48 protein-coding genes (1 of these 48 only partly in view) are annotated in these 57,671 nt (G+C 45.7%); 17 read left to right on the plus strand and 31 right to left on the minus strand.

The window, feature by feature from the left end; genetic code table 11:
* Window positions 1-98: 98 nt before the first annotated feature.
* The 4 genes from ACO0KY_RS06695 to ACO0KY_RS06710 all read left to right on the plus strand — a co-directional run bounded on the left by ACO0KY_RS06695 (window position 99) and on the right by ACO0KY_RS06710 (window position 4,672).
* On the plus strand, window positions 99-1,100 hold the full coding sequence (locus tag ACO0KY_RS06695; RefSeq protein ID WP_423044963.1) for a hypothetical protein: 1,002 nt from the start codon (window positions 99-101) through the stop codon (window positions 1,098-1,100).
* Window positions 1,097-2,788: a single-stranded-DNA-specific exonuclease RecJ gene (gene recJ, locus ACO0KY_RS06700; RefSeq protein ID WP_423044965.1), complete on the plus strand. Its 1,692-nt coding sequence runs from the start codon at window positions 1,097-1,099 to the stop codon at window positions 2,786-2,788. The genes ACO0KY_RS06695 and recJ overlap by 4 nt, the downstream gene beginning before the upstream one ends.
* A gap of 239 nt (window positions 2,789-3,027) precedes the next feature.
* Complete coding sequence (locus tag ACO0KY_RS06705) at window positions 3,028-4,185, plus strand: hypothetical protein (RefSeq protein WP_423044966.1); 1,158 nt, start codon at window positions 3,028-3,030, stop codon at window positions 4,183-4,185.
* Window positions 4,186-4,270: 85 nt separating this feature from the next.
* Complete coding sequence (locus tag ACO0KY_RS06710; protein WP_423044967.1) at window positions 4,271-4,672, plus strand: hypothetical protein; 402 nt, start codon at window positions 4,271-4,273, stop codon at window positions 4,670-4,672.
* Between the two features lies 1 nt (window position 4,673).
* Here ACO0KY_RS06710 and ACO0KY_RS06715 read toward each other — a convergent pair whose 3' ends face one another.
* Complete coding sequence (locus ACO0KY_RS06715) at window positions 4,674-4,991, minus strand: hypothetical protein (RefSeq protein ID WP_423044968.1); 318 nt, start codon at window positions 4,989-4,991, stop codon at window positions 4,674-4,676.
* Window positions 4,992-5,371: 380 nt separating this feature from the next.
* Between ACO0KY_RS06715 and ACO0KY_RS06720 the strand changes: the two genes are divergently transcribed.
* The 3 genes from ACO0KY_RS06720 (at window position 5,372) to ACO0KY_RS06730 (ending at window position 8,945) form a co-directional block, all read left to right on the plus strand.
* Window positions 5,372-7,432, plus strand: coding sequence for a M13 family metallopeptidase (locus ACO0KY_RS06720; RefSeq protein WP_423044969.1), 2,061 nt, complete (start codon window positions 5,372-5,374; stop codon window positions 7,430-7,432).
* Window positions 7,433-7,907: 475 nt separating this feature from the next.
* Window positions 7,908-8,636 (plus strand): substrate-binding periplasmic protein, encoded by a 729-nt coding sequence (locus tag ACO0KY_RS06725; protein WP_423044970.1) that lies wholly within the window; start codon window positions 7,908-7,910, stop codon window positions 8,634-8,636.
* A 156-nt stretch (window positions 8,637-8,792) separates the two neighbouring features.
* Window positions 8,793-8,945: a hypothetical protein gene (locus tag ACO0KY_RS06730; protein ID WP_186912206.1), complete on the plus strand. Its 153-nt coding sequence runs from the start codon at window positions 8,793-8,795 to the stop codon at window positions 8,943-8,945.
* A gap of 135 nt (window positions 8,946-9,080) precedes the next feature.
* Here ACO0KY_RS06730 and ACO0KY_RS06735 read toward each other — a convergent pair whose 3' ends face one another.
* Together ACO0KY_RS06735 and ACO0KY_RS06740 are read right to left on the minus strand one after the other, a co-directional pair.
* Complete coding sequence (locus ACO0KY_RS06735) at window positions 9,081-11,090, minus strand: ATP-dependent DNA helicase (RefSeq protein ID WP_423044971.1); 2,010 nt, start codon at window positions 11,088-11,090, stop codon at window positions 9,081-9,083.
* Between the two features lie 55 nt (window positions 11,091-11,145).
* On the minus strand, window positions 11,146-11,346 hold the full coding sequence (locus ACO0KY_RS06740) for a YdcH family protein (RefSeq protein ID WP_186912208.1): 201 nt from the start codon (window positions 11,344-11,346) through the stop codon (window positions 11,146-11,148).
* Window positions 11,347-11,438: 92 nt separating this feature from the next.
* Here ACO0KY_RS06740 and ACO0KY_RS06745 point away from each other — a divergent pair, with 92 nt between their 5' ends.
* Window positions 11,439-12,239, plus strand: a complete 801-nt coding sequence (locus tag ACO0KY_RS06745; RefSeq protein ID WP_186912209.1) for a PP2C family protein-serine/threonine phosphatase — start codon at window positions 11,439-11,441, stop codon at window positions 12,237-12,239.
* An 81-nt stretch (window positions 12,240-12,320) separates the two neighbouring features.
* Here ACO0KY_RS06745 and ACO0KY_RS06750 read toward each other — a convergent pair whose 3' ends face one another.
* Together ACO0KY_RS06750 and ACO0KY_RS06755 are read right to left on the minus strand one after the other, a co-directional pair.
* Entirely contained in the window at window positions 12,321-14,066 is a 1,746-nt protein-coding gene (locus ACO0KY_RS06750; protein ID WP_423044972.1) for a type IV pilus assembly protein FimV, read from the minus strand.
* 358 nt (window positions 14,067-14,424) lie between these two features.
* Entirely contained in the window at window positions 14,425-15,177 is a 753-nt protein-coding gene (locus ACO0KY_RS06755; RefSeq protein WP_186912211.1) for an RNA methyltransferase, read from the minus strand.
* A 171-nt stretch (window positions 15,178-15,348) separates the two neighbouring features.
* Between ACO0KY_RS06755 and ACO0KY_RS06760 the strand changes: the two genes are divergently transcribed.
* The 3 genes from ACO0KY_RS06760 (at window position 15,349) to mutS (ending at window position 20,612) form a co-directional block, all read left to right on the plus strand.
* Window positions 15,349-16,146, plus strand: a complete 798-nt coding sequence (locus tag ACO0KY_RS06760) for an inositol monophosphatase family protein (protein WP_423045088.1) — start codon at window positions 15,349-15,351, stop codon at window positions 16,144-16,146.
* A gap of 97 nt (window positions 16,147-16,243) precedes the next feature.
* Window positions 16,244-17,635 carry a DEAD/DEAH box helicase gene (locus ACO0KY_RS06765; RefSeq protein ID WP_423044973.1) on the plus strand — a complete coding sequence of 464 codons (1,392 nt, stop codon included), beginning with the start codon at window positions 16,244-16,246 and terminating at the stop codon, window positions 17,633-17,635.
* Between the two features lie 325 nt (window positions 17,636-17,960).
* Window positions 17,961-20,612, plus strand: a complete 2,652-nt coding sequence (gene mutS / locus ACO0KY_RS06770; RefSeq protein ID WP_423044974.1) for a DNA mismatch repair protein MutS — start codon at window positions 17,961-17,963, stop codon at window positions 20,610-20,612.
* A 56-nt stretch (window positions 20,613-20,668) separates the two neighbouring features.
* Here the strand turns inward: mutS and ACO0KY_RS06775 are convergent, their stop codons facing one another.
* A complete protein-coding gene (locus ACO0KY_RS06775) occupies window positions 20,669-21,226 on the minus strand; it encodes an FKBP-type peptidyl-prolyl cis-trans isomerase (protein ID WP_423044975.1) in 558 nt (185 codons plus the stop codon).
* 77 nt (window positions 21,227-21,303) lie between these two features.
* On the opposite strand from ACO0KY_RS06775, the gene ACO0KY_RS06780 reads away from it, so the two are divergent.
* Both ACO0KY_RS06780 and ACO0KY_RS06785 read left to right on the plus strand, forming a co-directional pair.
* Window positions 21,304-22,437, plus strand: coding sequence for a JmjC domain-containing protein (locus tag ACO0KY_RS06780; RefSeq protein ID WP_423044976.1), 1,134 nt, complete (start codon window positions 21,304-21,306; stop codon window positions 22,435-22,437).
* A 306-nt stretch (window positions 22,438-22,743) separates the two neighbouring features.
* Window positions 22,744-22,965 carry a hypothetical protein gene (locus ACO0KY_RS06785; RefSeq protein WP_186912215.1) on the plus strand — a complete coding sequence of 74 codons (222 nt, stop codon included), beginning with the start codon at window positions 22,744-22,746 and terminating at the stop codon, window positions 22,963-22,965.
* A gap of 178 nt (window positions 22,966-23,143) precedes the next feature.
* On the opposite strand, the gene bamC is transcribed toward ACO0KY_RS06785, so the two are convergent.
* The 16 genes from bamC to ACO0KY_RS06865 form a co-directional block, all read right to left on the minus strand.
* Window positions 23,144-24,307 (minus strand): outer membrane protein assembly factor BamC, encoded by a 1,164-nt coding sequence (bamC, locus tag ACO0KY_RS06790; RefSeq protein WP_423044977.1) that lies wholly within the window; start codon window positions 24,305-24,307, stop codon window positions 23,144-23,146.
* 85 nt (window positions 24,308-24,392) lie between these two features.
* Window positions 24,393-25,277 carry a 4-hydroxy-tetrahydrodipicolinate synthase gene (gene dapA / locus ACO0KY_RS06795; RefSeq protein ID WP_423044978.1) on the minus strand — a complete coding sequence of 295 codons (885 nt, stop codon included), beginning with the start codon at window positions 25,275-25,277 and terminating at the stop codon, window positions 24,393-24,395.
* Window positions 25,278-25,387: 110 nt separating this feature from the next.
* The gene (locus ACO0KY_RS06800; protein WP_423044979.1) at window positions 25,388-25,987 is read right to left on the minus strand and encodes a class I SAM-dependent methyltransferase; all 600 of its coding nucleotides are present in this window, start codon (window positions 25,985-25,987) and stop codon (window positions 25,388-25,390) included.
* A gap of 3 nt (window positions 25,988-25,990) precedes the next feature.
* On the minus strand, window positions 25,991-26,668 hold the full coding sequence (locus ACO0KY_RS06805; protein WP_423044980.1) for a site-2 protease family protein: 678 nt from the start codon (window positions 26,666-26,668) through the stop codon (window positions 25,991-25,993).
* A 54-nt stretch (window positions 26,669-26,722) separates the two neighbouring features.
* A complete protein-coding gene (locus ACO0KY_RS06810) occupies window positions 26,723-27,346 on the minus strand; it encodes an L-threonylcarbamoyladenylate synthase (RefSeq protein ID WP_423044981.1) in 624 nt (207 codons plus the stop codon).
* A gap of 51 nt (window positions 27,347-27,397) precedes the next feature.
* The gene (gene htpX / locus ACO0KY_RS06815) at window positions 27,398-28,273 is read right to left on the minus strand and encodes a protease HtpX (RefSeq protein WP_423044982.1); all 876 of its coding nucleotides are present in this window, start codon (window positions 28,271-28,273) and stop codon (window positions 27,398-27,400) included.
* Window positions 28,274-28,437: 164 nt separating this feature from the next.
* Window positions 28,438-29,301: a 3',5'-nucleoside bisphosphate phosphatase gene (locus ACO0KY_RS06820; protein WP_423044983.1), complete on the minus strand. Its 864-nt coding sequence runs from the start codon at window positions 29,299-29,301 to the stop codon at window positions 28,438-28,440.
* 76 nt (window positions 29,302-29,377) lie between these two features.
* Entirely contained in the window at window positions 29,378-31,693 is a 2,316-nt protein-coding gene (locus ACO0KY_RS06825; protein ID WP_423044984.1) for a TonB-dependent receptor plug domain-containing protein, read from the minus strand.
* Between the two features lie 288 nt (window positions 31,694-31,981).
* Window positions 31,982-33,502: an amidophosphoribosyltransferase gene (purF, locus tag ACO0KY_RS06830; protein ID WP_423044985.1), complete on the minus strand. Its 1,521-nt coding sequence runs from the start codon at window positions 33,500-33,502 to the stop codon at window positions 31,982-31,984.
* A 22-nt stretch (window positions 33,503-33,524) separates the two neighbouring features.
* Window positions 33,525-34,013 (minus strand): CvpA family protein, encoded by a 489-nt coding sequence (locus ACO0KY_RS06835; protein WP_186912224.1) that lies wholly within the window; start codon window positions 34,011-34,013, stop codon window positions 33,525-33,527.
* A gap of 15 nt (window positions 34,014-34,028) precedes the next feature.
* On the minus strand, window positions 34,029-35,072 hold the full coding sequence (locus ACO0KY_RS06840; protein ID WP_423044986.1) for an SPOR domain-containing protein: 1,044 nt from the start codon (window positions 35,070-35,072) through the stop codon (window positions 34,029-34,031).
* A gap of 87 nt (window positions 35,073-35,159) precedes the next feature.
* Window positions 35,160-36,449, minus strand: a complete 1,290-nt coding sequence (gene folC / locus ACO0KY_RS06845) for a bifunctional tetrahydrofolate synthase/dihydrofolate synthase (protein WP_423044987.1) — start codon at window positions 36,447-36,449, stop codon at window positions 35,160-35,162.
* Window positions 36,450-36,506: 57 nt separating this feature from the next.
* The gene (accD, locus tag ACO0KY_RS06850; protein WP_186912227.1) at window positions 36,507-37,379 is read right to left on the minus strand and encodes an acetyl-CoA carboxylase, carboxyltransferase subunit beta; all 873 of its coding nucleotides are present in this window, start codon (window positions 37,377-37,379) and stop codon (window positions 36,507-36,509) included.
* 93 nt (window positions 37,380-37,472) lie between these two features.
* On the minus strand, window positions 37,473-38,270 hold the full coding sequence (gene trpA, locus ACO0KY_RS06855; RefSeq protein WP_423044988.1) for a tryptophan synthase subunit alpha: 798 nt from the start codon (window positions 38,268-38,270) through the stop codon (window positions 37,473-37,475).
* A 199-nt stretch (window positions 38,271-38,469) separates the two neighbouring features.
* On the minus strand, window positions 38,470-39,750 hold the full coding sequence (gene trpB / locus ACO0KY_RS06860) for a tryptophan synthase subunit beta (RefSeq protein ID WP_423044989.1): 1,281 nt from the start codon (window positions 39,748-39,750) through the stop codon (window positions 38,470-38,472).
* Window positions 39,751-39,772: 22 nt separating this feature from the next.
* Window positions 39,773-40,459 carry a phosphoribosylanthranilate isomerase gene (locus tag ACO0KY_RS06865; RefSeq protein WP_423044990.1) on the minus strand — a complete coding sequence of 229 codons (687 nt, stop codon included), beginning with the start codon at window positions 40,457-40,459 and terminating at the stop codon, window positions 39,773-39,775.
* 160 nt (window positions 40,460-40,619) lie between these two features.
* Between ACO0KY_RS06865 and ACO0KY_RS06870 the strand changes: the two genes are divergently transcribed.
* Window positions 40,620-41,414 carry a WecB/TagA/CpsF family glycosyltransferase gene (locus ACO0KY_RS06870; protein WP_423044991.1) on the plus strand — a complete coding sequence of 265 codons (795 nt, stop codon included), beginning with the start codon at window positions 40,620-40,622 and terminating at the stop codon, window positions 41,412-41,414.
* 51 nt (window positions 41,415-41,465) lie between these two features.
* Here the strand turns inward: ACO0KY_RS06870 and ACO0KY_RS06875 are convergent, their stop codons facing one another.
* The 3 genes from ACO0KY_RS06875 to ACO0KY_RS06885 form a co-directional block, all read right to left on the minus strand.
* A complete protein-coding gene (locus ACO0KY_RS06875) occupies window positions 41,466-42,926 on the minus strand; it encodes an alpha/beta fold hydrolase (RefSeq protein WP_423044992.1) in 1,461 nt (486 codons plus the stop codon).
* A gap of 255 nt (window positions 42,927-43,181) precedes the next feature.
* On the minus strand, window positions 43,182-44,480 hold the full coding sequence (aceA, locus tag ACO0KY_RS06880; protein WP_186912232.1) for an isocitrate lyase: 1,299 nt from the start codon (window positions 44,478-44,480) through the stop codon (window positions 43,182-43,184).
* A gap of 312 nt (window positions 44,481-44,792) precedes the next feature.
* Window positions 44,793-47,216 carry a hypothetical protein gene (locus ACO0KY_RS06885; RefSeq protein WP_423044994.1) on the minus strand — a complete coding sequence of 808 codons (2,424 nt, stop codon included), beginning with the start codon at window positions 47,214-47,216 and terminating at the stop codon, window positions 44,793-44,795.
* Between the two features lie 68 nt (window positions 47,217-47,284).
* Here ACO0KY_RS06885 and ACO0KY_RS06890 point away from each other — a divergent pair, with 68 nt between their 5' ends.
* Window positions 47,285-48,586 (plus strand): O-antigen ligase family protein, encoded by a 1,302-nt coding sequence (locus ACO0KY_RS06890; protein ID WP_423044995.1) that lies wholly within the window; start codon window positions 47,285-47,287, stop codon window positions 48,584-48,586.
* 58 nt (window positions 48,587-48,644) lie between these two features.
* Here the strand turns inward: ACO0KY_RS06890 and ACO0KY_RS06895 are convergent, their stop codons facing one another.
* The 5 genes from ACO0KY_RS06895 to ACO0KY_RS06915 are packed head-to-tail and all read right to left on the minus strand — an operon-like array spanning window position 48,645 to window position 54,341.
* Window positions 48,645-49,739: an acyltransferase family protein gene (locus ACO0KY_RS06895; protein WP_423044996.1), complete on the minus strand. Its 1,095-nt coding sequence runs from the start codon at window positions 49,737-49,739 to the stop codon at window positions 48,645-48,647.
* Window positions 49,740-49,755: 16 nt separating this feature from the next.
* Window positions 49,756-50,688, minus strand: coding sequence for a glycosyltransferase (locus ACO0KY_RS06900; protein WP_186912236.1), 933 nt, complete (start codon window positions 50,686-50,688; stop codon window positions 49,756-49,758).
* A gap of 4 nt (window positions 50,689-50,692) precedes the next feature.
* The gene (locus ACO0KY_RS06905) at window positions 50,693-51,667 is read right to left on the minus strand and encodes a polysaccharide biosynthesis tyrosine autokinase (RefSeq protein WP_423044997.1); all 975 of its coding nucleotides are present in this window, start codon (window positions 51,665-51,667) and stop codon (window positions 50,693-50,695) included.
* A 29-nt stretch (window positions 51,668-51,696) separates the two neighbouring features.
* Complete coding sequence (locus ACO0KY_RS06910) at window positions 51,697-53,100, minus strand: Wzz/FepE/Etk N-terminal domain-containing protein (protein WP_423044998.1); 1,404 nt, start codon at window positions 53,098-53,100, stop codon at window positions 51,697-51,699.
* 8 nt (window positions 53,101-53,108) lie between these two features.
* Window positions 53,109-54,341: an SLBB domain-containing protein gene (locus ACO0KY_RS06915; RefSeq protein ID WP_423044999.1), complete on the minus strand. Its 1,233-nt coding sequence runs from the start codon at window positions 54,339-54,341 to the stop codon at window positions 53,109-53,111.
* A gap of 219 nt (window positions 54,342-54,560) precedes the next feature.
* Here ACO0KY_RS06915 and ACO0KY_RS06920 point away from each other — a divergent pair, with 219 nt between their 5' ends.
* Window positions 54,561-55,508: a glycosyltransferase gene (locus tag ACO0KY_RS06920; protein WP_423045000.1), complete on the plus strand. Its 948-nt coding sequence runs from the start codon at window positions 54,561-54,563 to the stop codon at window positions 55,506-55,508.
* Between the two features lie 23 nt (window positions 55,509-55,531).
* Window positions 55,532-56,950 carry an undecaprenyl-phosphate glucose phosphotransferase gene (locus tag ACO0KY_RS06925; protein WP_423045001.1) on the plus strand — a complete coding sequence of 473 codons (1,419 nt, stop codon included), beginning with the start codon at window positions 55,532-55,534 and terminating at the stop codon, window positions 56,948-56,950.
* Between the two features lie 242 nt (window positions 56,951-57,192).
* On the opposite strand, the gene ACO0KY_RS06930 is transcribed toward ACO0KY_RS06925, so the two are convergent.
* Window positions 57,193-57,671 carry the final stretch of a GNAT family N-acetyltransferase gene (locus ACO0KY_RS06930; RefSeq protein ID WP_423045002.1) on the minus strand. It continues 583 nt past the right edge of the window, so 479 of the gene's 1,062 nt are visible here — the last part of the coding sequence; its start codon lies beyond the right edge, outside the window — the gene reads right to left on this strand; its stop codon occupies window positions 57,193-57,195.

Here is a 57,671-nt window from a genome sequence, read left to right on the forward strand (position 1 = left end):
GACCACAGCAAAATACTCACCTGCAAGCAAAAGCCATGGAAACCCCGCATAAATCAAGGCGCTCCCCTTGCTTGCCGGTTTACCCTACAATGGCGGATATGAATACTTTAGAACTCATTTTACCCTTTAGCATCCCTCCAGCCGGACTAGAGAAAGATTTATTAAAAGCCATGCACGCACCAGCCCTGGCAAAACTGATCGCACGCTCACGATCGAAAGTACTGCTCACTGGCGAAGAATTTTCTAAAGCATTGGCACACGAATATTTGTTAGCTGGCGATCTGGATACAATTGATTTCTCCAGCAGCCCGGCAACCGCATGGGACACTATGCAGACCAACGGCGTAGCACCGCGAACAGGTTTCTGGTTTAGTTTACAGCCAGTCCACATCCATTTTGCACGTGATCATTTAGTTTTGATGGATCAGCGGCGACTGCAAATAACGGAAGATGAATCACGCCAGCTATTTGACCTTGCAAAAACGGTTTGTAATGAATTTGAGATGGAATTAGTGTTTGGCGATAGTCATACCTGGTTTTTAAGAAGTGATGCCTGGTCCGGTTTAAAAACTGCGACGGTTGATGCCGCATGTGGCCACAACATTGAAATCTGGATGGCGCAAGGCGAACATGCCCGGGCATGGCGTAAGCTGCAAAATGAAATACAAATGCTGTGGTTCTCACACCCTATCAATCAGCAACGCGAAGAAAGTGGCCAAAACACGATTAACTCGGTATGGCTTTCTTGCGGCGCAGGTAAGCCATCAAGCTGTGCAAAAGCGATCACGCGCCATGCAAACATGGGGGAGCTCAAGAGCCATTCATTGCCATCAACTGCTTCTGAAACCGTCATTCTTGATTCACTCACTGGGCCAGCAATGAACAGCGACTGGTCGTATTGGCTAGAGCAAATGCACGAATTGGAGAGGGAATATTTTATCCCCTTACTCAATGCCTTACAAAAAAATGAGTTACAAGAATTCAAGCTCATCTGCAGTGATGCCAGACAAATTGTGCAATTTACGTTGACACCTTGGTCGTTGCGTAAGTTTTGGATTAAGCCATCGTTGAGTAAATTATTTGCGGTGAAAAACGTATGACGCGAATTGCAACCCGTCCCTACAATCAACGCGAAGCCGAGCGTCTCAAACAAAATGGTATGCACCCTGTGCTGGCAAGACTATACGCCTCCCGTGGTGCGATCTCAGATAGCGATCTTAATACGGATTTGGCATCTTTATTAGCACCGTCCGGCTTACATCAATTAGATCTGGCAGCATGTTTTTTGGCAGATGCCATTGCGCAAAAAAAGAAATTAGTCATTGTCGCTGATTACGACTGTGATGGCGCAACTGCCTGCGCTGTCGGTATCCGTGGATTACGTATGATGGGTGGACATGTTGATTACATCGTCCCTAACCGTTTTGAATATGGCTATGGCTTGACGCCAGAAATCGTTGCTCTGACCGTCAAAGAGAAATCCCCTGACGTCATTATTACTGTCGATAACGGCATCGCCAGTGTTGATGGCGTAGCGGCAGCAAAAGCAATGGGTATCCCTGTCGTTGTCACAGATCACCATTTACCGGGTGATCAGTTGCCAGACGCAGCAGTGATCGTCAATCCTAATCAGCCTGACTGCGGTTTTTCAAGCAAAAATCTGGCGGGCGTCGGCGTGATTTTCTATGTCTTATTGGCTTTGCGAGCTGAAATGCGACGTAGAGGCATATTTGACCAACATAGCCAACCGAAACTCGATAATCTGTTAGATCTGGTTGCATTAGGCACAGTCGCTGACGTTGTCAAACTGGACGGCAATAATCGCATCCTTGTGGCGCAAGGTCTCAAGCGCATGCGCTTAGGACGCATGTGCCCCGGTCTTGCCGCCTTGTTTCGGGTTTCTGGTCGGGAACCGCGAACAGCGAACCCCTTTGATCTTGGCTTTGCTTTAGGTCCGCGCTTAAACGCCGCCGGTCGGTTGGCGGATATGTCTTTGGGCATAGAATGCCTGACCACCGATGATGAGTCACTCGCCTGGGAAATTGCGCAAGAACTCAATGGCATCAATGCAGACCGCAAAGACATAGAACGCGAAATGCAGGATGTAGCACTACTCCACCTGGATACTTTTGAACCAAGCTCCAGCCATACTATTACTGTTTATGACGAAAACTGGCATCAGGGCGTCATTGGCATCGTCGCTTCCAGATTGAAAGATAAGTTTTACCGCCCCACCATTACGTTTGCACCAGGAGACGATGGACTGATCAAGGGTTCCGGACGTTCTATACCAGGCTTCCATTTACGCGACGCCCTCGATCTAGTCTCAAAACAAGCTCCTGGTCTGATCCAAAAATTCGGTGGCCACGCAATGGCGGCGGGTCTCACCATGCGGCACGAAGATCTTTCTGCATTTCAACAGGCGTTTGAGGCAGTCGGCCAACAATGGCTATCGCAACTCCAACTCGAGCGCATTATAGAAACCGATGGGCATCTGGAAGAAGCTTACTTCACCACCGATTTTATCCAACTCCTGGCTACGCAGGTGTGGGGGCAAGGTTTCCCGCCGCCAGTTTTCTGTGATGAATTTAAGCTGGTCTCACAGCGTATTTTAAAAGAACGCCATCTTAAGTTAGTGCTTGAGAAACAAGGTGTCCGTTACGATGCTATCTGGTTCGGCCATACAGACGCACTGCCGGAGCGGGTGAATGTTGCGTTCAGATTGGATGCAAATGAATATAATGGTATTACGAAGGTTCAGCTACTCGTTGAACACATTGACTTATAAGCAATTTAAAAAATTTTGGAATGGTTGTTTAGCCGCAACCATTTCACGTAATTTAAAGCATTTTCCTCGGGGCTGTTTTACACTAAGTACAGCTTGCAGCCAGTCAACCTCATCGCTTTACGCATCATTTTATTTTTTGTATCTGATTTTTTGGCAGACCTACCTTAGATTTTCGAAACGGCTTTACAGCACAGCTTCTACGTCAAACATATTTGGCTATTTATCTAAAGGATTGCATCATGACTTCAGTCAAAATCCCGTTGCGGTACAAGTTTTTTGCTTCCCTGCTTGGCGTGCTTAGTTTTTCAGTTAGTAATGCCTATGCAGACGATGCAGACAAAACTTCCAATCTTAAAGTAAGCGGCTTTCTTTCTATTGTCGGTGGTCGGACATTTAGCGGCGAATTACCGGCAAACTACGCTGGCTCGCCTGTAATCAATGGCACAAGCTGCCCATGCTACACCGCTGACTGGTCAAACGCAGGTGTATACAACAATAGTTTTTCACTGCAACAAGAGTCGCGTGCAGGCATACAAGCAAGCTATGCACTCACCAAAGATTTTATTGTAACTGGTCAGGTCGTTGTTCGGGGTACCGACTCCACGCCGAATGTACAATGGGCCTACGCCAGCTATAAATTAAATAATGAATGGGAAATTCAGGTAGGCCGCAAACGCATTCCCCTTTATTTCTATTCCGACTTTCAGGATATTGGTGTTTCTTATCCATGGGTTAGCCCACCGCCGGAGCTATATGGCTGGGAGGTCACCAATTACAACGGTGCCAGTATCCGTTACCGGACCAGTGTAGGGGATAACAACCTCGCCTTTACTGCGTTTGGAGGTCGCGAAAAAGCTAACGACTCTTTATATGAAAAGCTAAATTACACTGGAAGAACCGATGTAACATGGAGCAATATACTCGGCGCCGATGCACAGCTTGAACGTGGCCCTTTGACCGTTCGCGGCGTCTACGTGCAAGCCGATGTCCATGTGGTCAATGCACTCAATGCACTCGATAGCAGCGCCAAGCTAGAGGCATATGGGGTTGCCGCGAATTTAGATCTGGATGACTGGTTTATTTTAAGCGAACTGACGCAGTTGAAAAGAACCTTTACTAATGCTGGTTACACTGTTACGGCCCCAGCCTACACGATAGGCGCTGGGTATCGCTATGGCTCCTGGACACCGTTCATCAACTATGCCAGTTACAAAGAAAAATCCTCCGACCTCACTCAATACCAACCACAATCTTACAAACGTACTTCCGCCACTCTTCGATATGACATCGACGCCAAAAGTGCCGTCAAAGTGCAGTTAGATAAAAATCAGGATGTCACCAATAACTATGGCGGCAACGTCAACGTATTCCGCATCTCTTACGATCGACTGTTTTAACAAGCGCACATCAACACCATCAAGCAATGGAAAATGGAAAACAGAGTGCAAGGCTTGTCCAACATTTGGTAACGAAGGAAAAATGATGAAAACGCGACTATTGGTTTTATTGACATTAACGTTGACAGCTCTGCCCTCTCTGGGAGAAATTGTGGTTGTCACTAACCCAGCGAATCCTGCAACCCGCATGCTACCAGATCAGGTTGCCCAGTTTTATTTAGGAAGCTCTACTATTTTTACACCGCTCGATCATGCAAAAGATTCCTCTCTGCATAAAGAGTTTTATGAAAAAGTCATAAAGAAAACGCCAGCACAAGTCGAAGCGATCTGGGCAAAAGCCTCGTTTTCAGGCAAAGGAAGTGCACCAAAAGAATTTGCGAACGACGCAGCGATAAAAAAAGCAGTAGCCGCAGAGCCGACATCTCTTGCATATATCGACAAGGCTTCTGTTGACTCCAGCGTAAAAGTTCTCCTGACGATCCCTTAAGTCACAAATTCGTCAAACTTGCATCAATCCAGGCGTAAATACTCATTGCCAATGCACTGATTTTACGCCTGAATGCTATCTCAACATCTTCGATGCTTTGACCATTTTGCTGACACATCGCTCCTGACAATTCCAAGTTATGATTTCCTGCAACCAGCTTTAGCGCTGTCTTGCCTCCCAGATCAATGGCTAATTGATTCGCCAAAGCAAGTTTGCAATGAGGATCATTATCCCCTGCAACTAATAATACCGGACGCGCTTCCGTAGCCAGCAATGGATAATGTTTTTCCTCCTCCTTGGCGCACAAAGGGGTTAACAAAATCGCTCCCAACAAATCCTTATCAGAAAGGCTCAGAGCCCAATGAATAATCGAATAAAAACTGGTTTTCCATGCTTTTTTTCGAATAATGATTTACTTGATTTAAATTTCGCTCAACTGACAACACTTTATGAAAATATTTGTCGCATCAGAGGAACCAAAGTAACATAATATTTGTCAATTGTAGCTATGCAAATAATGTTTCTATTTGCACTAGTTAAAATTTGTTCGCTTCGGTTGCAGAGTGATTTGATTATCGGTAAGAGCTCGAATTCTGTGCTTAAACGCTCGCAATCGAATATAAGAGACCGACGATTTTTATTTTCGCCGTGATGGTAAAAATAGTGATCATGCCATTAACATTCAGGAGACCCCAACAAGTGAAAGCTAAAGTATTGAGCGCGATCGCGCTAATGATCGCTGGTACTGCCAGCACAACCCACGTCTACGCCGCAGAAACAGCAAAAGCTGCTGCGCCTTCTGTTCTTCTGTCCGGGATTGACAGTCAATATGGAGATAAATCTGTTAAAGCACAGGATGATTTCTATCGCCATGTCAATGGTGGCTGGTTAAAAACCGCACAAATTCCAGCTGACCGTTCGTCGGCTGGCGCATTTATGGACTTACGCGAAGCGGTTGTACCACGACTGCACACAATCATCGAAGGTCTTTCTAAAGCAAAAAATGCAAATGGTACTGATGCTCAGAAAATCAGTGATTTGTATGCGAGCTTCATGGATACTAAGCATATTGAATCTTTGGGTTTGAAGCCACTTCAGTCAGATTTTGCAAAAATCGATGCATTTAACGATAAAAAGCAATTGCCAGCGTTAATGGCTTGGATGAATATTAATAGCATTAACGTCCCATACGACATTCAAGTTCATCAAGACAACAAAGATTCGACCAAATACGTCTTAGATATTTCGCAATCCGGTCTCAGCCTGCCTGATCGCGACTATTACCTGAAAGATGATGATGCAAAATTAAAAGATACGCGCGAGAAATATCTCAAGCATATTGAAAAAATGTTGACAATGGCTGGCGACAAAGATGCAAGTAAAAATGCGAGTGCTATTCTTGCTTTGGAAACTGAATTAGCTAAAATTCAATGGACCAAAGTAGAATTACGCGACCCGATCAAGGCTTACAATAAAGTTGAACTCAGCAAATTAAACGAAGTTACTCCAGGCTACGACTGGGATGCCTACCTGAGCGATTTAGGTGTTAAAGGCAAGATTGATTATCTGATCATCGGACAACCAAGCTACCTCACAGCAATGAATAAAGTGCTGATTGCAACGCCGATTGACACTTTAAAAGCCTATTTCAAATGGAATTTGCTGTCTTCAGCATCGGGCCAGCTACCTAAGCAGTTTAGTGAAGAAAGCTTTGCATTTTTCGGCAAAATTCTGCGCGGTGTTCCTGAACAAGAAATTCGCTGGAAACGCGGTGTACGCCTCGTTGACGCAGGTATGGGCGAAAGCTTGGGGAAAATGTACGTAGATAAATACTTCCCAGCAGATAGCAAAGCAAAGATGGAGACGCTGGTCAACAACTTGCTTCTGGCATACAAAAACAGCGTTGGCACTCTGGATTGGATGAGTCCGGAAACCAAAAAAGAAGCTTTGTCTAAACTGTCTACCTTCATGCCAAAAATTGGCTATCCAAATAAGTGGAAAGACTACACCTCCCTGCAAATCACCAAGGGTGACGCAGTTGGCAATTTACGTGCAATTCGTAGTTTTGCTGCAAAGACAGAACTTAACAAATTAGGTAAGCCTGTCGATCGCGAAGAATGGGGAATGACACCACAGACCGTCAATGCGTATTACAACCCAGAGATGAATGAAATCGTCTTCCCGGCAGCGATTTTGCAAGCACCATTCTTCAACCCAAAAGCGGATGATGCAGTGAACTATGGTGGGATTGGCGCTGTTATTGGTCATGAAATCAGCCATGGCTTTGACGACCAAGGGGCACAATACGACGGCTTAGGTAATTTACGTGACTGGTGGACGAAAGAAGACCACGAAAAATTTGCCACCAAAACAGCTGCATTGGTTAAACAGTACAGCAAATTTAGCCCAGTACCGGGTTATAACGTGAATGGTGAATTGACTCTGGGCGAAAACATTGCCGACAACTCCGGCATTTCGATCGCTTACAAAGCATATCAATTGTCCTTGGGTGGCAAACCAGCACCGGTTATCAATGGCATGACTGGCGATCAACGCTTCTTCATGGGCTTTGCACAAGTATGGCGTGGAAAAATACGTGAACAAGAAGCGATTATTCGCATCAAAACGGATCCTCACTCGCCAGGTGAATTCCGTGCAAATGGTGCATTACAAAACATGACGCCTTTCTACAAAGCGTTTGATCTTAAAGAAGGCGATAAAATGTACCTACCGGCATCTGAGCGCGTATCGATTTGGTAATAAATTGATCTTCAGTAGTGAGTTTACTCAATCTCTGAAGATCACTTGAATGACAAATAAAGCCGGTACGTATTTTGTAAATACGTACCGGCTTTTTCCTTTCAACAAACAATCCCATTGAATTACCGGTTTTGGGTGTTCAGAAGAACCACCACTACACCGCGCATAAAACAACTTCAGCTCACAATAAACACTTCCACACAGATCAGTTCTTCTTTGCCGAACTCTTTTTCGGTACTACACTGCATCTGACTTCAAATTATAAAATTATTGAAAAAAAACTTCGATCCAAGCTTGGATGCATGAATTTACCTTTTCAAACGCCGATTCTAATGAGAGCCTGGAGAAAGATGGCACGCGCTCGCGCATCTTAAATGAAGATTAAAACACAACTGCAGTTCGTAGAATACAATGCTTATATTCAGGAGATGTTTTACCGAAACTAAACTCTTTAAAAGTGATAGGGAAGTAATCTATGTCAGTGAATATGCTTCTTATACTATTTTTTTTAAATTGTAGCCTGGCTCACGCTGACCAACTGCTTATCTACATTGAGGATACTCAACCGTATGCGTACGCTAAAAATAGCAACACTCCTACCCCTATCGCTGACTTTGTAAAAACTATCGCCATACGCGCTGGCTATCAGCCAGAGATTCGGCCATTGAGCTGGATCGGTATTATGCACTTGGTCAATGGCTCGCAACCTGTGATTTTTTTCCCAGTTGCACGGACGCCGTTTAGAGAAGATAAATATATTTGGCTTGGAGGATTAGCTCATGTCCGAGGCTATTATCTGTACAAGAAAAAAGATCGAATAGATATACAAATTAATAAACTCGAGGACGCAAAAGAATATCGTATCGGCGTGATTGAAGATGATGCCAGAGAACAATTTTTAAAATCAAAGAATTTCAAAGCGAGCAACAATGGTGGCCTTATAAATATTAGCGACAATAACGAGGGCATACGTCTTTTATCAGTTGGCCGACTGGATTTGCTACCCTTATCACAAGATAATTTTGATCACAATTGTGCCACGTTCTGCCAAGACTTCGTCACTACAATCAATCTTGGCTTAGAACTAGACCTGCAACTTGGTGCTAATAAAGCGACCTCAAAAGATGTAGTTGATAGACTTAGAAATGCTTACACCAGCTTACAAAAGGATGGCACACGTCAACGTATGCTAGGGAACAATTAAAGCAAGAGGAGAACACTAATTGCCCGCGTGTTCTTCCTGTCAAACAATGTAAATTTCAGCCAAACTGGAGATTAATTCAGAATTCCCGGTCAACTCAGGCCACAAAATACCGTTATAGAGTCACGGGTTTGTTAATCAACCAAATATGGTGGCATCATGAACAAGACACAGCATCCTTCAAAAGAACAAGTCAGGGATTTTTTGAAGCAGAGACAAATCGGGCACACACCACCACCTGACGTGAAAGAAATACGCCGACAATTAGGTTGGGATTTAATTGAAGCGCAACGTCAATGCACTAATAAATGAAGCACTAAGGCTGAGAATACAACTAAATAGCGCCAAGATTTGTGCGTAAATTTTCGCTAAAAATCATTATCAAGATTTTTAGCGATGTTGTTTTCATAAGCTCATTTATTCAAGTATTTACCCGTCAAAAAAAATCTAGCTTTCCTCGTTTATTGTTTCGTTGCGTATGCGTTCAAAGAAACTTACCACATCAGCCTCTATACGTGTTCGCGCAAAACCGGGCAGGCTTTGCCAGATTCGCTTTCCATAGGGCTTAGAGATTAACCTAGGGTCGCAAATCATCAAAACACCGCGATCAGTCTCATCACGAATTAAGCGCCCTGCCCCTTGCTTGAGGTTGATAATTGCTTCAGGTAACTGATGATGCACAAAACCATTCAATCCCTTTTTTTCCATCGCCGCAATGCGTGCTGCAAGCACAGGATCATCGGGAGGCGAAAATGGTAGCTTATCGATAATTACTAAAGATAAAGCATCCCCGCGAACGTCGACACCTTCCCAAAAACTTTGACTACCAATTAAGACGCCATTGCCAGATGCCCGGAATCGATCGAGTAATTCAGTACGACCAGCATCTCCTTGCACAAACAAAGGAAATGCCAAGCCGCGCTTTTCAAATTCATCTTTGAGTTTTTCAGCACAAAATTTAACCGCCTTTAAGGTGGTACATAGTAGAAATGTCCTCCCCCCGGCCGCAGCAATAACCGGTAAAGCCGCATTCACAACTGCTTCAGTGTAGTCTCTGGAATTTGGATCTGGCATTCCATTGGGGACGTAGAGAAATCCTTGATTCTGATAATCAAACGGACTAGGCCATGTATGAGCTGGTTCATTCCATAAACCCATCTGAGAAACAAAGTGAGCAAAATCATTTTTTACTGCCATGGTAGCGGAAGTAAATATCCAAGCCCGCGGCACTCCCTCTCTTTGTTTGTTAAAAATTGGGGCGATCGATAAAGGTGTTCGATGCAGTTGCAAAGAAACTGAAAATGCCTCAACCCATAAAACGTAATCTCCTTGCTTCTCTTTACCGGAGGGTTCGGCGTTCCAGGCGTCGATCTGATCACTAAGCATAATCGCTCTCGCCCTGCACTGCTCAATGGTTTCCGCACGCTCTGCCTGCTTCTCTAATACACCAATCAAGTCGCTCATACTAGATTTAAGTGCTTCAAGTGCTTCGAAAAACGGACTCGAAGGTGCGATTTGATCGATAGACAGACGAACAATATCCTGCGGAAATGCTAAACGCAGATCACGTGCAGCCCGCTCAACCGGCGCAACCAATTTAGCCCACTCAGCACCGTCTCGGGCATGCGACAAACCCTCTGCTAACGTGTCGCGGCAAAGCTCAAGTACTTGAGAAGTCGAAATAGTATCGCCAAAAAACAATGTCGCAGTCTCAGGGAGTTGATGTGCTTCATCAAAGATGACGGTATTTGCAGACGGCAACAGCTCAGCGATGCCAGTATCTTTTAAAGCGACATCGGCAAAAAAGAGATGATGATTGACCACGACTACATCGGCCTGCTGCGCTTCTTTACGCGCCTTCATTACAAAACAATCTTGATAATACTGACACTCAGACCCCATACAAGTATCTTTGGTCGAGGTCACCAGATTCCAGACACTCGCATTTTCCGGAACACGCGAGAGTTCAGCCTTATCGCCACTATTTGTTGTTTTTATAAAACGAGATATATCACGAAGATATCCTACGTCTTCACGCGAACTTAAACGCCCATTTTGCAAAGTGCGTTCAAGGTGATAATGGCAAAGATAATTCGACCGCCCTTTAAGCAACGCGACAGATACAGGTGCTTTCAAGACCTTTTTTATTGTCGGAATATCTCTTAAAAACAACTGATCTTGAAGATTTTTGGTACCAGTTGAAACAATGACCTTCCCACCCCAGAGCAAAGCGGGCGCAAGATAGGCATAGGTTTTACCAGTTCCGGTTCCGGCTTCAGCCAGCAATGTACTTTGACCTGCAATCGCACTGGCAATTGCTTTCGCCATCTCCGTTTGCGAATTGCGAGGGCGATACCCCGCAATTGTTGCGCTTAGCGGACCCGAAAGCCCAAAAATATGATCAACTTCTGCGTCATGTACGCCAGGAGGTGTTTCTTTGGTCGGAATTTCAATCAAAATGAGAGCATTCAAAAACTAAAAGCAAATAAAAAGGCATGCGCGCAACAATAAATCACGCCGGCACATCTGGAGTTAATTGAATCTTGAGCAAAGTGATATGATCTTTCAATTGCAATTTCCGCTTCTTTAAGCGTCGCAATTGTAACTCATCATGATCTGGATCCTTTGTCAGCGCATTTATTACCACATCAAGATCCCTATGCTCAACTTCTAACTCAATAATTCGTTGTCGTACTTGTTCAGGATGGCTCATAGCCTTCAGCTTAAAGTAAAATAGTGTTAATTAGTATCAAAACATGGAAAGCCAAATAATTGACTTCCCACTAGTGTAATCTACCAAGACGTATGAGCCAATATAAGATAGAAGCTGGCACCGGGCAACATATCGGTGACCGACAGGAACAACAGGACAGGGTCGCCCTTTTTGCGGCTCCGCACGCCCCAGGCTATATGATGGCCGTGGTTGCTGATGGCATGGGTGGCAAAAGCGGCGGCGCTCTCGCGGCCGAGCAAGTTATTCGTACTAGCAAACAGTTATTTGACGAATTTTATCCCGGCAATGACGTTAAGGCATTACTGGAAAATATTCTCAATGAGGCCCACACGGTTATTAAATTAACTGCGGTATCAGCAGAAAAAGAGCCCCATAGTACTTTTGTAGCCCTGGTAATTACTCCTCAACAAGAAGCAATATGGGCTCACGCTGGTGATTCCAGGTTATACCGTTTTAACGGCCCCAATTTTGGTGATAAAACTCGCGACCATTCATATGTCGAAAAACTAGTAGAAGAAGGGAAAATTCTCCCTGAGGAAGCTAAAACACACAAGTTATCAAATATCTTAGTTAACGTTTTGGGCTCGACGAACACACACCCCTTCATCACATTTGGGCAGCACGACGATTTAAAAATTGGTGACAGTTTCTTATTATGTTCTGACGGACTGTGGCATTACTTTGAAGATAATGAGCTTTCAGCCGCCGTAGCCGCAAATACACCAAGACAAGCTGCAGAACTGTTGATTCGTAAAGCCCGTGAACGCGGTACGCCACGAGGAGATAATTGCACATTTGCAATTATCAAACTCATAGAGCCACCTGAAGAAATCAGAAATTATACTGTTCAAAAAATGCGTCGAGCAATTTAAACTAGTTTTACTAGTCCCCAAAAAAACGCGGCACGATAATCTCTGTGCCGCATTTTTCATCCAAATTCATGTAGATATAAATTAACTAGAACTGGATTTCTTCTCGAAATCGATCGCTTCAAAATTAATCACATTACTATCTTCTTCAGGCAATTTAGGAGCAACGCTAGAACCCGTGGAAGCAACAAAAGAATTACGCTCACGGGCTACTTCTCCCATCGATTTTTGACGCTCCAGTTCATTCGCGATAGAAATCAGCAAGAGAATGTCTCTATACACAGGCAACTCAAACCCCATACGTTTTCCATCACGGTCGTCGATAAGCAAACTTTCAAGGAACGGCAAGATATCATTCGTGTTCCACATCGAACAGATTTTTCTAGATAAGTGCTCAAAATCGTCGAGGTGTCTGGTCGGCAATGTTGATGGATCAATTTCAAATTCCGGAACATTTGCATTGAAAAAAACGACAAACCGATCGCGCAAATGATCATATTTTTCTTTACTTCCCACAACTCTGTACAAATCCATCAAATAAAGCCATGGCACCGGCGATTCAGGATGCTCCAGTTCCGCCTGAGGCTCCAGTATTTCTATCGCTCGCTCAGGATCATTCACAGACATCCAGAACTCAGCTTCTTGAGTAACATCCGAGATTTCTTCTACTTTGACTGAGCTTGTCCGAGACGAGAAGAAATTGAAGGTACTGCTGTTGGTGTCTTCCAACGATGGAGTGTAATTTCGTCCAAACACAGACGGCGCCTCTAAGCCACCTAAAGAAGCGTCAGCTGCTGACAGAGTTTTAGAATGAGATGAATTTCCACCTAGTGCTGGACGCGAATAGGACTCAGGGGAATCGGTTGATACACTCGTCGTTGTCGGACCATAACTGGCTTGCACACTATTGACCAAATCTTCAATGTTCAACTTAGTTTCCGGGGCAGGCTTAATTTCTTTTTGCTCCCACCAAGTAGATGATGTCTTTTTGTGTATGCGTTTTACATACGCAACCAACATTGCTACAATTGCAATTGCACCAGCGACAAGGAAAACTAAAAGGTAGAACCAGGTTTTGGGAATCGAGCTTTCTTTTAATTCGTCAATAGTTGACTTATCTTGCTGAATTTGACGTTTTAACTGTGCCGATTCTTTTAGTAATAACTGATTCTTTTGTTCAGTCGACTCAAGTTTCCCGGGAGCAATCTGCGGGATATCCTCACCACGCATCATCGCAGCATATTGCGCTTGCGCAAGGCGTAGCTCGGCAGACGCATCGCTCTCTTTGCCATCGGTTCGTGCTGATATTGTGTCAGCCATCCTCAAGCCTTGAGGTACCAGTTCAGGCTCATCCGACAATTTTAAAGCGTCTCTTACAGGCGAAGATACCGATCGTTGACTAACCGGCTTTAAATTTTTATCATTTTTTTTTACCGTCGCTGATTCAGAGACAATTTCAGATTTCTGCTTAGGTGAGGTTTGCTTAGGTTTAGATCGCAAAGGAAGTTTATCTATTTTCCCTTCTGCGCCGGGAGGGATGTTTACTTTCTGTTCCAGTAAAGGCAAAGCTATATTTGGTGCCGATCCCGAAATTTCAGGCGGATCGAGCAGAATCATATACTCACGGTGCAACTGCACTTCGCAAGCAACATGAACAGTAACTTTAACCGCTGGTTCTTGTATATTTTTACGGGTTGCCAAGTGCAAAAATTTAGCATTTCCCTGAGAACTTATTCTTAAATCAACATTGGATAATAAAACGCCCTCGGCAGATTCAATAGTCGCACGAAAACACCCAGCATCAATATCTTGCGCATCAATGCCGGTCACGTCTAACTGCGCCCTCAGTTGCTGCCCAAGCGAAGACTGAACGCGAAGACCACCCATACCGAGAGCATGGGCGTCGTCGATCGTGCCAGCTAAAAGAGCGCTCAGACACAAAAGATAAAGAGAGGATCTTTGGTATGGAACAAAAATAATAATGTCCTCAGTGATAAAATAGAAACAATTTTCTTTCTTGCAATCGTACCCAATCGCAATCTTACTGTGGTTATAACAAAACTATCACACTCTGAAAATGCTAAAGAAGAAACAAAATGCTTTGCCTATGAGAAATTTCATAATATTTATCAATTTAAACAACAAATGTATTTATTTCAATCATACGCTGCAGCCATTTAGTTACTAATTATTTCTTCCGAAAATCAAGAATTTTTTTCGAAATTCCGCGCAAAATATTTACTTCTTCAACCTCTAATTGAGCACGAGAAAATAATCGTTTTAAACGCGGCATCAGCTTCTTTGGGCTCTTCGGGTCCAGAAAATCAATCGCGACCAAAGCTTGTTCAAGATGCTCATACATCCCTTCAACTTCTTCAATAGAAGCAGCTTGGCCGTGAAAGCCGACGTTACTTCTTGTTTCAGTTTCAGTCGCCAGTCTGCATTCGTATGCCAACAATTGAATTGCCTGGGCCAGATTTAAGGATGAATAGTCCGGGTTAGCAGGAATATTGATCAAGCCCTGACAATTCATGACGATTTGATTAGGCAATCCGTAGCGCTCGCTTCCAAACACCAAGGCAACCTCCCCCTCCTGTGCTGGAGAAATGCGCTCCGCCACTGCTCTAGGTGTAAAAATTGGCGGCGAGAACTCTCGCAGCCGTGCGCTGACCGCCGCAACAAATTTACATCCTGACAAAGCGTCTTCAATCGACGTTACGATTTTTGCTTTCTCCAGAACATCCAATGCTCCACTCGCAAAGGCAATAGCATCAGGATGCGTTAATGCATCACCAAAACGAGGATTAACCAGAATTAACTGCCCAAAACCCATAGTTTTAATAGCACGTGCTGCAGCCCCAATATTGCCCGGATGGCTAGTTTCTACCAGTACAAAGCGCAGTCTTTGAAAAAGAGATGTGTCAGTTTCTGTCAAGTTCATTTAAAATAGCAAGATTAAGCGTTAATTGTTATGTGGTTGAGCGGCCTTTTTTGCCCGACGAAAGACAGTAGCGCACGCTCTTTATCATTTTTGTGTAGCAAACCTCACTCTTTCACTCTTAGGTGATTGAGCTACGTTTGCCGTCATTTTATCGGAAACCTTATGCACCCAATGCTCAATACGGCTATTAAAGCCGCTCGTCGCGGCGCGACAGTTATTAATCGCGCTTCTTTTGATCTCGATCGCGTCAGCGTAACAGAAAAACATTTCAATGATTTTGTCACTGAAGTGGATCAAGCCGCGGAAGCCGCAATTATCGAAGTGTTGAAGACAGCATATCCCGACCACGCAATTCTTGCTGAAGAATCGGGTGCATCCACTAATTTGCACGACGAAAGTGAATATGTCTGGATCATTGATCCACTAGATGGTACGACTAACTTTATCCACGGTTTTCCGCAATATTGCGTTTCCATCGCTTTGCAACACCGTGGCATCATTACCCAAGCCGTTGTCTACGACCCAACACGCAATGAAATGTTCACCGCAACTAAAGGCGGCGGCGCATTTCTGAACGATAAACGCATCCGAGTTACCCGTTGCGACAAAATTGCTGATGCGTTGATTGGAACTGGCTTCCCCTCACGCGACCTGTCCGGCCTCGACCAATACATGGAAATGTTTAAAGTCATGACAAGTAAATGCCAAGGCCTGAGAAGACCAGGTTCTGCGGCACTGGACTTAGCCTACGTAGCAAACGGTCGCCTCGATGGCTTCTTTGAAAAAGGTCTGGCGCCGTGGGATATCGCTGCGGGCTCATTGTTGATCACAGAAGCAGGCGGCATCGTTGGCAATTTTGTTGGCGATTCTGATTACCTGTACAAAGGCGATGTATTGGCAGGAACACCAAAAGTATTCGGGCAAATGGTCAATTTGCTTCAACCATTTGCAGCATCAGAAAAAAAATAGATTTATCTCTTTTACATTCAGCATTTTTTTTGCTGAATGCCCTTTTCACAAGACTGGCGAAAGCCAGTCTGTGCGTTCATCAGATCAGTAGAAACACATGCCCTCATTTATTGAACTCGGCTTATCCGAGGACATTGTTCGTGCCGTTAGCGAACAAGGTTACACATCACCAACCCCTATCCAGCTTCAAGCTATTCCAGCTGTCATCAAGGGTGGAGATTTATTGGCTGGCGCGCAAACCGGTACCGGAAAAACTGCGGGATTTACCCTCCCGGTACTGCAGCGTCTATCGACTTCGCCAAACGCACCAAAAGACAAAGTTTCCAAACGCCCTATCCGTGCACTAGTGCTGACGCCGACACGCGAACTCGCCGCTCAGGTTCAGGAAAGCGTTGAAACCTATGGCAAATATGTTCCATTGACCTCTGGCGTGATTTTTGGTGGCGTTGGCATCAACCCACAAATCAAGTTACTTAAACACGGCGTCGATATTTTAGTTGCGACACCTGGCCGCTTGCTCGACCATCATCAACAAGGGACCATCGATTTACGTAACATCGAAATTCTGATTCTGGATGAAGCAGATCGCATGCTAGACATGGGTTTCATTCACGACATCAAAAAGGTGTTAGCGATATTGCCGCCTAAACGTCAGAATTTATTGTTCTCGGCCACCTTCTCTGACGACATCAAAGTTCTGGCTGACCGGCTTCTGAATAATCCGGAAATGATCGAAGTTGCTCGCCGCAACTCGACCGTGGAAGTGATTGCACAGAAGATTCATCCAGTTGACCGCGATAAAAAACACCCCCTGTTAGCGCATCTGATCAAGACACATCAATGGTCGCAAGTACTGGTGTTCACACGCACCAAACACGGCGCCAACAAATTGGTTGAACAGTTAGCTAAAGACGGTGTGGCAGCCATGGCGATTCATGGTAACAAGAGCCAGTCTGCACGCACCAAAGCGCTGGCTGAGTTTAAAGATGGCAGTCTGCCAGTGTTGGTTGCGACTGACATCGCTGCACGCGGTATTGACATTGACCAATTGCCACACGTGGTCAACTACGATTTGCCTAACGTACCAGAAGACTACGTACACCGCATCGGTCGTACCGGTCGCGCGGGTGCAACAGGTGAGGCAGTATCGCTAGTTTGTGTTGACGAATTTAAATTGTTGGCAGACATTGAGAAATTCATCAAGCGTCAGATTCCACAAGAGATCATTGATGGATTTATCCCCGACCCACACGCCAAAGCGCAACCTATCCAATTACGCAGTTTTGACGGTCGCGGCGGCAATCCAGGCGGGAGAAGCCCACGTCCACAGTCTGGCAATAAACCTGCTCAGGCACGCACGCCAAATCGCAGCGCACCTGCTGGCGCAGTATCAGCGCGCGAAGGCGGCAACAAGCCACGACCACAGGGAAGTCGCCCAGCCGTAAAGCAATCGACCCCAAGACGCTCCGGCGGTCGCGGTAACGGTTAATCAGTCTTTCTCCGGACAATAATTTTAGGGTAATAAATCAGGTAAGTTCTATCTGAGTTTATTACCCTGTTTTCATTTGGGCAGCGAAATTTATCAATACTCCCCCGAGCAGTACCGCGGCGCCATATAAACGCCTGACGCCATCAAGCGAGGGCTTTGGTCGTTTATAATGTGCACTCAATGATGCTCTAGCGCATTTGCACATTACACATATCGCCAATAGCTAAACGCAGTATGGGTAAATTCAAAGTACAAAGCCCACAGACAGAGAAGCTTCACCTCAAGAAAATATCACCTGATTACAGTACAAAATAAGAACAATCACATGGTTACGAATGACAAAGCAGTAAGCCACACCCCAATGATGACGCAATACCTGAACATCAAAGCGGAGCACCCGGATACCTTGGTGTTTTATCGCATGGGAGACTTTTATGAATTATTTTTCGGCGACGCTGAAAAAGTATCTCGCCTGCTCGGCATCACTCTGACCCAACGCGGCAGCTCGGGGGGCAATCCAATCAAGATGGCCGGCATCCCATTTCATTCGCTTGAGCCATATCTCGCGAAACTTGTAAAAATGGGAGAGTCTGCTGCCATTTGCGAACAGGTCGGTGATCCAGCAACCAGCAAAGGACCGGTCGAGCGCAAAGTCATGCGCGTGATCACTCCTGGCACCTTGACTGATACCGATTTATTGCCGGAAAAGTCTGAACGCCCCCTACTCTCACTATGCTTACTGCAGCATCGTAAAACAGTCACCGTTGGCTTATCATGGTTGTCATTAGCAAGTGGTGCGCTGAAATTAATGGAATTCGCCACCGATGAAAAATCATTACTTCAACGCCTGCAACAAGAATTAGAACGCATCTCCCCGGCTGAGATTTTGATTTCCGCAGGCACACTATTACTGGACGAACATTATCAGGCATTGCCAGGTAAATTTTCTGAAGTACCGGATTGGCATTTTGATGTCAAACAAGGCCAAAAATCCCTGCAAGATCAATTAGGCACAAACTCTTTGACTGGATTTGGCGCTGAAAACTTAAGCGCCGCAATTGGTGCATCAGGAGCGTTGTTACGGTATGCCGAAAGCACACAGGGACGTGGTTTAAAACACGTCAACAGCTTAGCAGTTGAAAGTGAGCATGAATTTATTGGTCTCGATACCGCCACGCGTCGCAATTTGGAGATCACAGAAACCTTACGTGGACAAGAATCACCGACCTTATTCTCTTTGCTCGACCATTGCCGCACTGCGATGGGAGCACGTTTGCTACGTCACTGGCTGCACCATGCTAAACGTGATCAGAGTATCGCACGTGCCCGACATGATGCGATCAAAGCGTTAATCAATGCTGATTCAGCCGATGGCCTTGCCACCACCCTGAACTCGGTTCCCGATATCGAACGGATTACTACCCGCATCGCTTTGCAATCAGCGAGGCCACGTGACTTATCCGGTTTGCGCGATGGTTTGCAACATTTACCCAATTTGCGCAATTACGTCAGCATGTGCATTGCCGACAATCAAACCAGCGTTCTGACGAAAATACTCGCCGATCTCGCCACACCGGCTGACTGCCTTGATTTGCTAGAACGTGGGTTGATGCCTTTGCCTGCCACCATGGTCAGAGATGGAGGCGTGATTGCGACCGGATTTGATGGTGAACTCGATGAGTTGCGCTCATTATCAGAAAATGCGGGACAGTTTTTGGTCGATTTGGAAGCATCGGAACGTGAACGTACCGGCATCGCCAATCTGCGCGTTGAATACAACCGCGTGCATGGGTTTTATATCGAAGTCACCAATGGTCAAACGGATAAAGTCCCTGAGAACTATCGCCGCCGTCAGACGCTGAAAAATGCCGAGCGCTATATCACGCCAGAATTAAAAGCATTTGAAGACAAAGCCTTGTCTGCGCAAGAACGCGCACTGGTGCGTGAAAAAATGCTGTACGAAAAATTACTGCAAGATTTATTGCCACACATCAGCCTGCTGCAAGCGATTGCTCATGCCATTGCAGAGCTTGATGCGTTAGTGAGCCTGACCGAACACGCAACTAAAAACAATTGGTGCGCACCACAATTGGTTGCTGAACCAGTTCTGCAAATTCGTCAGGGCCGACATCCTGTCGTTGAAAATCAGATTGAACGCTTTATCGCGAATGATTGTGAGTTGTCACAGGAGCGTAAATTGCTGTTGATTACTGGCCCGAATATGGGCGGTAAATCAACCTTTATGCGTCAAGTGGCGCTAATCACCTTACTCGCCTACGTCGGCAGTTATGTGCCCGCCAATTCCGCCACAATCGGGCCTATTGACCGTATTTTCACTCGTATAGGAGCCGCTGATGATCTGGCAGGTGGACGTTCTACATTTATGGTGGAGATGACAGAATCAGCAGCCATTTTAAATGGCGCAACCGAAAACTCTCTAGTGCTGATGGATGAAGTTGGACGAGGCACCTCAACCTTTGACGGGCTGGCACTGGCGTGGGCGATTTCCAAGCATCTCATTCAGGTCTCGAAGAGTTTTACGCTCTTCGCGACGCATTATTTTGAGTTAACGCAATTACCAGATGTGCATCCAAGCGCAGAAAACGTACATCTTTCTGCGGTTGAGCACAAAGAAAACATCGTCTTCTTACATGCGGTACAAGCGGGGCCTGCCTCACAAAGTTATGGCCTGCAAGTCGCTCAATTAGCCGGTATACCACAGACCGTAATACGCTCGGCACGCAAGCACCTGGCCGAACTCGAAGCACATTCTTTGCAATCAACACCGCAATTTGATTTATTTTCAGCTACACCTGGCATTGCGGCAATAGAGCAAGAAGTCGCTGAAGCGGAACCAGTCAATACGGAATTGGATGACGCCCTGACTTCACTGGATCCGGATACCATGACACCGAGAGAGGCTTTAGATGCCTTGTATGAGTTAAAAGTATTGCACAAGCAAACACGCAAAGCCTAAAAAGTAAAAAAGCCGCATCTTGCGGCTTTTTTACTTAAACAGCGAGCTACACGAAATTAGTGGATTGGATGGCTTCGATATTCATTACCAGCGTCATCATCCTCATCGTCGTCATGATGATGACCATGCGCGCCGTGTACATGTCCATGAGCAATTTCCTCATCCGTTGCAGCACGCACGTCGTCAACTGTCAGGGAAAAGCGTAAAGCAATGCCCGCCAATGGATGATTTCCATCCAACACAACTTTATCATCGGCAATATCGGTCACAGTGAAAATATGCGCCTCTTCTTCTGAGGACTCGTCTGAATCATCAGCATCTTCAGGCATACCTTCAAATTGCATGCCTACTTCCAAAGGAGATGGGAAACGTGAACGAGGCTCAACTTTGACCAGTGCAGCATCATAATCACCAAATGCGTCTTCTGGATTTAATTGTAAAGTTGTCTCAAACCCGACTTCTTTACCTTCTAAGGCTTCTTCAATTTTTGGAAAAATATTGTCGTAGCCACCATGAAGATAAACCATAGGCTCTTGCCCCTCTTCAATCAGGTTATCTTGCGCATCTGTTAATTTATAACGCGCGGTAACCACTGAGTTTTTGACAATCTTCATACAAAGTCCTTAAAAAAATATTCATCCTTGATTATACCTGTCTGGAACAAGCATGAAGGCAAGCCTATAATGCTGATATGAAAAAAAATTCCACACCTCTACCGCTTCTGGGCGGACTCAGCGCCGATCAATTCTTCAGCGAGTACTGGCATAAAAAGCCACTCGTGATCCGACAGGCAATTCCAGCATTCGCTCCCCTTCTGACACCAGCAGAGTTATTTGAACTCGCCGCGCAAGACGATGTTGAATCGCGCTTGATCAGCTTCTTCAAAAAACACTGGGAAATGAAAAACGGCCCAATTAATAAGCTGCCACTCAAAGAGAAAAAAGACTGGACACTGTTAGTACAAGGCGTCAATCTGCATCACGAAGCCGCTGATAATTTACTGCGCCAATTCCGCTTCATCCCTGATGCAAGATTGGATGACCTGATGATCAGCTATGCTGCCGATGGCGGAGGCGTAGGCCCACACTTTGATTCCTATGACGTATTTTTGTTGCAAGCGCATGGTCAACGTCGCTGGCAAATCGGGGCGCAAAAGGATTTATCCCTCATCGAAGGCATGCCACTGAAGATACTCAACAACTTCACACCTGAACAAGAATTCATTTTAGAGCCAGGCGATATGCTGTATTTACCGCCACAATATGCTCACGATGGTGTAGCAATAGGTGAGTGCATGACATATTCGATCGGATTCCGCGCACCTTCCCATCAAGAGCTCGGTCAATCATTTCTCAATTTCATGTCCGACACGATTGAGTTACCAGGTCGTTATCAAGATCCGGAATTGCAGGCGACCAGCCACCCGGCTGAAATAAGCCAAGAGATGGTCGAAAAAATTGCCGCAGAAATTGCAAAAATTAAATTTTCTGAGGAAGACATTACGATTTTTATTGGCGAATATTTGTCCGAACCAAAATCAAATGTGTTTTTTGATTCACCAGAAAAACCACTAAGCCCCAAACGCTTTGCGCAAAACGCGCAAAAACGTGGTCTCAAACTCGCACTAAAAACATCCATGCTCTACAAAGGCAAACATGTTTTCATTAATGGTGAATCTTTTGCAGTGCAAAAAGAAGACGCAAAATTATTAACCAAACTAGCCAACGACAGATGTTTAAGTGGCGAGGATCTAAGCGACACAACCGAAGATGTCTTAGAGGCCTTTTGTCTTTGGTATGAAGATGGCTGGTTGCAATTAACATAAGAATTGTTGCTTTTCCGCACTTGCACAAAGACGAAAAACAACCAATTTCTGCAAAAATCCGGTAATTTCAGATTTAGATGCTTTCTTCAGTGCAAATTTTTAACAAAATAGAGGCAATTCGGCATCAATATCTATTCCATTGCCTGAAAAATCATTATAATCATGGGCTAGGAAACTTTCGGAGGTGCCGGTGCGATATTTTGCATTCGCATTCTTCGAGTAAGCCTATAGAGCGATAATTACCGGTAATTATTCATCGCAAAATTTTGATCTTATTTTTTTGATCTACTTATTGAAAGTACAAACATGAAAAAATCACTCTTGCTCGTATCCCTGTTGGCAATCGCTTTGGCAGCTTGTGGCAAAAAAGAAGAAGCACCTGCAGCATCCGCAGTTGCTCCAGCTCCAGCTTCAGCAGCAGTAGAAACACCAGCAGCAGCTCCAGCACCAGCTGCAGCATCTGACGCAGCTCCAGCTTCTGACGCAGCTCCAGCTGCTTCCGCAACAGCGGCACCAGCTTCCAAGTAATTTTTTATTGCTTGTAAAAAGCCGACCAATTGGTCGGCTTTTTTTACGCCCTTTTACACCCTTTTACGCCCAGATGCTGCGATTTTCAAAAACTAGATAATGGCAACATGAATTAGGCAAAAAAAAGCACGGCAGTTTTTGCCGTGCTTTTTCTATGAAATAATTGACTTAGAACGAATTATTTCAACTGATCCTGTAACAACTTCAGTATTTTCTCAGCAACCGCAGAAGAATCAGGTTTACCATCCACATCCTGAACAGATACATTGCTCAGATCACCGCTTGCTGCGTTTTTAACGTAAACGCGATATTTTTGTGCATTTTTTGAAGCTTCACTAGACGATCCAAACAATTTAGAGAAGAATCCTTCGCTCGCGCCTTTGGTTTTAGCATCGATATCCTGATCAATATAACGAACAAAATATAAACCCTTAGAGCGATCCCTGTCTTCGACAGTAAATCCAACACGATCAAGCGCCAATCCTACGCGGCGCCATGCACGATCAAAACCCTCGTCCACGGAAATATAGCTGACATCACCTTCTTTCAGCAATTGCGCATGCGGTTTAGCAGTTGGTGCAGCGGAAGCGCTCACAGCAACCTTAGCCCCTTCGGCATCAGCACCTAAACGCACCATCAAACGCGTCAGGAATTCAGCCTCAAGACCGGTATCCACGGGACGTGGCGTCCAGGCAGTACCGTCCTTTTGCGCTCCAGTCAACACCTCTTGTGCACCGCGATGGCTAATGTAGATTTCTACTTCGCCATTCGAACCACGCTCAAGGCGAGTCCGGAACTTATCACGCTCACCTGTCGAATACAATGAATCCAGCACCTTACCCAAGGTATCACGAATAATATCTTGAGGAATTTTTGCACGGTTTTCCGCCCAATCCGTCTCCATCACACCAGCCTCTTGATTTTCGACGTTGATTAAGAAACCCAAGTCTTGCCAAAAGTCTTTAATTTGCGGCCATAATGCTTCAGTCGAAGCACTTTTTATGACCAGATAACGTTGATTGCCATCGCGAACGATACGCATATCTTTGACTTGATTTGGTGCAATAACTGCACTGGAGACAGTCGCCTTATCACCTTTTTCGAGATTATACCCAGAGGCGGTTGCAGTTGATTTATTTGCTTCAGGAATTGCAAAACGACTATCACGGCGTATCTGCGTCAAATCTGGTGGAACTTCCAAAGAAACCGTCGTCGCTTTACCAGCGCTTTTGTAATCAATCTTGTTGGGTTCAACCAAATTACTGATTGAAGAACAACCAGACAATCCCACTAACGCTACCGCGCCGATGATCCCGTTTTTAGCAACAAAGCTTTTTGCCATGTGAAAGTCCCTACGAATTATTATCAATTAAAACGACTTAGAGCAAACGACTTGGTACCTGGTAACAAGTCGTTCAAGATGATGCTTATTGTAATACACCTGCCTCACGTAACGCAGTACGAACTACCTCATGATATTGCTCCGCCATAGGAACGAGCGGCAAACGAATACCTGAAGGAATCAATCCCATCTCCATCATTGCCCATTTTACAGGCAGTGGATTTGGCTCAATAAACAACTTATTATGTAAAGACAAGACGCGATTGTTAATCGCAATCGCTGCGTGCGTATCACCGCGCATTGCCGCCACACACATTTCATGCATAGCACGTGGTGCGACATTGGCCGTCACGGAAATATTTCCCTTACCACCACAGAACATCAATGCCATTGCAGTCGCGTCATCCCCTGAGTAAACGGCAAAGTCGGCTGGCGCAAGACGAATCAGGTCAATGCCGCGCGCGATGTTGCCAGTCGCATCTTTAACACCAATAATGCCTGGCACTTGCGCTAAGCGCAAAATCGTTTCATTGGACATGTCCGCGACAGTGCGTCCAGGGACATTGTACAAAATCACAGGGATATCAACGGATTCAGCAATTTTCTTGAAATGCTGATACATACCCTCTTGCGTAGGACGATTATAGTAAGGCACTACCTGCAAAGATGCATCTGCGCCGATTTCTTTGGCAAATTTTGTTAAAGCGATCGCTTCAGCAGTTGAGTTACCGCCAGAGCCAGCAATCACCGGTACGCGCTTATTCACATGCTCGACTGCAACTCGAATTAATTCACAATGTTCTTCTGGCGAAACCGTTGGCGATTCACCAGTGGTACCGACGATGACGATACCGTCCGTACCTTCAGCAATATGCCAATCAATCAGTTTGCGCAAGCAAGGCAAATCAAGACTGCCATCAGCATGCATAGGGGTCACAATAGCAACCAGACTTCCCTGTATCTTTGTCATGTTAGTGCACGAAAAAAGTAAAACCCCGATTGTAGCGGATAGACTGCAAATCGGGGCGTAAATAGCTGGAATTCAGATTCAAACTTTTCAACTAAATTGATCCAGCAGGCCTATAGATGATCAAACACAGAAGAAAATGCTGCTTTACGCGCACAAATACGCTGCACCATGGCGTCTTTCGGTTTCGAAACAAACCCCTCTTCATAAGCAATGACCTGCATTTGCACCTGAGCATTAGAACGCATTTGTTCCAAAAGTTCACCCGGACTTAATAAAAAAGCTGGGTTGGATGGCTTACCAAACTCTGCATTTCCTTGTGCAAAGGTCTCGTAAATGAGCACACCATCTGGTTTTAAGCTTGCCAACAAATACGGAAATAATGGGCGATGCAAATAATTACAAACAATGATCGCTGAAAACATGTCGTCGGAAAATGGCCAATTCGCAGTTTCAGCATCCGGTTCGAGATCATGCTGAATGACATTTGCACCTCGCGCTGATAAGGCCGGCAGCATCGCGGGATTTTTATCCAACGCTATTACAGCATACCCCGAAGCCAACAACCAATGCGTATGACGTCCACTACCGCACGCCACATCCAACACCTGTCCCGTGGGCAGTAAATGAGCAAAGCGCTGCACCCACGGTGACACCAGCACATCTGCCGCTGCAGCACGCTCTACCGAACTATGAGTACAAATGGCAGTCATTTTTTAGACGGGAACACCCAATAGCAATGCAAACGGCGTGATCAACAACTTCAATATGAAGTTGGATAACATCATCACAGGCAACAGCCAGAATTGCAGCCAATGTATCATTACCAAGCCCATGACAATAAAAAAGCCGTACGGCTCAATCTGGGCAAATTTATAGGCGAGCTTGTTCGGCAAGAGACTCACGAGAATACGACCACCATCGAGGGGCGGAATAGGAAACAAGTTAAATGCAAGCATCACCAGATTGGTCAACACGCCAGCATTTGCCATCTTGATGAAAAAGATCTCCTCGATGTTTGCAGCTTGCAGAACAACGCCAAACATCAGCCAAAAAAACGCCATCACGAAATTAGCGCCAGGACCCGCCAACGCAACCCAAGCCATATCGCGCTTAGGATTTTTTAAGCGGGAAAAATTAATAGATACAGGTTTCGCGTAACCAAAGAGAAATGCACCACCTGTCGCGACATAAAGCACCGCAGGAATGATAATCGTACCAAACGGATCTATATGCACCAAAGGATTAAGGCTGACCCGCCCCTGACTAAACGCTGTGGTATCGCCAAAATATTTCGCTGCAAAGCCATGCGCCGCCTCATGCAAGGTAATCGCAAATATTACTGGCAAAGCGTAAATCAGAATCGTTCTGATCAACTCACTAAAATCATTCATAAAGTACTTTTAAAATTTTTATAAAAAAGGAAACTTAGCTTACCTCATCTTGGCTTACAGACCAAACATACTGACATCTCCCCTGCCCTGACGAATTAATTCCGGCACGTCTCCTGTCATGTCAATCACTGTCGTCGGTGTGAGGCTACAAGGGCCACCATCGATAATAAGATCAATTTGCTTCTCAAGGCGTTCGCGAATGATTTCGGGATCGGTAATGGGTTCATCATCGTCTGGTAAAATCAAAGTTGTTGCCAATAAAGGTTGGCGCAACTCTTCCAACAGAGCATGGGTAATTTTATTTTCCGGCACACGCAAGCCTATCGTTTTACGAGAAGGATGACTCAAGCGCCGGGGCACTTCTTTGGTCGCCTCCAAAATCATGGTATATGGCCCTGGTGTCGCCGCTTTCAGCATACGATATTGACGATTATCGACCTTCGCATACAAAGCAATCTCGGATAAGTCACGACACAACAGTGTTAAATGATGCCTCTCATCTACACCTCGGATACGTCGCAGTCGGGTCACCGCCTCTTTATCATCCAGATGACAAACCAGGGCATAGCACGAGTCAGTAGGCACAGCAACGATGCCGCCACCATCAATAATTTGTACCGCCTGCTTAATCAAGCGCAACTGCGGATTATCAGGATGAATTTGGAAAAATTGGCTCATAAAAGAATAAAGGCGGTAGCAATCGCTACCGCCATGAAAGTGAATGCATGATTACTTTAGACTTTGCAATGCAGCAATACGTGCTTCCATCGGTGGATGGGAGGAAAACAATTCCGACCAACCCGCTTTATCACTAATGCCAGCAGCTGCAATTGATTTTGGCAACTCGCCAGGCTCCATGCCACCCAGCCGCGCTAACGCATGAATCATCGGCTGACGATTACCAAGCAAACGCGCAGACCCAGCATCGGCACGGAACTCACGTTGACGTGAGAACCAGGCAACGATCACCGATGCACCAATACCAAAAATGATTTCGCACACAAACACAGTAATCATGTATCCAATACCTGGGCGGTCATCATCACCATTACGGAAAAATGTTTTATCGACCAAATAACCGACAACGCGAGCCAAAAATACCACAAACGTGTTGACGACACCTTGAATCAAAGTCATTGTCACCATATCGCCGTTGGCAATATGCGCAACTTCATGACCAAGAACAGCCTCAACTTCTTCCTTAGTCATACTTTGCAGCAGTCCAGTCGATACCGCTACTAAAGCGGAATTTTTGAAAGCACCGGTCGCAAATGCGTTTGGTTCACCTTCATAGATTGCCACTTCTGGCATTTGGATTCCTGCACGCTCGGCCAGCATACGAACGGTATTCACTAACCACAGTTCGGTAGAAGACGATGGCGAATCAATAACACGCGCTCCAGTTGACCACTTGGCCATTGGTTTGCTGATTAATAAGGAAAAAATAGCACCGGTAAAACCTACCACCAGTGAAAATGCCATTAAGGTACCCATCTGCAAACCATTGGCAGTCAGAAATCGATTAACTCCCAATACAGATAAGACAATAGACATCACTGCCATCACGGCAAGGTTAGTCAATAAAAATAAAACGATGCGCTTCATATAGCTTCTCCAGTGCAGGAAAAATAAAAATCCTGCAAGAAAGATATGGCCATTCCGAGAAAATTCAAGACGATTTGACTGGATTTACGTCAAATCACGTGGATTTCAGTAAATTCAAGCTGAAACAGATCAAAACTGAGCAAATTCGACCTCATGGAACCCAATCAGACTGAAAACCAAGTTTCCCACACAGGTTTAGATGTTTTTGGCATTGCCGGCAGCTTACCTATATCCACTTCAGCATCGTCAGGCGAATGAAAGTCAGATCCGCGCGACACCAAAAAACCATACTGATTGGCGATGCGGGTATATTCGTCGTACTGATCGACACTGTGACTACCAGTCACGGTTTCTATCGCGACACCACCGAGAGCCTTAAATTCTTTGAAGAAACTGTCGTAAGCAATCGGCGTCAAATCATAACGTCCGGGGTGAGCGACGATAGCAACACCGCCAGCGCCGCGTATCCAGGAGACCGCTTCATCTAAGGTAGCCCAGCGATGTGCAACATAGCCAGGTTTGCCTTCGGTCAGATATTTTTTAAACGCATCAGAAACTGAATCACACGCACCAATTTCTAATAGATAGCGGGCAAAGTGGGAGCGCGAAATCAGGTTAGGATTGCCGACATACTTCAGCGCACCTTCATAGACCCCCTCAATACCAGCCCGTGCAGCAAGATCCACTGCCATATCGCGAGCGCGACGTTCGCGTCCAGAACGGGTTTTAGCAAGACCATCGATAAGATCACTATTCGTTTCATCGATATTCAAACCCACAATGTGAATCGTCTTACCAGCCCAGGTAATAGAGATTTCAACACCAGTGATAAAACGCAAATTTAATGCCGCCGCCGCTGCACGTGCCTCGGCTATACCGCCAACTTCATCGTGATCCGTCAACGCCCAGACATCCACGCCATTTTTCTTGGCTCTGGCAGCAAGCTCAGACGGCGACAACACTCCATCAGAAATGGTCGAGTGGCTATGGAAATCAACGTTTAGACTTAAAGCGGACATAATGGACATCACAATGCGAAAACAAAATTCAAGATTCCATTGTACTCCTGCGTTGGGGAATATGCTGCACCGCGAGAATTGCCTACTATAATTTCATTTCAAGACGCAAACTAAACGTTGTATAAGTTTTATTTGTAACGTAATCAAGACGATTAACTCCACCAAGATTCACTTCTGTGCTCGTTACATAGTCATTCGCACGAAAATTATTGACAGATAGACGCAACTGTAAATCCGGGTTGAATTTCCATAAACCATAGATATCGATCTGGCGCTTTAAACCAGTAAAGTTAAGCTGCGTATCAGTACTTTGTGTGTCATAACCTGGTGTGATGTTGAGATTCCCACCCAGGGTCAGAGGAATACCAGCAATCCGATAATCCAGGCCGATATTTCCAGTGTAAGGCGGCTGCTGATCAATCTTGTTGTAAGGTCCTTGGATATCATCCACACTGGACCAGAAACGGCTGTAATTACTCCGGAAATCGATCGCAGGGCCTTCCGGGAAAAATTCCTGCAATTGGAATTTTGCTTCGAGCTCAATACCCTTAGTGGTAGCCTGACCGATATTCATCGGAGAAGATACCCAACGCTGCCCACCAGGTTCATTGACCAATTGCGTGGTTCTTCGCATCAAGTCATTAATATTTCTGACGAAGAAATTGGCACTCAACAAGCCAGCACGACTGAGATAGTGCTCAAAAGCGATGTCGATGCCTTTCGATAATTCCGGCTTCAACAGAGGGTTACCAATACGATCAGGGCGAGTCGGGCTATTCAAATTGGAGATGCTTGGAATCGCAATTAAATCGTTCAACACCGGCGCCCGGTAGGTCGTCGCATAGCTCATCCTGATTTGATTTTTGGACTCACCCGGAATGCGCCAAACCATATGCGCTATCGGACTCCAGACGATACTACTATTTCCAACATCCATTCCGGCGAGAGAACTGGATGTTTTTATCCCCTCCCAACGCAAACCCGCGTAGGCTGATACTTCCGCGCTCAAATCCACTTCGTCCTGCGCAAACACGGCAAAACGCTTAGTACTGGCCGTTAAATCATCGCCGGAATCCTGAAACTGCGGCTTGCCGTTGCTCAAAGAAACGCTGCTCTGGTCGCGCTTTCCAAACTCCATTTCCCAACCAACAGCAAAGGTCTGCCCTTCACCAATAGGGGCGGTGTATTTGCCACCGTTATTGAGTGTTTTGTCGATGGTGCTATTCGACACAGTCACAACTGCAACCGGATTACTATTCACATCCAATTGATTACTTAGTGATGAACTTTCCATCTTGCCGTAACCACCACCAAATCTCACTGCGAGTTTCGCATTGTCGTCAAATTTATGCTGCCAGTTGCCAAAACTTCGTATAAACGTTGTATCGGCGGTGCCACTGTTATTTGCAATCGCATAAGCGGGTGGTTCTATTGCCGTTGGTGAACGATATACCTGATCAACCAGACTAACGCCGTCAGAAACACTATGTGATCGCATGATGAAAGGTTGAAACATCAACGTATCGCCATTCTCGAACTTATAGTTCAAGCGCGGTGTAAAGTGAATTCCAGTAGTCTGACGATGCGTTTCATCGTATTCGTTTTGCAGCAAATTTGGCGTACCGTCAGCCGCTGTTTCTATGGAGTTAGTGGTACTCTGATCGCGCTGCTTATTTTGAAATACCGAAGCGTTGAGGGCGTAACTTAAATTCCCGATTTCTCCCGGATAAGAAATCGACACATTTGGCGCCAGCCGATTTTGCTCAGAACTCAAGCTCGCTTTTAGCTCTACGTTTTTTTGCTTGTAATCTTCACGTAAAACAATATTGATCGTACCAGCAATTGCTTGGGTACTATATTCAGCAACAGCACCACGAATTACCTCGATACGTTCTACCTGATCAGGGGACAATGAGTCCATCGAGAAACCACGCGGTGCACGTTCGCCGTTAATGAGAATTTGCGTGTAACCATTTCCCATACCACGCATGCGAATGTCGCCCCCGCGTCCCGGCCTCCCTCCAATGGTCACACCCGGTAAGCGTTTGAGCACTTCGCCCAAACTTGTATCACCATTCCTATCCAGTTCTTCACGTCCAAAAATCAACTTTGCTGCTGTAGATTGGCGGCGAGCATCATCATCCGTACGCCCGCCATCAATAACAACTCTTTGGATATTGTCATTCTTCAGCGCTTCGTTCTTCTTTAATCGATTAGCATTTTTAGATTTTTGTTCCACACTTGAATTAGTGCCTTCTTTTTCATCACTTGTCGATGGCACTGATACAGCTGCTTGGTCGGTTTGGGTGACCTGAATAGTCTGACCATGCGCATTTTCCAAAAGAGAAAATGCACTCAAAATACTCAGGGTCAACGTAGAAATTTGAAATGGAAGACGCATGGGATAGAATCACAAAATGATGAACACGTCAGGTCGCGAGTGACGCGAATAGTCAGCAGCATTCTATTTTCAATCAATCGCAAAAACCAGTTATAGACTTGATGTTTTTGTATGAAAATGAAACATCACACTACCCACGTTACTTTCCGATACGGATTGCATCAGAAGGCAGTAAAGCGCTGCTGATGATCACCAAATAAGTTACAAAAAAGAGCCCGCCACTTGAAAGTTGGCGGGCTCTTTTAAATAAAAATGGCTAGCTAGAATTAAAAATTAAAATTAAAAATTTTAATCTCTCGGATTTGCGAGGTTTAAATTTAACTGCGAACGTAATAAATCTTCAGACTCAGCACGTGGGTTATTACGAGCAGCCTCAAGTTTATCAAGATAACTTGCCGACACATCACCAGTAACATAGAATCCGTCAAAGCAAGATGCCTCGATATTTTGAAGACGTGGATTCACATCCGAAATAGAACGCTTCATTGCTGACACGTCTTGATATACCAAAGCGTCGGCTGTGATCTCACGACACACCTCTTCATCTGAGCGACCAAAAGCAATCAACTCACTGCGAGTCGGCATATCGATACCGTATACGTTAGGGAATTTAACTGGTGGCGCAGCAGAAGCAAAGATAACGCGTTTAGCACCAGACTCACGCGCCATCTGAACAATCTCACGGCTCGTGGTACCACGCACAATAGAATCATCTACCAGCAAGACACTTTTGCCTTTGAATTCCGAACCAATTGCATTCAATTTCTGACGCACTGATTTACGACGAACGGCCTGACCTGGCATCATAAACGTACGACCGATATAGCGATTTTTGATAAAGCCTTCGCGATAATCGAGATTCAGCTTCAACGCCAATTCCATCGCGGAAGGACGAGAAGAGTCAGGAATTGGCATGACCACATCGATCTCACCGTCACGGAATTGATTGCGTACTTTCTCAGCCAGATATTCACCCATCTTCAAACGTGTCAGATAAACCGAAGCACCATCAATAATGGAATCAGGACGAGCAAGATAAACATATTCAAATGCACAAGGATTGAGACTAGGATTATCTGCGCACTGTTGATTGTACAGATTGCCTTCAAGGTCAATAAACAAGGCTTCGCCCGGCTCTACATCACGCAAGAATTTAAAGCCCAGACCTTCCAGCGCAACTGATTCGCTGGCGACCATGTATTCAGTGCCATTCTCGTTTTGAGATACACCGATACACAATGGACGAATACCAAATGGATCACGGAATGCGAGCAGACCATAACCAGCGATTTGCGCCACTACCGCGTATGAACCGCGAACACGACGGTGTAACATGGACACAGCACGGAATAAGCATTCTGGATCGAGCGAATACCCACTTGTCACTTCTTGAATCTGATGCGCAAGAATATTCAGCAACACTTCCGAGTCTGAATCCGTATTCAAATGACGGCGGTCATTTTTAAATAATTCGATTTTGAGTTCGACTGCATTCGTCAAGTTGCCATTATGAGCAAGCACAATACCAAATGGCGCATTGACGTAGAACGGTTGCGCCTCTTCTTCGCTGGTAGAACCAGCAGTAGGATAGCGAACCTGACCTATACCAATATTACCTGGCAATGAGCGCATGTTGCGCGTGCGGAACACGTCACGCACCAGACCATTGGCTTTATGCATTGCAAATTTACTGCCGTGACTGGTGGCGATACCAGCAGCATCCTGACCGCGATGCTGCAATAACAACAATGCGTCATACAGTAATTGATTGACGGGACCATTTGAAACTACACCGACGATGCCACACATGGTGGACTCCTAAAAAGACAAGTTAAAACCGGACATGACTGGAAATAGACGCTGGCAAAAATGGGATCACTGTCTGAGCCGCTGTTTCTGCCATGGGACTAAATAATGCATCTTTCCAAAAAGCTTGTTGCGGCATCGTGGTCATTCCACACACTAAAACGCCAGCTAACACCAACACGCATCCGCGTGCCAAACCAAATAATCCTCCCAGTCCGCGATCTGCCAGCGACAAACCCGCTGCATTAATCACCGCGTTGACTGCCATCATCACCAAGGCCATCAACAACCTGACGCCGATAAACAAAGCAATAAACGCCACAATCAAACGAATGATTTGTCCCGGAAACACCGCCGGCAACCAACCTGCCAGCAATTCGCTATAAGCGTTTGCCACAACGAAGGCAACGACCCAACTGACTAATGACAAAATTTCTTTGATCAAACCACGCATCATGCTAATAACTACTGAACACACTAAGATCAAAATAACAATGTAATCAAATAAGGTCACGACACAGCATCCAGTTTAGTTCGGTACCAAGCTACCGTTCAAGCCTAACTTCACCAATTTTGCACGCATTTTATCGGCCTCTTCTTTCGACTCAAATGGGCCTACCCGGATACGGATTTTGTCACCTGAGGATGTCGCCACCTTTTGGGTATACGACTTAATACTTGCTGCCTTCAATTTAGATTGCAACTCATCAACTTTTTCTTGGGTTGCCAGTGCAGCAACCTGCACTACATAGGAAGAATGTTCAACATCTGTCGTCTTAGCAGCCGTTTTTGCTGGGCTTTTACCTTCCAGGATTGCCATGGCACGAGCCGCATCATCACCCGCTGCAGTCTTATTGGATTTGGTGGTATCTGCTTTATTTTCAAGCTTTACTTCAGCTTTGGCGTCGACTTTGGGGTCAGCCTTAACATCAAGCTTAGAAGGCACCTTGGCATCTGTTTTAGCATCTGTTTTAGCTTCTATCTTAGGTTCTGGTTTGGCATCGTTTTTGGAGTCAGTCAACTTATTAACTGTCTTCACTTCAGTCTTCGGCAGCGTGACTGTGTCTGCTTTATCCGTCTTGTGTACTGATACATCTTGGGTACTGAGCTTCTTTTCAGGTACCGATGTCTTCTGATCAGCTTTTAAAGAAGATTTTTCAGTCGCTGGACTGATGGGATCAATGATTTCTTCGTTTGGATCAACGTCAACCAGATTGGGCTTGCGCGGCGGCGCAGGTTCGGCGGGCTTAGTCGCATCAGCAAGCTGCATTTTGTCTTTGGAGGGAATACGAATGTCAATATCATCTGGCAAAGGTTTAGGCTCAGAATCAAACAACATCGGCAAACCGATGATCGCTGCCAACGCTAAAGCAACTGCACCAATCAAACGTCTTCTGGCACGCTTCTTTTCAGGCAAAACAGGATCATCAACCTTGCTTTTCCGTGTATTTTCAGATTTTTTGCCACGCGAGCGTGATGCAATACTATCCTCTTCAGAACGAGAACGGAATTCACCGCTGTCGTGGCTGTCGGACGTTTCCTTCTTTTGTTTAAAACGCGAGAGCAAACCCATGTGCAAATATCTGGTTGGTTGGCGTTATTCACCGCCGGATACTCCTGAATGATGATGAGTAACCGAAGCAAATAACGCAAAATCACATCAATGCAGTGCAGACCTTCTGGCGCGTAAAACACCGGCGACCGTCAGGAAAGAACCAAAGACCACTATTCTATCATTTTCACCGGCTTTGCTCATGGCATCTGCATAGGCTTCTTCAGGAGAATTGTAGGTTGCGACCGTTTTTTCCGGATCTGCCAGGGCACCTGCAGCGATCACCTTCTCTTTTAGTTGCAAAGCACTGGCAGCACGAGGCAACGGTAAATCGCACACATGCCAATGATCAACCTTACCTTTGAGTTGCTCAACCACACCCTCGATATCCTTATCGAGCATCGAGCCAAACACGGCATAGGTATATGCGTGAAAACCCATGTTATCCAGGTTTTGCGATAGCGTTGCAGCTGCATGCGGATTATGTGCGACATCGAGTACCACTGTCGGACGGCCGGGCATCACCTGGAAACGACCTGGCAAATCGACCATCACTAAACCAGTCCGTACTTCCTGCGCACTGACTGGCAAAACATCACGTAATGCCTCCAGTGCAGCCAAGACTGCTGAAGCATTCAGTAATTGATTCGCACCACGCAAGCTTGGATATGCCAAAGAATTGCGACGCTGAGTACGTCCGGCAAAATTCCACTGCTGCTTATCGCCGTTATAGTTAAAATCGCGCCCAAACAGCCATAGATCAGCGCCAACAGCGTTAGCGTGATCGATTAAGGACTGTGGCGGAAGTGGATCACCGCAAATTGCCGATTTGCCAGGGCGGAAAATACCAGCTTTTTCAAAGCCAATCTTTTCACGGGTATCACCAAGATATTCGATATGATCAATATCAATACTGGTCACGATAGAGACGTTTGCATCAATGACATTGACAGCATCAAGACGGCCACCCAAGCCAACTTCGAGTATCACGACATCCAGATTCGCATCAGCCAGTAACTTGCAAATCGCCAGCGTGGTGAATTCAAAATACGTCAAAGACGTATCTTCACGTTTTGCTTCCACCTCCGAAAACGTATCAATAAATATCTGATCACCGACGTTCTCACCATTGATACGGGCACGCTCATTGAAATCAAGGAAGTGTGGCTTGCTATACAAACCAACGCGATAACCAGCCTTTAACAAGACAGCCTCGAGCATGGCACAGGTAGAACCTTTGCCATTGGTGCCCGCAACCATGATGACCGGACATTTAAATTCAATATCCAGGCGTTTTTTGACGGAAGCGACGCGCTCCAGCCCCATATCAATTTCTTTTGAATGACGTGTTTCTAGAAGTGCCAACCATTCTGGCAGTGTTGCTGGTATTTTGGACATAGGATAAAAAAAGCCCGAAATAAACTAGTTCGGGCTTTTGGAAAATAAATAAATAAATTAAGAAACAGCTTCAGCAGGCTGATTCTGCAACAAGGCCAACAAACGTGCGATTTCTTCACGCATTTTACGACGATCAACGATCATATCAATTGCACCTTTTTGCAACAGGAATTCAGAACGCTGGAAGCCTTCAGGCAATTTTTCACGCACAGTGTTTTCGATCACACGCGGGCCAGCAAAACCGATCAAGGCTTTTGGCTCACCAATAACAACGTCACCAAGAAACGCAAACGATGCAGAAACACCACCCATCGTCGGATCAGTCAATACTGAAATAAATGGCAGACGTTTTTCTGACAATTTAGTCAGCATTGCCGTAGTTTTCGCCATTTGCATCAAGGACAACAAGCCCTCTTGCATGCGTGCGCCACCGGTCGCTGTGAAACAGATGAACGGTACTTTTTGTTCCAAAGCGGCCTGAACACCACGTGCAAAGCGCTCGCCGACCACAGAACCCATAGAACCGCCCATGAATTCGAACTCAAAACAAGCAGCAACCACAGGCACAGACATGATAGAACCACCCATGACGATCAACGCATCCGTCTCGCCAGTGGTCTCCAACGCGTCTTTCAGACGATCTGGGTATTTTTTACTGTCTTTGAATTTGAGCGTATCAATCGGCATGACTTCTTGCCCAATTTCATAACGGCCGCCAGCATCAAGCAAAGCATCCAGACGTTCACGTGCACCGATGCGCATGTGATGGCTGCACTTTGGACAGACATGGATATTCGCTTCCAGATCCGAACGATACAGCACTGCTTCGCAAGATGGGCATTTCACCCACAGACCCTCAGGGATAGATTTACGATTTGCAGATTCTGAGCGCTGTATGCGCGGTGGTAACAACTTTTCTAACCAACTCATGTTTTCTCCTCTTTGCAGCCAACGTACCTATTTGCACATCGACAACTGATTCAATCTGGCTCAACAACCCACCAGATGACTATGGCGCGTATTTTACCCGTCCAAAGCCTGTCTGACACCAGAAATAAAACTTTTAACTGCGGCAACGCCATTTTCGGGCGCCGAATTTTCTAATTCCTGAATAATCCGCGAACCGATCACTACCGCATCAGACACACTAGCAATCGCCTTGGCCGTAGCCCCGTCACGAATACCAAAACCCACGCCTACCGGCACTTTGACGTGCTTTTTGATACGCGGAATCATATCTGCAACAGCGTCTAAATCCAGATTACCTGAACCTGTAACACCTTTCAATGATACATAGTACACGTAACCACTGGCAATTTTACCAACCAGCTCAATTCGCTCATCGGTCGACGTTGGCGCCAGCAAAAAGATGGTATCCATCCCATTTTTTTGCATTTTGGCAGCAAATTCCTCACATTCTTCAGGAGGATAATCAACGACCAGCACACCATCAACGCCCGCTTCTGCGGCTTCGGCAATAAACAAATCTTGCCCCATGCGCTCAATAGGATTGGCATACCCCATCAGCACAACCGGCGTTTTTTGATTGTTTACTCTAAATTCGCGGACGAATTGTAATACATGACGCAAACCAACTCCAAATTTCAATGCACGTTCGGATGCGCGTTGGATGACCGGACCATCCGCCATTGGGTCAGAAAATGGCACGCCAAGCTCAATAATATCGGCGCCGCCTTCGACCAGTGCATGCATTAAGGGAACCGTCATTTGTGGCGAAGGATCACCGGCCGTGATAAATGGGATCAAGCCTTTTTTTTGTTGTGCGGCTAAGCTAGCCAGCGTATTTTGTATTTTTGACATAAACGTATCGCTTTAGGATGTAATTCAGACAGGCAGAAGGAACATAGCAAGCCCCATTCCAATATTTACACCTCGTAAAATACTCCCCTCCTGTATATTTTTTCACCCCTTACACTGCATAGACATATAAGGTAAAAATAAAATTAGCATGGGGAGTATCTAAAAATCACCGTAGAAGTGCAAATAATGGTGCAAGAATTTAAAGTTTTAATCCTGCACGTTCGGCAACGGTATGCATATCCTTATCGCCACGACCGGATAAATTCGCCAAAATGATTTTATCTTTCGGCAACGTAGCTGCAAGTTTGCACGCATAGGCGAGCGCATGACTCGACTCTAAGGCGGGGATAATGCCCTCGATACGACAGCAATCATGAAACGCCTGCAGCGCCTCTTCATCAGTAATGCCGACATATTGCGCCCTGCCACTATCCTTCAACCACGCATGCTCAGGACCGACACCCGGATAATCCAGGCCAGCAGAAACAGAATGAGTCTCAATGACCTGCCCGTTTTCATCTTGCAGTAAATAGGTACGATTGCCATGCAAAACACCAGGTGAGCCTGCAGTCAAAGAGGCTGAATGACGACCAGTTTCCATCCCTTCACCCGCCGCTTCCACGCCAACCAATTGGGTTTGAACCTGATCGATGTAAGGATAAAAGATTCCCATTGCATTTGAACCGCCGCCAACGCAAGCAATGACATAATCAGGCTGGCGTCCGGTTTGCTCCGGCATTTGCCATAAACATTCCTCGCCGATCACTGCCTGAAAATCACGCACCATCATAGGATAAGGATGCGGCCCTGCAACGGTCCCGATGATATAAAACGTATTTTCGACATTGGTCACCCAATCGCGCATCGCTTCGTTGAGGGCGTCTTTGAGGGTTTTTGAGCCAGATTCCACAGGCACAACCGTCGCGCCTAGCAATTTCATGCGGTACACATTTTGCGCCTGACGCTTAACGTCTTCCGACCCCATGTAGACCACGCATTCCAGCCCAAAACGTGCGCAAATGGTCGCCGTGGCAACGCCATGCTGACCGGCGCCGGTCTCAGCAATCACACGCGGCTTACCCATACGCTTGGCCAACAAAGCCTGACCGATTACATTGTTGATTTTGTGCGCACCGGTGTGATTTAAATCTTCACGTTTGAAATAAATTTGCGCACCGCCCATCATTTCTGACCAGCGTTTTGCGTGGTAAACCGGTGACGGACGACCCACGAAATATTTCAATTCACTTCGATACTCTTCCAAAAACGCCGGATCGTGTTGATAACGGGCGTAAGCGTCTTTAAGCTCAGTCAACGCATGCGTCAACGTCTCAGACACAAACGTTCCGCCATATTGACCAAAATGTCCACGTGCGTCAGGCAAGTGATAGCCTGCAGATTGGTATAACTCTTGTGGAACGGCGCTTGTATTTGCCAATGCGCTCAGGCCAGAAATGCCTGCGCTTGATAAGTTTTTCATACTATTCCTTTGACGAAGCCAATCAGGACAGCGCCTGACTGCTTACAGATAATTGATCCGCCTCACGTACCGCGTTGATAAACGCGTGTACTTTCGATTCATCCTTGATACCTTTTGCCAATTCGACACCACTACTGATGTCCACGGCAAAAGGCCGCACCTGACTAACTGCGCCAGTCGCGTTGTGTACGCTCAAGCCACCACTTAAAACGACCCGAGGCGCGAGCTCTTTTGGGATGAGAGACCAATCAAAAACCTTTCCACTACCGCCGTAACCTTCTACAAAGGTGTCGAGCAATAAACCATGAAACAAAGGACTTGCAGCACGATATGCTGCCTCCCATTCTAACAAATCATTGGCGGTTGTGTCAGGCTTGACACGAAATGCCTTCAAAAATGGCCGATTAACGGCTGCGGCCAGGCTGGCGCACTGCTGCGGTGTCTCATCACCATGAAACTGCAAAAGTTGCACTGGAGCTTGAGCCACTATCTCCCGCAATTCAGTTTCAGACACATTGACGAACAATCCAACACTAATCACAAACGGCGGCATTGCGCACAACAACTCCGCCGCCTGCATCGGATTTACATAGCGCGGACTCGGCGGATAAAACACAAAACCCAGTGCATCCACCCCGGCCACCGTCACCATTTTCACATCCGCCACGGTAGTAATCCCACATACTTTTATTCTGGTTCTGTGCTGCATGAGAAAGAAACCCCCAAAAATTAAATTCATCTGCCACAACTTTACGCAACCCGACAAAAATTGCATACAAAAGCTCAACTATTTACCATTTATCACAATGCAAAGACATCAAGTTCTGCGACAATCTCGGACACATTCATGACAACTCTGAAGCAGGCTTATGACAACGATTTCCTCGCATCAAGATCACAGCAAGAACATCACGCATCTATTCGGACTCAATATTCATCGCATGCGATTTGATGAGGCTAGTCAGCATTTGCTTGATGTCGCGACGCAACGCGACCATCTGAGTCGCATCGTCGTCACGCCGAACGTCGATCACATCGTCAAACTCGAACCCCAAGCCGAGTTCAAAGCACTATACGCCACTTCGGATTATATCTTCGCAGACGGCATGCCAATCGTGTGGGCCAGCAAAATGTGTCCGCAAGCTCTGCCAGAACGGGTCACAGGTGCCGATTTATTCGTTTCTCTTTGCAAAGGAAGCATCGCTAAAGGCGCGTCCATTTTTATTCTTGGCGGCATGCCTGGCCAGGAATCGGAGTTACTAAACTCTTTTGCCAGAGTTTATCCCGGCCTGAAAGTCAATATTTTTTGCCCTTCTATGCAATTCACACCGGATGGCGCTGAGGCTGACCAGGCGATAAAGCTGATACAAGAAACTCAACCTAATATTTTATTTGTTTGCCTCGGCATGCCCAAGCAGGAGTATTTTGCATTCAGATACAAGCGTGAACAAACCAGCAATAACGTACCTTTAATTCTATGCGTTGGCGCTGCGATGGAATTTGCACTAGGCCAAAAAAAGCGCGCCCCGCTATGGATGCAAAAAATCGGCATGGAATGGTTTTGGCGACTCGCCAGCGAGCCACGCCGACTATGGCAACGTTATACGATACAGGGATCAAAATTTTTCAGCATATTGCTCAGAGAACGAAAAAAACACAAATAAAATGCTCCCAACAAGCAACAACAAGACCCACACTTACGCTCACACCCATCGTCAATGCTTCACAGGATCAGTGCTTGTCATTTCGCAGCGCTGATCTTGTGAGATGCCCTTTTCTACAAAATTTTTGGCATGCTGTATAAAACAGGATGGCGCGACCCACAGAGTGAAATGCGGCGCACCAATCACACTGACTATACTGATCGCGCTGGCTTGCACTGTTTTCCTGATTGCATCAACATGATTTAGCGCACCTTCATAGGAAGTTTTTGGATCGAGAGTGCCACTAAAAACCAACATCGGCGGCAATTGTTGAGGTAGTTTGCCAAAGTATTTATCGTGCGAATACGTTGGCAAAGCTGGTTCAATCAGCATTTCTGGCAGACGGCTTGTAAACAATAGCCCTTGCTCTTCTTGCCTGAGTTCAGGAAGGCTCAACTTTGGTCGCAAATTATTTTCCGAAGTACTGATAATGCTAACTAAAGGAATAGAAGGAGTAAGCTGAGGAAAATCACCCAATGATGAACCTGCTTGTTTCATAATGCTCATAACGGACTGCAATTCAACATTTCCTCCGTGCGCCAGATCCTTTATCAAAAATGGTATTCGCGCTCGCGCCTTTGGTATATCAAGCAAACTCCCAAAAAAATGCTTGAGGTTCTTGCCTGGCACTTGAGCGACTAACTCCGGTTGTTTCTGCGCCGCAGCCAAGAGATGAACATAGCTTTGCTCTGCACTCTCCCCTAGCATTGAATGACATTCGGGCTGCACATCGCATTCAGCCAGGACTTTGCGTCCAACTTCATCTACTAAATGTGAACGATGGCTTAAATCCCACTTAAGATCAGTTTGCATCGGTACAAGTGAATCAAGTATCACGCCATTGACTGCAAGTGGCCCAATTTGCAGCGCACGCAAGATCAATTGCGTACCGTAGGAGACTCCATACAAATACACTGGCTTGTGCTTATCTGACTCAGCGATCAGGTGACGCAAATCATAAGCTGCGTTGGTGATGGTAAATACTTTGACCAAATCAGGATGCGTCAGTATCCGCTTAAAACACGTCCCCCACTCTGCACCAACCAATGACATACCGCCTGGACTTTCACTCCCCTCTTCAAGCGGACAAAGCCGGGTTGAATATCCAGTTCCACGATGATCAGGCAAGATCAGATCGAAGTCAGGAAAGCTCTGGCGCAACACACTTACCATCGCGTACAAGGATGCACCAGACTCACCAGGACCGCCCGACACCAACCAGACAGTACCCTTTGATTGACCGGGAGCCGGGAATTTACGCACAAATATGCTGATTTCCTTTGTTGAATCAATGTCCAGAGATGCCGGCACCTCCGTATATGAAAGCGGTAATGACGTTGTTTTACACAAGCTACCCGCCAGTCCAGCAATGCTTGTCGCATCCTGACAGGGGGTAAACTCAGTAGCATAAACGGGACTCAACATCATCATGCTCGCAAATCCGATCACGAGCATCTTCACGAGATTTTTCATTACCTACCCTTCGCTAGTATTTATTTTTTAGACAATTATAAACTTTGCAAAGTTACTTCAGTAATTGATATTTTCAGGCAACATGCATCAGCCTTCATCACACACAACAACTCGGTCTATCGATCACGACAACGGATTAGTGTCCAGATAGACAAAAGCCGCGCTTCATAAAAAGAGCGGCTTTCGCTTTACTACGGGAGATCTTTGCAATCGCAAGGCATTAACTAAAATACCTTGCGTTAGCTTTAACAAAAATTAAGCAACTTTCTTCGCATCGAAGAATTGTTCATCTTCTGTCGAACCGTGCAACGCTGTCGTGGAAGATTGACCTTGTTGAATCACTTGCGTAACGGCATCAAAGTAACCTGTACCTACTTCGCGTTGGTGTTTCACTGCTGTAAAGCCTTTTTCTGCTGCTGCGAATTCAGCTTCTTGCAATTCAACGAAAGCAGACATTTGGTTACGAGCATAGCCATGAGCCAGGTTGAACATGCCGTAGTTCAATGCATGGAAACCAGCCAACGTGATGAATTGGAATTTGTAACCCAATTTACCCAATTCTTTCTGGAATTTAGCAATCGTTGCATCGTCCAGATTTTTCTTCCAGTTGAAAGATGGTGAGCAGTTGTAGGACAACAATTTACCCGGGAACTTAGCATGGATTGCATCAGCAAATGCTTTAGCAAATTCCAAATCAGGCTTACCAGTTTCACACCAGATCATGTCTGCGTATTCTGCATAGGCCAAACCACGGGAGATCGCTTGTTCCAGACCTGGTTTAGTTTTGTAGAAACCTTCCACTGTACGTTCGCCAGTCAGGAATGGTTTGTCGTTGTCATCTACGTCAGAAGTCAACAAATCGGCGGCTTCTGCATCGGTACGTGCCAACAACACAGTTGGCGTACCCATGACGTCAGCAGCCAGACGTGCCGCATTGAGCTTCTCAACAGCTTCACGTGTCGGAACCAATACTTTACCACCCATGTGACCGCATTTTTTTACGGAAGCTAATTGATCTTCAAAGTGAACGCCAGATGCGCCCGCCTCGATCATCGCTTTCATCAATTCAAATGCGTTCAATACACCACCGAAACCAGCTTCAGCATCAGCAACGATAGGAGCGAAGTAATCGATATCGCCTTTACCTTCAGACCATTGAATCTGATCAGCACGTGTCAATGTATTGTTGATACGTTTAACAACCAGTGGCACCGAGTTTGCTGGGTACAAGGATTGATCTGGATACATTTCGCCAGCAACGTTTGCGTCGCCAGCTACTTGCCAGCCAGACAGATAAATCGCTTTCAAGCCCGCTTTTACCTGTTGCATCGCTTGGTTACCAGTCAAAGCGCCGAGTGCATTGATAAATGGTTCGTTGTTAACCAGATCCCATAATTTGATCGAACCATTTTTAGCGAGCGTGTGCTCAACTTTGATGGAACCACGCAGACGAACGACGTCTTCTGCCGTGTAATTACGTTTAATGCCTTTCCAGCGTGGATTGGTATCCCAGTCTTTTTGCAATTCAGCTACTTGTTGTGCGCGTGTTGTCATGCTTCTCTCCTGTGGTCAAAACGAATGAAATGTGTGTTCCGTTGAGATCAATAATAGGAGATTTTTTGCATAGCAACAAGGTCTTATATAAGACATATAACTTTTTTAAAATCGTTTAAAAACAAATACTTAAATATACTTTTTTGCGATACGAAATGCTTTTTCTTAGAATGAGAAAAATAAATTGTGCACCAGAGGGTCAATTTTTCACAATGCGATAAGCTGTTTTCACATTACAAGATTTTGCGTAAAAAGAGACACTTAAGCCTTACGTAAATCTATTTCTCAGCTAAAAGACTTTAAACAACCTGATTAATCCACAAGCAGAACTTCATACCAAGGCGAAGATTTATTCAATGAAACTTTAAATCCGCGATCAGTTTTCAAAATATCACTACCAGCAACTGGAGCGAGCCTTTGCCCATCCGGATCCAGTGGATAGATCACCATACGTTTAGCACTAGAAGGATAGAAAAAACTCACATTAATCCGCTCCAGCCACACTGGCCCTGTCGCATCACGCGGACCAGAAGGCTTCGATGCACTGGAAGCATCAGGTTCAAGAGTCCACCAACCACGAACGCCTGGGTAAGCAATCAAATTCTTAGGGCGCGCCGGAAATACATCGGGCTGACTCCCCGTCGTCGCTCCGCTTATCGTGAGCAATAAACGACGCGACTTGTTCAACAGCTTGGCATCGCGCGTTACCAGCATCATCACGCCAAATTGCCGCCCCTCTTTAGAAAATACCGGGGATATGAGCTCGCTCGAACCAGCCAAGCTGGTAGATTGGGAAAATCCGGCAAACATTGCACTATAAGCTCCGGATGCACGTAGATTAGGTGCATCGCGATCACTGACCAAGTGACCATCGTTGGCGGACCAAAAAGCGCCAGCCAACTCCTTGTCCGTTGAATTTTTATTTTGATGCGACGACACTGCACTATTCAGAGCACCATTACCAGTGTCGCTGTTTTGCAGCAAATATGCGCCAACACGTTTGGTAAAGGCATCCCTCACATCAAGATCGAAGGTGCGCCTGATGTATTCGATATATGCATCAGATGTTGCCCCCTCGCCCATTGCACCTACCATGAGGCGCGCACCTGGCGTCATCGTAACGACGGATTGCTCACGCAAGACAGGAATTTGAAACTGTCTGAATATCGCCGCAGAAATGCCCGTCGTCGCGATTTGTCCGCCCATACCAGATAAGCTAAAACTATCGGGCAAGGCTCTCCAGGTATTTCCATCTGCATACTGAAACAAAAACAAACCATCCCAATCCTGGGCGCTGGCAATTGCCGTGACGACGGGCATAATTTCGGCACTTTGACGATTTGGGTAGGCTTGATTAAATTCACTGATCACAAAAGGCTTTTGAATATCACGATAAAACGCCTGTTTTAATAAAGGCTCCCAGCCTTCACGTACAGCGGAGTGATCACGAATACGCCAATCATTTCTATCCCAGGATTGATGCGGAAAATCGTAGTGATCCACATAAAAATGCTGGTCCAGATAATCCATATTCTTTTGCGAATCTGCATTAATGATGCCTCCGTAGTACATTTGCGTTCCGGTGAGAGGTACCAGATCACCTACTTCCGAACGAACTGCCTGCCGGATCGTCTCGAAATATTGCTTATCCATTTCCGATAGAAAACGGACAAAGTCCAGAACACGGCGCCCCGCACCCTCCTCCTGCACTTCAAATTTTGGCTCAAGAATCGATGGAGATTTCACATCAATTTTGGCCAGCGCCCGCTTCGCCAGTTGCTGACCATGCGCTAACCAACCATCGCCAAATGCCAATACGCGCGCCTCATCCTGCCTGACCAACAATGCACCTTGCTTAGTCAGTCCACAACTACCCCAGACGCGACAAGCTTTATCAAGACTACCGTATTGTCGTACAGCCCAGCGTTGCCATTGTTGCTGCAACAGGCGCTGATATTCTCCTTGTAAGCCATCTACATCTTTTCTTTGCCAGGCGCCGACCAAAGAAGATTCATTATTAATTTCTATCATCGCCAAAGCAGGATCATTGTTCAAATCCAGACGTCGTATCAATTGTTTTGCATATTCAACCTGTAAAGCGATCATGCGTGGTTCAAACAAATGCAGAGGACTGCTGGCAAACGGCATATTTTCACCTGGCACCAAGGGCGTCAGTTGATCGACAACGTATCTGAATGAATAACCGACGTGCAGATTCAAATTAACGTAAATACCCTCACGCCTGAGTGCATCGATGAATGTTTTCAATCTTTGCACTGCAGATTGATTGAAACTTGGAAAAGCACCCGTGGTCAGGATACCTTGCGGCTTGTCTTCGCTATCGCTCAGTACCGTATCAAGATGATGCAGGCGGACTGCATTGAAGCCCAGACTACGTAAGCGTCTGGAAATTTTTGGTGCGTCTTCTTCTTTTGGAAAATTCGCAGCACCAGTAAGACTGATGCCAAATAAACGCACACGTTGATCATCTTTTGTTTGTGGCTGGCCATCACCACCAACTCTGTAGAAATGCGCCCCTTTAACGAATAAACGATCTGCTGGACCTAAGGGATGATTCAGTCCACTAAAATCAGTAATGCTCGCCATCTGATCTTCGTTAATCGTAAATGGGTACCACTCTATATTCGATGCCTGCGCGTTGCACGGTGCCACGCTGACCATGAACAGCAAAGCAAAAAAGAGAACGCGCGGGAATTTTCTTGGAAAATAGTTCATGAAATAAGTCGCAGTAGCCAAGCAAGCCATTAGAATATCGTACAAACAATCATCCAACATAGATGTCAATGAAGAATACTGCAATCGCTCTGGAAGATCGCACCATGAATGACTACGAAATGATACTAATTCGTCTCATGGTCGTGTTATTTGCAGTGTTTTCGTTATTGCCTTACGGAATCTCTTGGGACTACACGGGGTCATCCGCCTTGACGATGGAAGGCTCTATCACCACCAAACTCGAATGGGGTGGATTAATCAGTCTCTCGATGATTGTGCTATACCGGCATTTACCTGAGGCGCTGGCTGATGCGCGTAACCTCAATCCCTTTCTTGTCACCATCTTGCTATGGTGTTTATTATCAAGTCTTTGGTCACCTTTGCCTGGCGTAACATTTAAAAGAGCAATTCAATTGTACGGCCTCGTCATGATCGCCATCGCAATCAATATGGCGCCGCGCCCTTTGGCATTGCTGCTTAAATATTTGCTCTATCCATTAATGGGGATTTTATTATTGTCACTCTTTATGGTAATCACATCACCGAGTTTGGGTATCGATTACGCATTAGGTGGCGCTTGGCGTGGGGCCTTATCCCAAAAAAATGAATTAGGTCAGGTTGCGGCAGTGTCGATTCTTTTGTGGCAAGCACGCGCATGCACAGAGAAGCTTGATATACGGGTTCTTTTAACTGCAATAGGGTTTAGCTTTTTTATGCTGGTGATGAGTAAAAGCTCAACCAGCTTACTCATCACGCTGATTACCAGCGCCATTTTTCATGTACTCAGAAAACGCCATTTAAGTTCGGATTACCCGCTAACCCGGATAGCGCTGGTGTTTTGTTGTTTGATTCTCATCGCACTTTATTTGTTTTTCATGCAGGAATCGCGCTTCCCGACCTGGTCTGAGATTTCATCACCGATTGCACATATCTTCGGCAAAGGTTCTGACCTCACTGGACGGACAGATATTTGGGAATTAGTTATATTAGAAATTCGTAAGCATTGGGTAATGGGTCTGGGCTATGGCGCATTCTGGTTGGGGCCGGATAGCCTCTCTCAATTCATCATTACAGCGCTTAACTGGATTCCCTTACAGTCACATAATGGCTATCTGGATATTTTGAACGAACAAGGTATGGTCGGCCTCACTTTATGCGTTTTATGCCTGTTCGCGCAAGTCGTCAGTCTGGTGATCATGGGACGTAAAGACAGAACACAGGCCGCTTTCTGGTCTGCAATGCTGTTTGTCACAGTGGTGACTAATTTTACCGAAAGCAGCTTGTTCCGCGGATTTGGATTTCAGAATGTATTCTTTATTTTCGCTTTGGTGGCTTGCACATCGGCGAATCGAAGACTAAAAGAAAGCTAGAGGAAAGCAAAAACAAAGAAAAATCCAAGAAACCAAAGCGTGATTTGAAAATTATAAGTCAAGCCAGGGCATTCACATATCGATGCCCAATGACAAGAAAGCGCTTTTCAATCAGGCGATAAGAAACATCGGCCAACAATAAAGAACTCGTCATCATGACAATAATTTTAACTGGCAATGACCACGAAGGCATCCATAGCGCCATTAAGCAATAGACCAACCAGTGATACAGATAAAGGGAATAGCTTATTTTCCCGATGTAGACTAACGGGTATGAACTCAGGATTCGACTAATCAAACCATCAACCAGTACCAGATTGACGAACATAAGAAACAAAGCCACGCCTTGCAGCGAATATCGATATGATTCCCGAAAATTTTCATCCCGCAAAAACAACGAGATCAACATCAACAGTACGCCAAACACAAAAACGCTTTTTTGCTTAAGCAAATCAAACACAAATTCCTTACGCACCAACAGAAGCGCAAGTGCAGTTCCGTACAAAATCGAATCAGCACGCGTATCCGTTGCTTTATAAATCCGGCTATCTGGCAAGTTCGCCAATCCTAACCCATAAACCAGATAAATACGCCAGCCCAAAAACAACACCAACAAAAACACAACCAGCGATAGAAATCGCTTCGGTACGGCAATTAGCGCAGCAAACATCACAGGAAAGATCATATAAAAATGTTCTTCCACTGCGAGTGACCAGGTAATAGACAAGGGTGAAGGTAATGCGTTTTCGGAAAAACCTACAAAAATCCCGAAATAGTTTGCGAAATAAAAGAATACTGATCCCAGCTCCACCCAGCGCCAATTCACCGATGCCATTTGCATGACAGTCAATGCACACAAAATAAAAATCAGCAGTGCTGGCATCAAGCGAAAAAAACGGCGTATGTAAAATTTTCTGATACTGACATAACCAACCCTATCCCATTCAGAAACCATAAGACGGGTAATAATAAATCCGCTAATAAAGAAAAATATAGTCACGCCTAAACCGCCGGGAACAATGTACCCAAGTCCAGCGTGCGACAAGATTACCAATAAAATCGAGATGGCTCGCAGACCATCAAGCGCAAGCAACCGGTCCTGCATTTGCGCTGGGAATGGTGAGGACTGGCCGTCTAAGTTTTTCAATTTCATTTCTTTCTATGATTTTTCAATCACCATAGACGTGCAAATGTGCACCAAGAAAATGATTGAGTTTGCCGAACTGGGAAGCACAAATCCTGGCCCAGGAAAATCCTTTCAACGGAGACAAGGGCAACAAAACTATGGCCAGCACAAAAGAAATACATAACTGAATAATGGCACGCAGTCCCAACCAGAGTCCACGGTGCCAGCGCTGATTTTTGGGAAACATCGCCAACTCAGTTCGCATAAATAATTGCCCGGTTCTGAAAGACCGTTGCAACAACCAAGATGCGGTTGCACGATCGACGGGTACAATTTCAGTCACTGGTGCCTCATCACACCAGACCATACAAGCACCACGTGCGTGCAATTGGCGGAACAGCATACTGTCCTCGCCACCCGTTTTTCCAAATGACGGATCAAACGGTCCTGCCCCACTCGATGTTCGCAATTGATCCAGAAAAGATTTACGAACCAGAACATTTCCACTACGCGCATCCTTGTCATCGATCGGCGTCCCAGAGACCGGACGACGTCGATCAAAAAACTGACCTTTAATAATCCAAGGAGGCACACCTTCTGCGTATTCGGGGAGAACCGGTGCAAACACGACATCGGCGTTGAAGCTTGCCTGTGTAGCCAAGAGATAATGTAACCAGTCTTGTGCTGGGCACTCATCATCATCCACCATGACTACCCATTCCCCGCGCGCCACGCCAATAGCTGCATTGCGTGCCAAAGAAATATTGGATTCACCAAGTTCGAGAACAGTCAATCTGTCATGAAATTGCTTTTTAAACTCGTTGAGAACGGGAATTGCCGAACGGTGAACATCATTATCCACCACGATGACTTCAAGACACTCTTGATTATAGTTTTGCGCAAAAACCGCAGTCAATAAACGTTGCAATAATAGCGGACGACGGAAAGTGCAAATGCAAATACTGATATCAATCATGGGTCTAACCCCGTGAAGATGCAGTTCGTTTTGAGCCGTAAGGTAATCGTTTTTTCACCCAACTCAGCCACTTCCGGGACAACCTGCCAGTCCCATCACCGCTAGCATTCTCATTAAAAATCGTTCCTATGACCTCAGCACCAGCGGCCTGCATATCGCTCTTAGCTTCGCGCAAATCACTCAGTAAAGTCACATCTTTCATCGCCATCAGCAGCACAGAACCAACTTGATGAGCTACCATTTGCGCATCAGACGCTAGCGAAGAAGTGTAGGTATCAAGAACAAAAGCATCAAATTGATTATCACAAGATGCCAACAACTCCCGAATTCGGGGCGCCCGCAATATCTCGAGCGGATTAGGTGGACGTGGTCCACTTGGAAGAATATGCAGGTTATCCATTAAAGGAATCAATGCATTCTGAGCCGCTATCCTTCCCGCAAGAACAGACGACAACCCGTCTGGACTTCCAAGTGAAAACAAATTATGTAAATTTCCGCTGCGCAAATCAGCATCGATGAGCAAGGTGCGTCGCCCTACCTGCGATAGCGCGATCGCCAGGCTTGCTGCCATATACGATTTACCTTCTTGCGGACTGGCACTTACCAGAGCAATTTTTATCTTATCCTGAGAACTGAACTTCAACAACAATTCGCTACGCAAACGCCGGATTTCTTCCGCTTCTTTGGAGAAAGGATAATGAAAAAATCGCAGACCAGAATCTGCCTTACCATTGATCAAATCTTTACTACCAAATCCAAACTGCTCACCTAACGCAGAGTCGATTTGAATCTGGCTTAAAAAACCAAGATTTAAAGCGGCATCGCCAAAGCGTAATTTTTTTTGTCTTTGCTCGGCCGCAATCAACTCTACCTGACTCTCAGTAAGGAGACCTTTTTGCAAAAACAAATCACCCAACCGCCCGACTTTCGCGGACGAACTGTGATCAGTCTTTTCAGTTTCTTTTTCTTGAAAGATCATTTCCATTCCCTTTTGCTTTGTCCGCTAGCTTATCTGGCAACAGAAACAGCTTCTTCAAACCCTATATGTGCCATCACAGGAACGTCAAATTCTCGCTCCAGATCTTCCATGCAACGTACTCTTCTTTGCAGCAGTTCAAGCAAGAAAGCGACGCACAGTCCAAACAAAAAGCCGCCAATCAGGCCAAATATAAGGTTATTACGTAGCAAAGGTTTTGCATGTTTTTCGGGTACTTCGGCCCATTGCATGACCGTTGCATCTGAAATCGCTACGTTACTGGTCATTAAAAGTTCGTCGAACTTCTGGATCGCGGCATTGTAAATTTTCTGGACGCTATCTAACTGACGCTGATACGAGCTGATCACATCGCGATGTTTTTTATTTTCAAAGGTCTTTTTCTGGTAATTCGCTAATTCAGCCTCAATCACTTTTTCTTGTTGTGCCAGACGCCCTTCCACTGATTGCAAGGAGTCAAATGCAGTCGACGATTCACGCTTGAGCTTATCTAGCAGTGCCTGACGTTCTTGCATTATCGCGATATAGCGAGGGTGATTTACGCCTAATGTCGTTTGAGCATTGGCTAACTGTGCTTCAACAGCAATCAAGGCCGCTTTCACACCAGATACATTGCCTACACCCGCGATTTCGGGCAAGTCAGAATTCAGATTACCACGTTTCATTAAGCCATCCAGAGATTGCTTCTTGGATTGTGCTTCGACCCTTTGCAGTTGCACGTCCATCAAACGAGCACTTAATGCATTCATCTGACGCGAATCCAGATCAGTACGCTCATCCGCATCAACGATTTGATATTCTTGCTGATAGCTGGTTAATTTCTTTTGAATATCGTCAATTTGTCTGCTCATGGACTCTAACTGAGCGTTGTATTGATCTTTCCGTGCGCGCGCGGGTGCATTCATCATTTCAAGAGAAAGATCAATATACGATTTGACGATGGCATTGGTAATATCTTTTGCCATTTGCGGACTATTCGAAGAATATTGAACTTCTACTACCCGGCTATTTTTATGTGGTGCTACCTCAACATGCTCAGTGATGGACTCTGCCAATAGTCGAAGCCCACGACGCTCACCATATTTGGCAATCAGCTTGCGACATTCGTCTGTATCTTGTAGCCGCAATGCGTCAATGACGCGCTCCGCAACTTGTACACTGCGGATAACATCAAATTGCGTTTCAAGATAACTCTCGTCCTGCATAGGATTAAATTGTCGACCATTAATCGGATCGTTAATACGGTAATCAATATAAATATTTGCTGAGGCAATATACGTTTTTGGCAACAACACGCTAACAACACCCGCAACCACCACGGCAGCAAAAGTGATATTTAAGATTAATTTTTTCCTGGCGCGCAGCATCGCGCCTATCTGCGTAAATGAGAGAATTAACTCGGTCGGAGAACTTCGCATTGGCAGTCTTAAAAAATGCGTTCGTTAATAAACACAACATCGCCTGGCAGCACGACGTCAGAAATACGGGCTGGAATTTCTTTTAACTCACCATCACTGGACTTGCGGTGGATGATGATACGAGAAGTACTACCACGGTCTGTGACACCTCCGCCGATTGATAAAACGCGCATGACGTTCATATCATCTTCCATCGGATAGGCGCCTGGGCGTCGCACTTCACCGTACACATAAAAATTCTTTTGCTGTCCCACTATCAACACGTCATTAGCGAGAACTTTCTGGCCGAATTGCGCATTATTCTTTTCATCCTCAAAATCAAGACGAACTGTCGCGTATTCTGTCAATTCAGCTTTTCCATCCTGGCTGTTACGGCGCAAAATTCGTAAATTTTTATCTGCTCGCGGTGTTACACCACCTGCCAGACTCAAGGCATCAAGTACACTGAGGTTACCTTGCAATATAAAACGTCCCGGACGCACCACTTCTCCGAGTACCGAAAAGCTCCGACTGACTTGCGCTGCAACTTTGACCGACACTTTAGGTTTAATAAGGTATTGTCCCGCCTCAAGTTTTTTCGCAAAAATTCCTGCAATTTCGGAACCGGTTTTACCACGCACGTCAACGGTACCGACCAAAGGCAGAGTTACGATACCATTTGCGCCAACGATAATGTCGGCGCTCAGATCAGGCTGACCAAACACTGTAACCAATAACTGATCACCTTCGCCGACTACGTCAGCGTTTGCATCAGAAGGGTCGAAATTGCTTGCAGCAATTGATGGCGCTACTTTGGTAGTAACAGATGTCGCAACTGAGGTCACGATTGGAATCGGAACTAAGGACTTCGCCGGAACAATAACTGAAGTATTTACTGCAGTCGGAGCCTGAGGAGTACCCTGGGGCATAACTGGCGTAATAACTGGAGCAGCGTTCGTAGCAGCAATTGAAGTGGAAACTGAGGGCTTGTCTTGCGTTGTAACTTGGGGAACTGACCGAATATTGACTGGTGCGGCAGTTGAAGTAATGACTGGTGCAGCAACTGCAGGAGAATCCGGAGCAGAATCTACCATGGAAACGACTTCAGCTTTCTTCGCTGCGACCGGAACCATCGTTATCCGTTGATCTATCTTAAGTTGCGAAACCGAGTCACTAACAACTTCCTGTGCGGAAAGAGTTGCAGAAAATAACAACGACATCGTACCCGCCACAAAAAAAACGGGCAATTTCAACTTAGACATAGTGGCAAAAACCATTGAAAACCAAGGATGTGATGAAAACATCTTATTTTATCTTGCAACAATCGAAAAGGTAGATTTTTTTTGTCATACATACAAAAAAATGCAACTATATCGAAATAAAAAAAATAAGTACCAATCCATAACAATAATTAACCATTATTAAATTGTCACCCTCGTTAAGCTACGTTAACATTGCTCAAAATGAACGAAAGTGGCGCTATGGTAAATAAGCAAGTTGAACAAGCAAAAATAATAACCTCCCCCGTTGGCACAAATCCGATGAAAAAAATTGCTCCTCTTGTGATCATCGCCCCCGTCCGGGATGAAGCTGATTTAATCCGGCTCACGCTCGAATCGATCACGCAACAAACTGTACACCCGGTCGAGTGGATCATTGTCGATGATGGGTCTAAAGACAATACTGCAGAGATCGTTGAGGAGTACGCAGCGAAATATCCGTTTATCCGTTTGGTTCAGCGGCCAGATCGCGGTTTTCGCAAAGTTGGCGGCGGTGTCGTCGCTGCATTCAAATACGGCATCACACAAATTCAGCATACTGAATACCAATACATTGCCAAACTTGATGGCGATATGTCGTTTGGCCCTCAATACCTCGAAATCATGTTTAAGCAATTTGCCAGCGATCCCAAATTAGCAGCAGTCTCTGGCAAAGTTTTTCGCGAAGAAGATGGAAAACGCGTAGAAGAAATCATCATCGATGAACATGTCGCTGGCCAATTCAAACTTTACCGAAGGAATGCTTTCGAAGAAATTGGCGGCTTTGTCGAAGAAGTACTTTGGGATGGTATAGACGTTCATACAGCACGCATGAAAGGCTGGAACACCAAGAGCTTCTATCATCCTGAAGCTATTCTCATGCACCATCGACTGATGGGGTCATCAGACAAAAATGTATATCGCGGCCGCTTACGATGGGGACGCGGCATCTGGTTTATGGGATACCATCCTTTGTACGCGCTGGCATCGGGTGTATTCAGAATGCGCGAGAAACCATTTGTTATCGGCGGGTTGTTAATTATCGCCGGTTATCTGGGGGCTGCTTTAAAACAAGCACCGCGCTATAACAATCCAGAGTTCAGGGAACATCTGCACAAGTGGCAATTAGCGCAGATTAAAGGCTTATTCTTCAAAACAAAAACAAAATAATTTCACCTGACAAACGAAAGATTATGTTCAGCTCCCACTCTACATCTAGTGCATCACAGCCTGCGCACTTATTATCTGTGCTCACCGGAGTGGCTTTTGGTGCAGCCATATGCCTGACTTTGCTTGCGATTATCCTCAATGTCGAGCGCGTTGACGCCGACGTTTTTTTTATCCGCTTCCTGATCGCTGCAATGACGAGCATCATTGTCTTTTCCAGCCATCGCCTTTTAAATTCCTTGCAAGATAGAAATCCATTCTCACTTTTCCCAAAGCTCACGTGGCGTTGGTTTATCGTCTTTATGGTGGTCTTACTGACTGCATATGTCGATAAGATGTCCGAGCAGTTGTCGAGAAAAGTGATGTTACTTTGGTTGGTCATCACCCCATTCTCTTTGATGGCGATGGCAATAATTATACGAAGAATCGCTACGTTCTATTACTCGAACCCCGCAAGAAGAAGAAAAGCAGTTCTGATTTGGTCTAATTCTGCTTGCGCTGATCTGATCGACTCCTTACGCAACTCTCCATTAGCCGCAGTCGATGTCATCGGCTTCTTCGACAATCGCAGTGCATCTCGACCACCAAGCAAATTAGAAAGATTGGGAGATTTAGGCGATGCAATTGAATGGATCATCGATCCTGAGACCGGCAAGGTCAAGGTAGACGTGGTCTTCATTGGTATGAATACAAAAGAACCGGAAGAATTAGCGGAGATTTTAGAGATACTATACGACAGCACTGCCACAACCTATTTCGTCCCAGAGTCTTTGATTTTCGGTATGCCTGGAATACAACTGCGCGAATTAGCAGGCAAACCTGTCTTAGCATCCGTCGAGACGCCGTTTATCGGGCTAGCTGCACTACCGAAAAGAATTGTCGATTTTGTTGGTGCATTCATCGGCATAATCCTTTTATCGCCAATCATGATAGCCATTGGCGTGGGCGTCAAACTAAGCTCCCCAGGCCCAATATTTTTCAAACAAAATCGTTACGGTATCGCTGGCAAAGCAATTAAAGTCTACAAGTTTCGTAGCATGAAAATAGCTCCGAAAGACTCGCCCGTGATTCAAGCGAAAGTAGGCGATGCTCGCGTTACTAAATTTGGCAGTTTCATCAGAAGAACGTCTTTAGATGAATTGCCGCAGTTATTTAATGTACTCACCGGTGACATGAGCCTGGTCGGCCCGCGCCCGCATGCAGTCGCCCACAATGAGCTTTACCGAAAATTGGTTACCGGTTATATGTTCCGCCACAAAATCAAACCCGGCATCACCGGCTGGGCACAAGTAAACGGTTTACGCGGAGAAACCGATACCCTGGAAAAAATGCAAGCACGCGTTGACTACGACCTGTATTACTTACAGCACTGGTCTATCTGGCTTGACTTCGTCATTTTATGGCGCACCGTCAAAGTCGTTTTTGGCGATAAGAACGCCTACTAGATCAGCAACCCAGCGCATCAGATAAGCCCTTCAAAGCGCATATTGGCCGACGTGCTACGCTGTCTAGGTATTCTGAAGTACCGGCAATTACTGTTGCGGCTTTGATCTGATCGCTTGGTATACGGTAGCTAAATACATCAGATCTCAACAGGCAAATGCCAATCTCAGAAGGAGTTATTTCAAATATGATAACGATGGATGCATAAGCCTAAGTTAACTTGTTAGCCTATAGCATCATAATATCAACGCTCTTTTTTTGCCCTTTTAAAATTCCGCAGATAATTTCCCAGAAGCGAATTTTTCAAATCACTACGCAAAGCAAAATACGTCGATTTTACCTTAGCAATCAACCTGGGAGAAGAAATTGCACCTTCGCACAAATCGATCTGACCCGTTGCAAAACGCAGCTTGTAGGGTTGCTCGCCGCGCCCAAGATCTATACACGTGATTCCGGTCGCAGGTGCCTCGCGTGCGCAGCCAGCAAGCAAAATCAGGCCGGGTGAAAATTCTGAATAGGCTGTCGCATACCAAGGAAACCAGTAATGCAAAACGCCGGAAGAACGCATACCAAAATGGGCTGCAATGAGGGTATCGCCTGCGTATAACGTCGATAAAACGCCAGAAAAACCTGCCTGCTTTTGTTGACTTATTCCTTCAATAACGGCACGTATCCACGGCACCGCAAAAATATCATGCTCGACACCCAGTGTACGAATAAACT

It is taken from the genome of Undibacterium sp. Dicai25W, assembly GCF_049340505.1.
GTDB lineage: Bacteria > Pseudomonadota > Gammaproteobacteria > Burkholderiales > Burkholderiaceae_D > Undibacterium > Undibacterium jejuense.

Bases quoted from the DNA above. Each gene is read 5' to 3' on its own strand.
- ACO0KY_RS06695 (WP_423044963.1), top strand. From the start codon at position 99: ATGAATACTTTAGAACTCATTTTACCCTTTAGCATCCCTCCAGCCGGA.
- recJ (WP_423044965.1), top strand. From the start codon at position 1,097: ATGACGCGAATTGCAACCCGTCCCTACAATCAACGCGAAGCCGAGCGT.
- ACO0KY_RS06705 (WP_423044966.1), top strand. From the start codon at position 3,028: ATGACTTCAGTCAAAATCCCGTTGCGGTACAAGTTTTTTGCTTCCCTG.
- ACO0KY_RS06710 (WP_423044967.1), top strand. From the start codon at position 4,271: ATGAAAACGCGACTATTGGTTTTATTGACATTAACGTTGACAGCTCTG.
- ACO0KY_RS06725 (WP_423044970.1), top strand. From the start codon at position 7,908: ATGTCAGTGAATATGCTTCTTATACTATTTTTTTTAAATTGTAGCCTG.
- ACO0KY_RS06730 (WP_186912206.1), top strand. From the start codon at position 8,793: ATGAACAAGACACAGCATCCTTCAAAAGAACAAGTCAGGGATTTTTTG.
- ACO0KY_RS06740 (WP_186912208.1), bottom strand. From the start codon at position 11,346: ATGAGCCATCCTGAACAAGTACGACAACGAATTATTGAGTTAGAAGTT.
- ACO0KY_RS06745 (WP_186912209.1), top strand. From the start codon at position 11,439: ATGAGCCAATATAAGATAGAAGCTGGCACCGGGCAACATATCGGTGAC.
- ACO0KY_RS06755 (WP_186912211.1), bottom strand. From the start codon at position 15,177: ATGAACTTGACAGAAACTGACACATCTCTTTTTCAAAGACTGCGCTTT.
- ACO0KY_RS06760 (WP_423045088.1), top strand. From the start codon at position 15,349: ATGCTCAATACGGCTATTAAAGCCGCTCGTCGCGGCGCGACAGTTATT.
- ACO0KY_RS06765 (WP_423044973.1), top strand. From the start codon at position 16,244: ATGCCCTCATTTATTGAACTCGGCTTATCCGAGGACATTGTTCGTGCC.
- mutS (WP_423044974.1), top strand. From the start codon at position 17,961: ATGGTTACGAATGACAAAGCAGTAAGCCACACCCCAATGATGACGCAA.
- ACO0KY_RS06775 (WP_423044975.1), bottom strand. From the start codon at position 21,226: ATGAAGATTGTCAAAAACTCAGTGGTTACCGCGCGTTATAAATTAACA.
- ACO0KY_RS06780 (WP_423044976.1), top strand. From the start codon at position 21,304: ATGAAAAAAAATTCCACACCTCTACCGCTTCTGGGCGGACTCAGCGCC.
- ACO0KY_RS06785 (WP_186912215.1), top strand. From the start codon at position 22,744: ATGAAAAAATCACTCTTGCTCGTATCCCTGTTGGCAATCGCTTTGGCA.
- bamC (WP_423044977.1), bottom strand. From the start codon at position 24,307: ATGGCAAAAAGCTTTGTTGCTAAAAACGGGATCATCGGCGCGGTAGCG.
- dapA (WP_423044978.1), bottom strand. From the start codon at position 25,277: ATGACAAAGATACAGGGAAGTCTGGTTGCTATTGTGACCCCTATGCAT.
- ACO0KY_RS06800 (WP_423044979.1), bottom strand. From the start codon at position 25,987: ATGACTGCCATTTGTACTCATAGTTCGGTAGAGCGTGCTGCAGCGGCA.
- ACO0KY_RS06805 (WP_423044980.1), bottom strand. From the start codon at position 26,668: ATGAATGATTTTAGTGAGTTGATCAGAACGATTCTGATTTACGCTTTG.
- ACO0KY_RS06810 (WP_423044981.1), bottom strand. From the start codon at position 27,346: ATGAGCCAATTTTTCCAAATTCATCCTGATAATCCGCAGTTGCGCTTG.
- htpX (WP_423044982.1), bottom strand. From the start codon at position 28,273: ATGAAGCGCATCGTTTTATTTTTATTGACTAACCTTGCCGTGATGGCA.
- ACO0KY_RS06820 (WP_423044983.1), bottom strand. From the start codon at position 29,301: ATGTCCATTATGTCCGCTTTAAGTCTAAACGTTGATTTCCATAGCCAC.
- ACO0KY_RS06825 (WP_423044984.1), bottom strand. From the start codon at position 31,693: ATGCGTCTTCCATTTCAAATTTCTACGTTGACCCTGAGTATTTTGAGT.
- purF (WP_423044985.1), bottom strand. From the start codon at position 33,502: ATGTGTGGCATCGTCGGTGTAGTTTCAAATGGTCCCGTCAATCAATTA.
- ACO0KY_RS06840 (WP_423044986.1), bottom strand. From the start codon at position 35,072: ATGGGTTTGCTCTCGCGTTTTAAACAAAAGAAGGAAACGTCCGACAGC.
- folC (WP_423044987.1), bottom strand. From the start codon at position 36,449: ATGTCCAAAATACCAGCAACACTGCCAGAATGGTTGGCACTTCTAGAA.
- accD (WP_186912227.1), bottom strand. From the start codon at position 37,379: ATGAGTTGGTTAGAAAAGTTGTTACCACCGCGCATACAGCGCTCAGAA.
- trpA (WP_423044988.1), bottom strand. From the start codon at position 38,270: ATGTCAAAAATACAAAATACGCTGGCTAGCTTAGCCGCACAACAAAAA.
- trpB (WP_423044989.1), bottom strand. From the start codon at position 39,750: ATGAAAAACTTATCAAGCGCAGGCATTTCTGGCCTGAGCGCATTGGCA.
- ACO0KY_RS06865 (WP_423044990.1), bottom strand. From the start codon at position 40,459: ATGCAGCACAGAACCAGAATAAAAGTATGTGGGATTACTACCGTGGCG.
- ACO0KY_RS06870 (WP_423044991.1), top strand. From the start codon at position 40,620: ATGACAACGATTTCCTCGCATCAAGATCACAGCAAGAACATCACGCAT.
- ACO0KY_RS06875 (WP_423044992.1), bottom strand. From the start codon at position 42,926: ATGAAAAATCTCGTGAAGATGCTCGTGATCGGATTTGCGAGCATGATG.
- aceA (WP_186912232.1), bottom strand. From the start codon at position 44,480: ATGACAACACGCGCACAACAAGTAGCTGAATTGCAAAAAGACTGGGAT.
- ACO0KY_RS06885 (WP_423044994.1), bottom strand. From the start codon at position 47,216: ATGAACTATTTTCCAAGAAAATTCCCGCGCGTTCTCTTTTTTGCTTTG.
- ACO0KY_RS06890 (WP_423044995.1), top strand. From the start codon at position 47,285: ATGAAGAATACTGCAATCGCTCTGGAAGATCGCACCATGAATGACTAC.
- ACO0KY_RS06895 (WP_423044996.1), bottom strand. From the start codon at position 49,739: ATGAAATTGAAAAACTTAGACGGCCAGTCCTCACCATTCCCAGCGCAA.
- ACO0KY_RS06900 (WP_186912236.1), bottom strand. From the start codon at position 50,688: ATGATTGATATCAGTATTTGCATTTGCACTTTCCGTCGTCCGCTATTA.
- ACO0KY_RS06905 (WP_423044997.1), bottom strand. From the start codon at position 51,667: ATGATCTTTCAAGAAAAAGAAACTGAAAAGACTGATCACAGTTCGTCC.
- ACO0KY_RS06910 (WP_423044998.1), bottom strand. From the start codon at position 53,100: ATGCGAAGTTCTCCGACCGAGTTAATTCTCTCATTTACGCAGATAGGC.
- ACO0KY_RS06915 (WP_423044999.1), bottom strand. From the start codon at position 54,341: ATGTCTAAGTTGAAATTGCCCGTTTTTTTTGTGGCGGGTACGATGTCG.
- ACO0KY_RS06920 (WP_423045000.1), top strand. From the start codon at position 54,561: ATGGTAAATAAGCAAGTTGAACAAGCAAAAATAATAACCTCCCCCGTT.
- ACO0KY_RS06925 (WP_423045001.1), top strand. From the start codon at position 55,532: ATGTTCAGCTCCCACTCTACATCTAGTGCATCACAGCCTGCGCACTTA.